The 42,419-nt window shown below is 56.1% G+C and carries 33 protein-coding genes; 16 read left to right on the forward strand and 17 right to left on the reverse strand.

The genetic code is table 11. The features are described from left to right. From DOU50_RS12330 to pflA, 4 genes are all read left to right on the forward strand, one after another. On the forward strand, positions 1-966 hold a 966-nt coding region (locus DOU50_RS12330; RefSeq protein WP_194266145.1), incomplete at its 5' end, for a YcaO-like family protein. A 406-nt stretch (positions 967-1,372) separates the two neighbouring features. Beyond that, positions 1,373-2,230, forward strand: coding sequence for a formate transporter FocA (focA, locus tag DOU50_RS12335; protein WP_008499974.1), 858 nt, complete (start codon positions 1,373-1,375; stop codon positions 2,228-2,230). A 51-nt stretch (positions 2,231-2,281) separates the two neighbouring features. Continuing rightward, positions 2,282-4,564, forward strand: a complete 2,283-nt coding sequence (pflB, locus tag DOU50_RS12340) for a formate C-acetyltransferase (RefSeq protein ID WP_024907798.1) — start codon at positions 2,282-2,284, stop codon at positions 4,562-4,564. A gap of 203 nt (positions 4,565-4,767) precedes the next feature. Next, entirely contained in the window at positions 4,768-5,508 is a 741-nt protein-coding gene (gene pflA, locus DOU50_RS12345) for a pyruvate formate lyase 1-activating protein (RefSeq protein WP_024907799.1), read from the forward strand. Positions 5,509-5,543: 35 nt separating this feature from the next. Here pflA and DOU50_RS12350 read toward each other — a convergent pair whose 3' ends face one another. The 10 genes from DOU50_RS12350 to lrp form a co-directional block, all read right to left on the reverse strand. Continuing rightward, the gene (locus DOU50_RS12350; RefSeq protein WP_148769487.1) at positions 5,544-6,065 is read right to left on the reverse strand and encodes an anti-virulence regulator CigR family protein; all 522 of its coding nucleotides are present in this window, start codon (positions 6,063-6,065) and stop codon (positions 5,544-5,546) included. Between the two features lie 123 nt (positions 6,066-6,188). Next, positions 6,189-7,337: an MFS transporter gene (locus DOU50_RS12355; RefSeq protein ID WP_048990991.1), complete on the reverse strand. Its 1,149-nt coding sequence runs from the start codon at positions 7,335-7,337 to the stop codon at positions 6,189-6,191. 275 nt (positions 7,338-7,612) lie between these two features. Further along, complete coding sequence (locus tag DOU50_RS12360) at positions 7,613-8,476, reverse strand: dimethyl sulfoxide reductase anchor subunit family protein (protein ID WP_148769488.1); 864 nt, start codon at positions 8,474-8,476, stop codon at positions 7,613-7,615. A 1-nt stretch (position 8,477) separates the two neighbouring features. Further along, positions 8,478-9,095, reverse strand: a complete 618-nt coding sequence (locus tag DOU50_RS12365; protein ID WP_021240882.1) for a DMSO/selenate family reductase complex B subunit — start codon at positions 9,093-9,095, stop codon at positions 8,478-8,480. A gap of 10 nt (positions 9,096-9,105) precedes the next feature. Beyond that, positions 9,106-11,550, reverse strand: coding sequence for a dimethylsulfoxide reductase subunit A (gene dmsA, locus DOU50_RS12370; RefSeq protein WP_090417538.1), 2,445 nt, complete (start codon positions 11,548-11,550; stop codon positions 9,106-9,108). Positions 11,551-11,760: 210 nt separating this feature from the next. After that, the gene (serS, locus tag DOU50_RS12375; RefSeq protein WP_008499983.1) at positions 11,761-13,053 is read right to left on the reverse strand and encodes a serine--tRNA ligase; all 1,293 of its coding nucleotides are present in this window, start codon (positions 13,051-13,053) and stop codon (positions 11,761-11,763) included. Positions 13,054-13,145: 92 nt separating this feature from the next. After that, a complete protein-coding gene (gene rarA / locus DOU50_RS12380; protein WP_024907805.1) occupies positions 13,146-14,489 on the reverse strand; it encodes a replication-associated recombination protein RarA in 1,344 nt (447 codons plus the stop codon). A 9-nt stretch (positions 14,490-14,498) separates the two neighbouring features. After that, the gene (lolA, locus tag DOU50_RS12385) at positions 14,499-15,113 is read right to left on the reverse strand and encodes an outer membrane lipoprotein chaperone LolA (protein WP_032639238.1); all 615 of its coding nucleotides are present in this window, start codon (positions 15,111-15,113) and stop codon (positions 14,499-14,501) included. Between the two features lie 128 nt (positions 15,114-15,241). After that, positions 15,242-18,931 carry a DNA translocase FtsK 4TM domain-containing protein gene (locus DOU50_RS12390; protein ID WP_148769489.1) on the reverse strand — a complete coding sequence of 1,230 codons (3,690 nt, stop codon included), beginning with the start codon at positions 18,929-18,931 and terminating at the stop codon, positions 15,242-15,244. Positions 18,932-19,066: 135 nt separating this feature from the next. Then, the gene (lrp, locus tag DOU50_RS12395; protein WP_000228469.1) at positions 19,067-19,561 is read right to left on the reverse strand and encodes a leucine-responsive transcriptional regulator Lrp; all 495 of its coding nucleotides are present in this window, start codon (positions 19,559-19,561) and stop codon (positions 19,067-19,069) included. Positions 19,562-20,106: 545 nt separating this feature from the next. On the opposite strand from lrp, the gene trxB reads away from it, so the two are divergent. The 5 genes from trxB to infA all read left to right on the forward strand — a co-directional run bounded on the left by trxB (position 20,107) and on the right by infA (position 25,930). Then, complete coding sequence (gene trxB / locus DOU50_RS12405; protein WP_024907808.1) at positions 20,107-21,075, forward strand: thioredoxin-disulfide reductase; 969 nt, start codon at positions 20,107-20,109, stop codon at positions 21,073-21,075. A 114-nt stretch (positions 21,076-21,189) separates the two neighbouring features. Next, entirely contained in the window at positions 21,190-22,956 is a 1,767-nt protein-coding gene (gene cydD / locus DOU50_RS12410) for a heme ABC transporter permease/ATP-binding protein CydD (protein ID WP_061715647.1), read from the forward strand. Further along, positions 22,956-24,677 (forward strand): heme ABC transporter ATP-binding protein/permease CydC, encoded by a 1,722-nt coding sequence (gene cydC / locus DOU50_RS12415; RefSeq protein ID WP_148769491.1) that lies wholly within the window; start codon positions 22,956-22,958, stop codon positions 24,675-24,677. The genes cydD and cydC overlap by 1 nt, the downstream gene beginning before the upstream one ends. Positions 24,678-24,722: 45 nt before the next feature. Beyond that, complete coding sequence (aat, locus tag DOU50_RS12420) at positions 24,723-25,427, forward strand: leucyl/phenylalanyl-tRNA--protein transferase (RefSeq protein ID WP_061715649.1); 705 nt, start codon at positions 24,723-24,725, stop codon at positions 25,425-25,427. A gap of 284 nt (positions 25,428-25,711) precedes the next feature. After that, a complete protein-coding gene (gene infA / locus DOU50_RS12425) occupies positions 25,712-25,930 on the forward strand; it encodes a translation initiation factor IF-1 (RefSeq protein ID WP_002211347.1) in 219 nt (72 codons plus the stop codon). Positions 25,931-26,001: 71 nt separating this feature from the next. Here the strand turns inward: infA and DOU50_RS12430 are convergent, their stop codons facing one another. The 3 genes from DOU50_RS12430 to clpS form a co-directional block, all read right to left on the reverse strand. Beyond that, on the reverse strand, positions 26,002-26,451 hold the full coding sequence (locus DOU50_RS12430) for a hypothetical protein (RefSeq protein WP_061715650.1): 450 nt from the start codon (positions 26,449-26,451) through the stop codon (positions 26,002-26,004). Positions 26,452-26,702: 251 nt separating this feature from the next. Then, the gene (clpA, locus tag DOU50_RS12435; RefSeq protein ID WP_008499992.1) at positions 26,703-28,982 is read right to left on the reverse strand and encodes an ATP-dependent Clp protease ATP-binding subunit ClpA; all 2,280 of its coding nucleotides are present in this window, start codon (positions 28,980-28,982) and stop codon (positions 26,703-26,705) included. Positions 28,983-29,009: 27 nt separating this feature from the next. After that, positions 29,010-29,330, reverse strand: coding sequence for an ATP-dependent Clp protease adapter ClpS (gene clpS / locus DOU50_RS12440; protein WP_006174393.1), 321 nt, complete (start codon positions 29,328-29,330; stop codon positions 29,010-29,012). Between the two features lie 267 nt (positions 29,331-29,597). Between clpS and cspD the strand changes: the two genes are divergently transcribed. After that, positions 29,598-29,819, forward strand: coding sequence for a cold shock-like protein CspD (gene cspD, locus DOU50_RS12445; protein ID WP_006809408.1), 222 nt, complete (start codon positions 29,598-29,600; stop codon positions 29,817-29,819). Positions 29,820-29,889: 70 nt separating this feature from the next. Here the strand turns inward: cspD and macB are convergent, their stop codons facing one another. Together macB and macA are read right to left on the reverse strand one after the other, a co-directional pair. Then, positions 29,890-31,830, reverse strand: coding sequence for a macrolide ABC transporter ATP-binding protein/permease MacB (gene macB, locus DOU50_RS12450; protein WP_024907814.1), 1,941 nt, complete (start codon positions 31,828-31,830; stop codon positions 29,890-29,892). Next, positions 31,827-32,942 (reverse strand): macrolide transporter subunit MacA, encoded by a 1,116-nt coding sequence (gene macA / locus DOU50_RS12455; protein ID WP_032649222.1) that lies wholly within the window; start codon positions 32,940-32,942, stop codon positions 31,827-31,829. The genes macB and macA overlap by 4 nt, the downstream gene beginning before the upstream one ends. 159 nt (positions 32,943-33,101) lie before the next feature. On the opposite strand from macA, the gene DOU50_RS12460 reads away from it, so the two are divergent. Continuing rightward, positions 33,102-34,058 carry a VirK/YbjX family protein gene (locus tag DOU50_RS12460; protein ID WP_148769492.1) on the forward strand — a complete coding sequence of 319 codons (957 nt, stop codon included), beginning with the start codon at positions 33,102-33,104 and terminating at the stop codon, positions 34,056-34,058. Here DOU50_RS12460 and DOU50_RS12465 read toward each other — a convergent pair. Next, a complete protein-coding gene (locus DOU50_RS12465) occupies positions 34,055-35,713 on the reverse strand; it encodes an ATP-dependent endonuclease (protein ID WP_061715652.1) in 1,659 nt (552 codons plus the stop codon). The two genes, DOU50_RS12460 and DOU50_RS12465, sit on opposite strands and share 4 nt — an antisense overlap. A 291-nt stretch (positions 35,714-36,004) precedes the next feature. Between DOU50_RS12465 and aqpZ the strand changes: the two genes are divergently transcribed. The 4 genes from aqpZ to hcr all read left to right on the forward strand — a co-directional run bounded on the left by aqpZ (position 36,005) and on the right by hcr (position 40,547). Further along, a complete protein-coding gene (aqpZ, locus tag DOU50_RS12470) occupies positions 36,005-36,700 on the forward strand; it encodes an aquaporin Z (RefSeq protein ID WP_023335104.1) in 696 nt (231 codons plus the stop codon). Between the two features lie 171 nt (positions 36,701-36,871). Beyond that, positions 36,872-37,771, forward strand: coding sequence for a lysine exporter LysO family protein (locus DOU50_RS12475; RefSeq protein ID WP_024907818.1), 900 nt, complete (start codon positions 36,872-36,874; stop codon positions 37,769-37,771). Positions 37,772-37,915: 144 nt separating this feature from the next. Further along, entirely contained in the window at positions 37,916-39,568 is a 1,653-nt protein-coding gene (hcp, locus tag DOU50_RS12480; protein WP_048990967.1) for a hydroxylamine reductase, read from the forward strand. Between the two features lie 10 nt (positions 39,569-39,578). Then, entirely contained in the window at positions 39,579-40,547 is a 969-nt protein-coding gene (hcr, locus tag DOU50_RS12485; protein WP_148769493.1) for an NADH oxidoreductase, read from the forward strand. Between the two features lie 59 nt (positions 40,548-40,606). On the opposite strand, the gene DOU50_RS12490 is transcribed toward hcr, so the two are convergent. After that, positions 40,607-41,041 carry a DoxX family protein gene (locus tag DOU50_RS12490; protein WP_032649236.1) on the reverse strand — a complete coding sequence of 145 codons (435 nt, stop codon included), beginning with the start codon at positions 41,039-41,041 and terminating at the stop codon, positions 40,607-40,609. Between the two features lie 151 nt (positions 41,042-41,192). Between DOU50_RS12490 and poxB the strand changes: the two genes are divergently transcribed. Further along, positions 41,193-42,419 (forward strand): ubiquinone-dependent pyruvate dehydrogenase (poxB, locus tag DOU50_RS12495; RefSeq protein WP_148769494.1); only part of this gene is annotated, 1,227 nt, incomplete at its 3' end.

The raw sequence follows: 42,419 nt of genomic DNA on the forward strand, positions 1-42,419 counted from the left end.
ACCAACGGCACCTGCTTCGCCTCCTTCGGCGCGCACCCGGACTTCGGCGTGGCGCTGGAGCGTACCGTCACCGAGCTGCTGCAGGGCCGTAGCCTGAAAGATCTCGACGTCTTCACCCCGCCAACGTTTGACGATGAAGAAGTGGCCGAGCATACCAACCTTGAAACCCACTTCATCGATTCCAGCGGCTTAATTTCCTGGGATATGTTCAAGCAGGACGCCGACTATCCGTTCGTGGACTGGAGCTTTGCCGGAACCACGGAAGAAGAGTTCGCCACGCTGATGGCGATCTTCAACGCAGAAGATCAGGAAGTGTACATTGCCGATTACGAGCATCTTGGCGTCTACGCGTGCCGCATTATTGTTCCGGGCATGTCCGACATCTACCCTGCTGAAGATCTGTGGCTGGCGAATAACAGCATGGGTGCACACCTGCGCGAAACGCTGCTGGCACTGCCGGGCAGCGAATGGGAGAAAGAAGATTATCTAAACCTGATCGCCCAACTGGACGAAGAAGGCCACGATGACTTCACCCGCGTACGCGAACTGCTGGGTCTGGCGACCGGTAAAGACAACGGCTGGTATACCCTGCGTATCGGTGAGCTGAAAGCAATGCTGGCCCTGGCGGGTGGCGATTTGGATCAGGCTCTGGCCTGGACCGAGTGGACCATGGAATTCAACCAGTCGGTCTTCTCTGCCGAGCGCACCAACTATTACCGTTGCCTGCAAACCCTGCTGCTGCTTGCACAGGAAGAGGATCGCGAACCGCTGCAATACCTGAATGCTTTCGTGCGTATGTACGGGGCTGAGGCCGTAGAAGCAGCCAGCGCGGCCCTGAGCGGCGAAGCGCCGTTCTATGGCCTGCAGGCTGTTGATAGCGATCTGAAAGCCTTCCCGGCGCATCAGTCGCTGCTGAAGGCCTACGAAAAGCTGCAGAAAGCAAAAGCCGCTTACTGGTCAAAATAAGCGCACATAACATTATCAGCAGTAGGCGTATTCAATCGTCTGGGCTATATTACGGGGCAATTTCATTGCCCCGTTTTTTATTTTCTTCGGCAATGATTGTTGATTGTAATAATAAAGTTAAATACGGGTAAATATAATAATATTGATCTGGGCTTTACTGTTACTTTTTATGGTTAATACTCCATATTAATTAACTGTTTCAGAGGTGGCTGAACGAAAAAATTCAACTCTTTTCATAACTTTTAAAATTTATTTTTATACGGATAATCAAATACTTACTCCGCATTTGTCGTAAAACCATACACACTGCGGGCCTATAAGCCAGGCGAGATATGATCTATATCAATTTCTCTTCTATAATGCTTTGTTAGTATCTCGTCGCCGACTTAATAAAGAGAGAGTTAGTGTGAAAGCTGACAACCCTTTTGATCTTTTACTCCCCGCTGCAATGGCTAAAGTTGCCGAAGAAGCGGGTGTCTATAAAGCAACGAAACACCCGATGAAGACGTTCTATCTGGCGATCACGGCTGGTGTGTTCATCTCTATCGCTTTCGTCTTCTATATCACCGCCACCACCGGTACTGCCGGAATGCCTTTCGGCATGGCCAAACTGATTGGCGGCATTTGCTTCTCACTGGGTCTGATTCTCTGCGTCATCTGCGGCGCCGACCTCTTCACCTCAACGGTGCTGATTGTCGTGGCCAAGGCCAGCGGAAGAATTACCTGGGGTCAGCTGGCACGTAACTGGCTTAACGTCTACGTGGGTAACCTGGTTGGCTGTCTGCTCTTTGTTTTGTTGATGTGGCTTTCTGGCGAGTACATGACCGCCAACGGTGGCTGGGGCCTTAACGTCCTGCAAACCGCCGACCACAAAATGCACCACACATTTATCGAAGCCGTTGCTCTCGGCATCCTCGCTAACCTGATGGTCTGCCTGGCTGTATGGATGAGCTACTCGGGTCGTAGCCTGATGGACAAAGCCTTAATTATGGTTCTGCCGGTTGCGATGTTCGTTGCCAGCGGCTTTGAGCACAGTATCGCGAATATGTTCATGATCCCAATGGGCATTGTTATCCGCGACTTTGCAAGCCCGGAGTTCTGGACCGCAGTTGGTTCATCCCCGGAAAGTTTCTCTCACCTGACTATTATGAATTTCATTACTGATAACCTGATCCCTGTCACTATCGGGAACATTATCGGTGGGGGTCTGTTAGTTGGGTTGACATACTGGGTCATTTACCTGCGTGGCGACGATCATCATTGATGGTTTTCTCAGGCAGTAAATAAAAAATCCACTTAAGAAGGTAGGTGTTACATGTCCGAGCTTAATGAAAAGTTAGCCACAGCCTGGGAAGGTTTTGCGAAAGGTGACTGGCAGAATGAAGTAAACGTACGCGACTTCATTCAGAAAAACTATACCCCGTATGAAGGTGACGAATCCTTCCTGGCTGGCGCAACTGACGCGACCACCAAGCTGTGGGACAGCGTAATGGAAGGCGTTAAACTGGAAAACCGCACTCACGCGCCAGTTGATTTTGACACCTCCGTTGCTTCCACCATCACTTCTCACGATGCTGGCTATATCAACAAAGCCCTTGAGAAAATCGTTGGTCTGCAGACTGAAGCACCACTGAAACGCGCAATCATCCCGTTCGGTGGCATTAAAATGGTTGAAGGTTCCTGCAAAGCGTATAACCGCGAGCTGGACCCAATGCTGAAAAAAATCTTCACCGAATACCGCAAAACCCACAACCAGGGTGTATTCGATGTTTACACCAAAGACATTCTGAACTGCCGTAAATCTGGCGTTCTGACTGGTCTGCCAGATGCGTATGGCCGTGGCCGTATCATCGGTGACTACCGTCGCGTTGCGTTGTACGGTATCGACTTCCTGATGAAAGACAAATACGCTCAGTTCGTGTCTCTGCAGTCCGATCTGGAAAACGGCGTAAACCTGGAAGCGACTATCCGTCTGCGTGAAGAAATCGCTGAACAGCACCGCGCGCTGGGTCAGATCAAAGAGATGGCGGCTAAATATGGCTGCGATATCTCTGGTCCTGCTACCAACGCTCAGGAAGCTATCCAGTGGACCTACTTCGGCTACCTGGCCGCAGTTAAGTCTCAGAACGGTGCAGCAATGTCCTTCGGTCGCGTATCCACCTTCCTGGATGCGTACATCGAACGTGATATCAAAGCAGGCAAAATCACCGAGCAAGACGCTCAGGAAATGATTGACCACCTGGTCATGAAACTGCGTATGGTTCGCTTCCTGCGTACTCCAGAATACGATGAGCTGTTCTCCGGTGACCCAATCTGGGCAACTGAATCCATCGGTGGTATGGGCGTTGACGGCCGTACTCTGGTAACCAAAAACAGCTTCCGCTTCCTGAACACCCTGTACACCATGGGTCCTTCTCCGGAGCCAAACATCACCGTTCTGTGGTCTGAAAAACTGCCTCTGAACTTCAAGAAATTCGCCGCTAAAGTGTCCATCGACACCTCTTCTCTGCAGTACGAGAACGATGACCTGATGCGTCCGGACTTCAACAACGACGATTACGCTATCGCTTGCTGCGTAAGCCCAATGGTTGTTGGTAAACAAATGCAGTTCTTCGGTGCGCGTGCAAACCTGGCGAAAACCATGCTGTACGCAATCAACGGCGGCGTTGATGAAAAACTGAAAATGCAGGTGGGTCCTAAGTCTGAGCCGATCAAAGGCGACGTTCTGAACTTCGATGAAGTCATGGACCGCATGGATCACTTCATGGACTGGCTGGCTAAACAGTACGTCACTGCGCTGAACGTTATCCACTACATGCACGACAAGTACAGCTACGAAGCTTCTCTGATGGCGCTGCACGACCGTGACGTTATCCGCACCATGGCGTGTGGTATCGCTGGTCTGTCCGTTGCTGCTGACTCCCTGTCTGCAATCAAATATGCGAAAGTTAAACCAATTCGTGACGAAGACGGCCTGGCTGTTGACTTCGAAATCGAAGGTGAATATCCGCAGTTTGGTAACAACGACTCTCGTGTTGATGACATGGCGGTTGACCTGGTAGAACGTTTCATGAAGAAAATTCAGAAACTGACGACCTACCGTAACGCTATCCCGACTCAGTCTGTTCTGACCATCACCTCTAACGTTGTGTATGGTAAGAAAACCGGTAACACCCCAGACGGTCGTCGTGCTGGCGCGCCATTCGGCCCAGGTGCTAACCCAATGCACGGTCGTGACCAGAAAGGTGCGGTTGCCTCTCTGACCTCCGTTGCTAAACTGCCGTTTGCTTACGCGAAAGATGGTATCTCTTACACCTTCTCTATCGTGCCAAACGCGCTGGGTAAAGACGACGAAGTGCGTAAAACTAACCTCGCGGGTCTGATGGATGGTTACTTCCACCACGAAGCGTCCATCGAAGGTGGTCAGCACCTGAACGTGAACGTTATGAACCGTGAAATGCTGCTCGACGCGATGGAACACCCTGAGAAATATCCTCAGCTGACCATCCGCGTATCTGGCTACGCAGTACGTTTTAACTCCCTGACTAAAGAACAGCAGCAGGACGTTATCACCCGTACTTTCACTCAGTCCATGTAAGTGGAATTGACTGAAATCACGCGTTAACAAGCGTACAATAAAGGCTCCACGTCAGTGGGGCCTTTTTAGCACCCTCTCCACCTCAGTCTCTTTTGTCCGCTATCTATACTGAATGGATAACAGCCAAAACAGACTTAACACAGCCGGCTTTGAGCTGTGCATACACAGGCCCGGGACGGGCCGATGATGGAGATATCACCGCAATGTCAACTATTGGTCGTATTCACTCCTTTGAATCCTGTGGCACCGTCGATGGCCCGGGTATCCGCTTTATCACTTTTTTCCAGGGCTGCCTGATGCGCTGCCTGTACTGCCATAACCGCGATACCTGGGACACGCACGGCGGTAAAGAAGTCACCGTCGACGATCTGATGAAAGAGGTGGTGACCTATCGCCACTTTATGAACGCCTCCGGCGGCGGCGTCACCGCATCCGGCGGTGAAGCCATTCTGCAGGCTGAATTTGTCCGCGACTGGTTCCGCGCCTGCCGCAAAGAAGGCATTCATACCTGTCTCGATACCAACGGCTTTGTACGTCGCTACGATCCGGTGATTGACGAGCTGCTCGAAGTGACCGATCTGGTGATGCTCGATCTCAAACAGATGAACGATGAGATCCACCAGAACCTCGTTGGTGTTTCAAACCACCGCACGCTGGAATTTGCCAAATACATTGCCGATAAAGGCATTAAAACCTGGATCCGCTACGTGGTGGTGCCTGGCTGGTCAGATGACGACGACTCCGCGCACCGCCTCGGGGAATTTACCCGCGATATGGGCAACGTCGAGAAAATCGAGCTTCTGCCCTATCACGAGCTGGGTAAACATAAGTGGGTGGCAATGGGTGAAGAGTACAAACTCGATGGCGTGAAGCCGCCGAAGAAAGAGACGATGGAACGCGTCAAAGGTATTCTTGAACAGTACGGCCACAAGGTAATGTATTAAAGAAAGGCCCGGTGAGAACCGGGCCTTTTTATATTCTATTTAAAGACGCCGTTAATAACGGACGTCACAATAGCTGTACTCAGTGCAATTAAGACCAGGTCGTCACCCACTACCCGCCACTCATAGCCTGGATAGGAAGGAAGCTGACCCAGCATAGAGGCCGGCACGGTTTTCTTCGCAATGCCCGGAGGCAACGGCTTACCGCGCGCCAGGTTTTTCGCGATACCCGGAGGCAGAGACTTATAGCCCGTTAAGCCATAATTCAGCGCCAGATGGCGGGCATGATCGAAACTCACGCGAGCGTCGACATCGTTACCAACATCTTTACTGCTTTTAACGCTCTTATCCGATTTTCCAGGGTTATCCTGACCGTTATTTTGCTTATTGCCATGATTACCAGAATTCCCGTTACCATGACTGCCGCTGTTACCCTGTCCGCCACCGTTTCCGTGACCATTGCCATTCCCGTTGCCAGGATTAGCCATGACCGGAGCCGTTGCAAACGTTAAAGACAACACTACGGCCAGTGCGGTAGTGGAAAAACGACGAATAGACATGATTGCTGCCTTATAGTGGTAGGACTCACATGAATTATCGTCTGACGCAATAAACAAACAATAAGTAAAACTCTTAGTTGTAATGGGGACAAAAAAGCCTGTCATCGACAGGCTTTTATTTAATCAGGCATGTGCCACTGGCGTTGGGTGCTCTCCCGCTTTGCGCAGCAGCATTAAAAGATAAATAAACGATACGCTGGCGATCATGATAAACAATAAATTATCAGAGTAATTCTGCATCAGCATCGCGGTAAACGTCGGCCCTAATAAACTGCCGATGGTATAGCTCAGTAACAGCGCCTGGTTCATTGCCACCAGCTGGTGATGTTCTACTTTCTCACAGGCCCAGGCCATCGCAACCGGATAGAGCGTAAAGCCGGCGGCCCCGAGAATAAACAGCGCAGGCGCCATCGCGGCGTTGCTGAGCATGGCAAGGCATCCCATGATAACCACGAAGACCTGAACGCGCAGCACCAGCAGACGACCGAAACGATCCGCCAGACGGCCAATCGGCCACTGCCCGACAATACCCGCGCTTACCATGACCGCCATCCAGAAGCCAATTCCGGAATCGCTGACGCCCTGATGATTAAGATAGAGCGGCATCAGGCCATAGAGCGAGCCCAGCACAATACCCGAGATAATGCAGCCGTTAACGCCCAGACGCGCCTGACGCAGTCTGAGCATTGGCCAGACGTGGGTCGCTTCCTGATGCTCGCTGTTCTGGTTCACAATGCGCGTGAAGAGCAGCGGCAGGATCGCGGCCAGCACCATGCCCGTTACCCACGGCAGAACGCTCATCAGGTCGGTTGGCAGCTTGCTGACCATCAGTTGTCCCAGCACGGTGCCGACGTAGTAAACCATCATATAGGCCGCCAGCAGCCGACCGCGGTTGCGGGTGGTGCCGCTGCACATCAGCGCACTTTCAACCACCACCCAAATCATCGCGCAGCCTACGCCAGCGATAAAGCGCCATGCCATCCAGCTCCAGAAGCCGACCATCAGGCCCAGCCCGGCACACCCGGCGGCGAAAATCAGCGAGGCCAGATAATAGCTGCGGTTAAAGCCAAAGCGCTTAATCAGGCTCCCGGTCACCAGCGTACCCAGCAGGTTCCCGGTAAAAAAGGACGAGCTGACCATACCCACCTGCCAGGTCGGTAAGTTTTCATGGGCGAGCCACAGCGGGACGAGCGTATTTAACACTGCGATCGCCAGGGTCAACAGAAGCAGGCCACAGAGCAACAGCAGCACTGGCCGGGTATAGGTGGTCATGGATTAAAAACCGTGAGGAAGTTCAGATTTCGTGCGCATCATGCCACTGGCAAAAACAAAGTCAATCCACTGATTTAGCCGCCTCGCACAATATGTTCCCTGTCGATTTAAAAAACTTATCCTGCTAATGCCACGCCTGCTATAGATATTAATTATGTCTCTGTTTTCATTTATTAATGGGCAAAATTAAAACAAAACGACAGTCGAAAAATTTCATGATCGAAAAAAGCAAAAGCCGGGCACTCAGGCCCGGCTTGATATAACCCAATACACCGTTAACTGGCGACAGCCATACCAACGGTCATATGCAACCCGTAGAACACGCCGCGACCAATCAGTTCACCCGTCAGTACCAGCACAAAAGCCAGTGACAACAACGGCAGCGCAGGCTGATAACCTTTGAGCTGAGGGGCAATCCAGAATACCAGCGCGGCGACCAGCAGAACGATACGCCAGGCCATCAGAGAACCGTAGTCCGGCACCAGGGCAGAGGCCTGCTGGATAGAGCTGTGAATGGTTGCCAGTTCAGAACCCTGCATCAGGGCAACCATCGCACTCACTACCAGCGCCAGCAGCGAAACCGCGGGCAGCAAACGCATTGCCCACCCGTCTACGCCCGCCACGCGCAGCAGCAGGTAGCCCAGCAGCGGCCCGCCGATAAACATCGTCAGGAAGAAGCTCATTGGCGTCCAGACGCTGTACCAGGTGGGGACGGTATCAATGGTGTTATAGACACGCACCATCATCCATACGAACACCACGCCCAGCACCATGGTCAGGATCAGCCACAGGCTGCGCAGACCCGCAGGCAACTTCTTCATAGCGGCCAGCAGCCAGCCTAGCCCACCGACGGCAAAGAAAATTGCGCCACTGGCAATCTCGTTACTCAGTGATGAGGCTCCCACGCGGTTCAGAGAGTTAAACGCGCGCATCGGCGAGCCCAGGTGCAGCGTTGAGGCGATAAAGCCAATCCCCATCAGCACCCACAGGCCAAACATGCTCAACACTAAACGCTGCTGCTGTTCAGCATTGAGCTGACCTTTCAACAACGCCAGCGCGAGCACAATGAAGCCGCCCGCCACGCACTGACCAAAGACCGTGAAGATCATCAGCGGCCATTCATGCCATCCACTTCCCATCTCACACCTCCTTCGGGTTTGCCAGGTAGCCGGTGGTGTCACCTGTAGGACGGCTGTTGGCGTTAGGTTTAATCACAATACTCGGCTTCGTGAAGTGCGCAGACGGCAGCGGTGCCACGGCGGCGAGCTGACCGTGTTTCTGACGCAGCTCTTCAATCGGGCCGAAGTCCAGCGCGCGCAGCGGACAGGACTCGACGCAAATCGGCTTTTTGCCATCCGCTACGCGGGTGTGGCAACCATCGCATTTGGTCATATGGCCCTTGGCAGCGTTGTACTGCGGCGCGCCGTATGGACAGGCCATATGGCAGTAGCGACAGCCGATGCAGACATCTTCATCCACCACCACAAAACCGTCTTCGCGCTTGTGCATCGCTCCGCTCGGGCAGACCTTGGTACATGCCGGATCTTCACAGTGGTTACAGGCAATCGACAGGTAGTACGCAAAGACGTTCTGATGCCAGACGCCGTTATCTTCCTGCCAGTCGCCCCCGGCGTATTCATAGATGCGGCGGAAACTGACGTCCGGGGTCAGGTCTTTGTAATCTTTACAGGCCAGCTCGCAGGTTTTGCACCCGGTGCAACGGCTGGAATCAATAAAAAATCCATACTGGGTTGTCATCGGCTACTCCTTAAACCTTTTCAACCTGGACAAGGTTTGTGTGGGATGGGTTGCCCTTCGCCAGCGGCGACGGACGCTGCGTGGTCAGCACGTTAATACTGCCCGCCTGGTCGATGCGGTTGGCATCAGGGCTGTACCAGGCCCCTTCCCCCAGCGCCACCACGCCTGGCATCATGCGCGGCGTCACTTTGGCCTCAATGTGCACCTCGCCGCGACCGTTGAAGATGCGTACGCGATCGCCATTGCTGATGCCGCGTGCTTTAGCATCCATCGGGTTGATCCACATCTCCTGACGGCAGGCGGCCTTCAGCACGTCGACGTTGCCGTAGGTGGAGTGCACGCGCGCTTTGTAGTGGAAACCGGTCAGCTGCAGCGGGAATTTCGCCGTCAGAGGATCGTTGTAGTTTTCGAAACCTGGCGTGTAGATCGGCAGCGGATCGATAACGTCCCCTTCCGGCAGCTCCCAGGTCGACGCGATTTTTGCCAGCTCTTCGGAGTAGATTTCGATTTTGCCCGACGGCGTGGTCAACGGGTTCGCCTGAGGATCTTCACGGAACGCTTTATACGCTACGTGATGCCCTTCCGGATCGCGCTGTTTGTACATACCCTGCTTGCGGAAGGTGTCGAAGTCCGGCAGGTCAGGGATCGCTTTACGGGAGAGTTCATGCAGATGGCGCATCCACCCTTCCTGAGTACGTCCCTCGGTAAACTGCTGCTCAACGCCAAGACGTTTCGCCAGCTCAGAGGTCATCTCATAGATGGTTTTGCACTCGAAGCGCGGTTTAATCGCCTGGTCAGTAAAGATCACGTAGGACATGTTGCCGCAGGAGGCGTCCAGCGCGAAATCCATCTGCTCAGAGGCGGTGCAGTCCGGCAGCAGAATATCGGCATATTTCGCCGAGGAGGTCATGTGGCAGTCGATCACTACAATCATCTCGCACTTCTTGTCATCCTGCAGGATTTCATGGGTGCGGTTGATTTCTGAATGCTGGTTAATGAGACAGTTACCGGCATAGTTCCAGATCATCTTGATCGGCACGTCCAGCTTGTCTTTGCCGCGTACGCCGTCGCGCAGGGCGGTCATTTCCGGACCCCGTTCGATCGCATCGGTCCACATAAACATGGAGATGCTGGTCTGAACCGGGTTATCCAGCGTCGGCATACGTTCGAACGGCACTTCATATGAGCCTTCACGCGCGCCGGTGTTACCGCCGTGAATGCCGACGTTGCCGGTCAGAATGGAGAGCATGGAGATGGCACGTGTCGCGATTTCGCCGTTCGCATGACGCTGCGGACCCCAGCCCTGGCTGATATAGGCCGGTTTGGCTGAGCCAATCTCACGCGCAAGCTGAACGATACGCTCTGCCGGGATGCCGGTGATGGTGGACGCCCACTCCGGCGTTTTCGCCACGCCGTCGCTGCCCTGACCGAGGATATACGCCTTGTAGTGACCGTTTGCCGGCGCGCTGGCGGGCAGGGTTTTCTCGTCATAGCCGACGCAGTATTTATCCAGGAAAGGCTGATCGACAAGGTTCTCTGTGATCATCACCCACGCCAGGGCGGAGACCAGCGCCGCATCGGTACCCGGACGAATGGGGATCCACTCATCTTCGCGTCCGGCACCGGTGTCGGTATAGCGCGGATCGATGATGATCATGCGGGCATTGGATTTAGCGCGGGCCTGTTCGAGGTAGTAGGTTACTCCGCCGCCGCTCATGCGGGTTTCGCCCGGATTGTTACCAAACAGAACGACCAGCTTACTGTTTTCGATATCAGACGGGCTGTTGCCGTCCGCCCAGCCGCCGTAGGTGTAGTTCAGGCCTGCTGCGATCTGCGCCGAAGAGTAGTCACCATAGTGATTGAGATAACCGCCGCAGCAGTTCATCAGGCGCGCCACCAGCGTTTTACCTGGTGGCCAGGAGCGGGTCAGCGTGCCGCCGAGCGTCCCGGTGCCGTAGTTCAGGTAGATGGATTCGTTGCCGTACTCTTTGATAAGGCGCTGCATATTGGTGGCGATGATGTCGTAGGCTTCATCCCAGCTAATTCGCTCGAACTTCCCTTCCCCGCGCTTACCGACGCGCTTCATCGGGTATTTCAGGCGGTCCGGATTATAGACACGACGACGCATGGAGCGACCACGCAGGCAGGCACGGACCTGATGTAACCCTTCGTAGTTATCGTCCCCGGTATTGTCGGTTTCGACATATTTAATTTCACCATCCACCACATGCATACGTAGCGGACAACGGCTACCGCAGTTTACGGTACAGGCACTCCACACCACTTTTTCCGGGGCAGTGGCCGGAGACAGAGCCTCTGCCGCCGACGCCAGTCGGGTAAAGGGGAGCGTGAAGGCACTGCTGGCTACGGCCAGGCCGCCTATGGCCGTGGTTTTCATCAACCCACGGCGAGTGACCTCGGCAGCCATTAATGCTTCAGGCGCGTTGATTTTCATAGAGACTCACTTTGGTTGCTCACAAAGAAAAGAGAGGCGGCGCATACCGCTATGTAGTTTTATATATAACGAATATCTTCGTTATCAGCTTTTTGTGCTGACTTTCATTCGGAGGAGTATTACTACTTTAGAGGGAGAGGTTATTGCTTCGTATCAAATCAAAGGCATAAAAAAAGCGCCTTGAGGCGCTTTTTTGTTTTAAGACAAATATTAGCCGATGTACTGCTGGCCTTTCATGTATGGACGCAGCACTTCAGGGATCTCAATACGACCGTCTGCCTGCTGGTAGTTTTCCAGCACGGCAACCAGCGTACGGCCTACAGCCAGACCAGAACCGTTCAGGGTATGCACCAGACGGGTTTTCTTGTCAGATTTGCTGCGGCAGCGAGCCTGCATGCGGCGCGCCTGGAAATCCCAGACGTTAGAGCAGGAGGAGATTTCACGGTAGGTGTTCTGCGCAGGCACCCACACTTCCAGATCGAAGGTCTTGCAGGCGCCAAAGCCCATATCACCGGTACACAGCGCCATACGACGGTACGGCAGACCCAGCAGCTCCAGCACTTTCTCAGCGTGGCCGGTCATCTCTTCCAGCGCGTCCATGGATTCTTCAGGACGAACGATCTGCACCATCTCAACCTTGTCGAACTGGTGCATACGGATCAGACCGCGCGTGTCGCGACCGTAAGAACCGGCTTCAGAACGGAAGCACGGAGAGTGCGCCGTCAGTTTGATTGGCAGGTCGTCTTCGTCAATGATCTCATCACGCACGAGGTTAGTCAGCGGCACTTCAGCGGTTGGTATCAGCGCGTAGTTGCTGCTGTCTGCTTCTTCGTCCAGCGGACGGGTATGGAACAGATCGCCGGCAAATTTCGGCAGCTGGCCCGTACCGTACAGCGTATCGTGGTTGACCAGATACGGTACGTAGGTTTCGCTGTAACCGTGCTGCTCGGTGTGCAGATCCAGCATGAACTGCGCCAGCGCACGGTGCAGATGGGCAATCTGGCCTTTCATCACCACGAAGCGAGAGCCGGTCAGCTTAACCGCTGCCGCAAAGTCCAGGCCCGCGTGCATTTCGCCCAGCGTCACGTGATCGCGCACCTCGAAGTCAAACTCACGAGGCGTGCCCCAGCGTTTCACTTCAACGTTGTCGTTTTCATCTTTGCCGACAGGCACGCTGTCGTCAGGAATATTCGGGATAGCCAGGGCAATATCACGAATCTCGGCCTGAAGAACGTCCAGCTCAGCTTTCGCCTGATCCAGTTCTTCACCCAGTTTGTTCACTTCCAGGCGTAATGGCTCAATATCTTCCCCGCGCGCTTTCGCCTGGCCGATGGATTTCGATCGAGAGTTACGCTCTGCCTGCAGATTTTCAGTTTGTACCTGCAGAACTTTACGACGCTCTTCAAGAGCGCGCAGCTTATCTACATCCAGCTTAAAGCCCCGGCGTGCCAGTTTTTCAGCGACTGCGTCTGGCTCATTACGCAGCAGATTGGGATCGAGCATGCTTATCCTGTGCTTATCGAATTAAAATAGGAAAATGTGACCACAGCCTGCGGCCACAAGGATACATTGCCAACATTACCGCAACGATTGAACTAACGGTAGCGTTTTATAGGGCTATTTTGATCCTGTCCGGCGAGCCAGGTGAGCTTTTCACCAATCTTGCCCTCAAGACCTCTGTTTGTGGGGTGATAATAGCGCGTTTGTGCCATCTCCTGCGGGAAATATTCCTCCCCGGCAGCGTAGGCATTGGGTTCGTCGTGAGCGTAGCGATACTCCTGCCCGTAACCCATCTCTTTCATCAGCCTGGTCGGCGCGTTACGCAGATGAACCGGCACATCGTAGTCCGGCCTTTCGCGCGCGTCGGACATCGCCGCTTTGAAGGCGGTATAAACCGCATTGCTTTTCGGCGCGCAGGCCAGATAGACAATCGCCTGCGCTATGGCACGTTCGCCTTCCGCGGGTCCAACGCGGGTGAAGCAGTCCCAGGCCGAAAGCGCGACCTGCATGGCGCGAGGATCGGCATTGCCGACATCTTCTGACGCAATCGCCAGGCAGCGACGCGCGACGTATAACGGATCGCCGCCCGCAGTGATAATGCGCGCGTACCAGTAAAGCGCCGCATCCGGCGCGCTGCCGCGCACGGACTTATGCAGCGCCGAGATCAGGTCGTAAAAACGGTCGCCTTTGTTATCGAAACGCGCGCTGCGCTCCCCGGCAATTTCGGTGAGCAGCTCCTGCTTCAGCACCCGCTTTCCGGCATCGTCGACTTCGGCCATATCGGCCATCATTTCCAGCGTATTCAGCGCCCGACGCGCATCGCCGTTGACCAGCTCGGCAATCGCACGACGCGTGTCGTCAGGCAGAACGATATCCTGCCCGCCGTAGCCCCGCGCTTTGTCGTCCATCGCCTGAGTAAGAACCTTTTCGATATCCTCTGTCGTCAGCGATTTGAGCAGGTAAACGCGCGCGCGGGAAAGCAGCGCCGAGTTCAGCTCAAACGACGGGTTTTCGGTGGTCGCGCCGATGAAGAAGATCGTGCCGTCTTCAATATGCGGCAGGAAGGCATCCTGCTGGCTCTTGTTGAAGCGGTGGACTTCATCCACGAAGAGGATGGTGCGCCGCCCGGCATTGCGGTTCTGCCGCGCACGCTCGATCGCTTCGCGGATCTCTTTCACGCCGGAGGTGACCGCCGAGATGCGTTCAACGTCCGCGTTGGCATAGCGGGCGATCACTTCTGCAAGCGTGGTCTTGCCGGTACCAGGGGGGCCCCAGAGGATCATGGAGTGAAGATGCCCGGCCTCAATAGCGCGCGGCAATGGCTTACCGGCAGCCAGCAGGTGCTGCTGGCCGATGTACTGCGCTAAATTTTCTGGCCGCATGCGAGCGGCCAGAGGTTGAAACGCGTTATCTGAAAAATCGAGCGACAGATTGCCCACTCACGCCTCTTACTTATTGCGTTGGTCGTCCACCGTTACGCCCTGCGGCGGGGTAAAGGTGAATTTCGATGCATCAACGGCGCCGTTCTGCTGAGATTTAAGCTGGTAGCTGCTGCGCTGATCGTCCTGCTCAACCGCGCCGAACTGATTAATGGTACCGTTGGTGCTTACGTTAATGGTGAACTGCTTCAGGTTGCCGTTGCTACCTTTCGGCGTCAGGACAAACTCGTCACCCGTTTGTTTAATATTGTACTGCTGCCAGTCGCTGGCCTGGTTACGGGCAATCAGCATAAACGGCGTATTGCTGGTGGCATCCTTCAGCCAGGTCGCCGTAGCCTGCTCAACGAACGGGTTGAAGAACCATAAGGTTTTGCCGTCAGACACCAGGATGCTCTCATCCGGCTGGGTCATGTGCCAGTTGAACAGATTCGGGCGTTTTACCCACAAATCTCCCTGGCCTTCCTGCACCGCGTTGCCGCTGCCGTCAGTCACTTTTTGCGTGAAGCTGGCGTGGAAGCTGCTTACTTTATCCAGTCGGCTTTTAAGGTCGCTGGCTGCATCAGCCCAGACGCTGCTGGCGACAAAACTGGTGAGTAATGCACAGGCGATGGCGATTTTTTTCATTGTTATTCCTTAAAATACGTCTTCCCGATATGGGGTTTCCGTCTTCTATTCTGGACCTGCCCGAAGGCAGGCGACAGAAGAAAATGCTTAATTTTGGCTGATTTACCCTTCTTTGCAATCGCTGAAGGTTAATCAAACGGCGGCGGTGCCAGCACCTCGCGGTTACCGTTATGCCCCTGCTCGCTCACAATGCCCTGCGCTTCCATCTGCTCGATGATACGCGCCGCGCGGTTATAGCCGATGCGGAACTGACGCTGCACCCCAGAGATGGACGCTTTGCGTTTTTCGGTAACGAAGCTAACCGCCTGATCGAATAACGGATCCAGCTCTTCGCCGCCGTCGAAGCCACCGCCACCGCCTTCGCTTTCCGTATCGCTGGTAATGCCGTCAACATATTGTGGACGACCGCGCGCTTTCCAGTCCTGCACGACGGCGTGAACTTCCTCATCGCGGACGAACGCACCGTGGACACGCACCGGAGAGGTGGAGTTCGGGCCGGAATAGAGCATGTCACCCATACCCAGCAGCGACTCTGCGCCGCCCTGGTCAAGAATGGTACGGGAGTCAATTTTACTTGATACGGTAAAGGCGATACGCGTCGGAATGTTCGCTTTGATAAGGCCGGTAATAACGTCTACGGAAGGACGCTGGGTCGCCAGCACAAGGTGAATACCGGCCGCACGCGCTTTCTGCGCCAGACGGGCAATCAACTCTTCCACTTTCTTACCGACGGTCATCATCAGGTCAGCGAATTCATCGACCAGCACGACGATATAAGGCAGTTTTTCCAGCACCGGATGCTGGGCATCCATGCTGTCACCCGGTTTCCAGTAAGGATCCGGAATCGGACGTCCCATGCGCACCGCCTGGGCGATTTTCTCGTTATAACCGGCCAGGTTACGCACGCCCAGCGCAGACATCAGCTTGTAGCGGCGTTCCATCTCATTGACGCTCCAGCGCAGGGCGTTGGCGGCGTCCTTCATGTCGGTCACAACTTCGGTCAGCAGATGCGGGATGCCTTCGTAGACCGACAGTTCGAGCATTTTCGGGTCGATCATGATGAAACGCACATCTTCCGGCTGCGCTTTATACAGCATGCTGAGGATCATGGCGTTCACACCGACAGACTTACCGGAACCGGTAGTACCCGCGACCAGCAGGTGAGGCATTTTCGCGAGATCCGCCACCACCGGATCGCCCGCGATATCTTTGCCAAGCACCACGGTCAGCGGAGATGGGTTATCGCGGAATTTGGTGTTATCCAGCACTTCACGCAGGTAGACGGTCTGACGTTTCTTGTTCGGCAGCTCAAGGCCAACGTAAGGTTTACCCGGAATTACTTCCACCACACGTACCGCCACGGTCGACAGAGAACGCGCCAGGTCGCGGGACAGGTTGGAAATGCGCGCGGCTTTAACGCCAGGCGCCAGATTCAGTTCAAAACGGGTGATAACAGGACCCGGCGAGTAGTTCACCACGTCCGCCTTGATGCGGAAGTCAGCCAGACGGGCTTCGACCAGACGCGCCATTTGTTCGAGCGCGAAGGTATCGACCGGTTCCACTTCTGACGGCGGCGGCGTTAACAGATCCAGAGACGGCAGCGGCGTGCTTGGACGCTGCAGCGGACGACTGTCACCGTTACGCATCAGCAGCGGGTGAATCAGGCTCTCCTGCGGCTGAGGCGCAGGCTGCTGGAACTGCGGCGGCTGTGGTGCCTGCTGCGGTTGCGCATACGGCTGCTGAACAGGTTGTTGAGGCTGCGCGTAGGTCTGTGGTGCTGGCTGCTGGCGCAGAGGCGCTGCTTCCGGCATCACGCTCGGGGTAAATAAAGGCTCGCTCGGGCCATCATCCACCAGATCCTTCATCGGCGAAAATTCAAAATCAGACAGCGAGAACGGGTTTGCACCCGCCGGTTGCTCACCGGAATAGCGCTGCTGCTGGGTGGCGGCAAACTGGCGCGCCAGTTCTGCTTCTGCCGCGTCCTCTTCATCTTCCAGCACCGGTTCATCGTGCTGGTATTCTTCACCGTAGCGCTGATTCTGCTGCGCTGCGAACTGGCGCGCCAGCTCGTCCTGCTGCATTTCATCGGCGTCATCTTCGTAGTCAGACTCGCGCGCTTTCTCTTCAGCCATACGCTGGGAAGGCAGCTTGATACCGTAGGAGGCAAGCTCTCGGCGGGTTGGAACGCGAACGCGGTTAGGGCGAGGCAGTTGCGGACCAATCCCCTCCTTCACCTGAGGGCGTGGCGCGCCCCCTGTTGCCAGACTAAATACAGGTGCAGCCGCGGCAGCGGCCGCGGTAGCCTGCTTCACGCTTTCCGCTACGGGTGCGACTGCAGGCGTCGGGTCGATCGGTGGAACGGAAACAGAAGGCGCTTTCGTCACCGGCTCCTGCACCGGTTCAGGCACCGGCTGGTACCAGGCAGCCAGCTGCTCGCGTTCACGCGCACGACGCTCTTCGACTTCTTCGAAATAGTATAGCGGTGGACGGGCAGGCTTCACTTCTTCCACGATTTCAGGTTCAGGCTGCGGCTCAACATAAGGCTGCACAGGTTCAACCGGTTCAGGCACATACTCCTGATAAGGCTGGGCCACCGGCTGTTCATCGTGCGGGTAATTTTGCGGTTCATACGCAGGCTGCGGCGGCTGATAAGGCTGCTGCCACTGCTCCTGCTGCACAGGGACGTAGCTTTCAGGTTCAGGCGCGATAACGGGCTCCGGCGTGTGAACACCGGGCGCAGTCTGCCAGTCAACCTGCGGCTGCTGAATAACGGATTCCGGCGGCGAAACCGGCGCGGATGGCATCACAGCGTCGACCGGCGCGGCATACGCCTGCGCAGCGGTCGTCGCGGCTGCTGCTGCCGCAACCGGCTCGGTAACCGAGTGGCCATTTAACAGCGGATCGTATTCGTCGAAGTCACCCGGCATGGCCCGGCTGCCGGAGAAGAGCACATCGTCAGGATCGACGGCGACACCCGCCGCGCGATACGCCACCTGCTCGTCTTCATCCATGCGTTTACCGGAGAAGAGCGCCGCATCGGTTTTACGGCCAAGCGGGTTGGCAAATTTCTCAGCAACACGCTGACGACGCGCCAGCGCGCCGCGCAGAATACGCGCACGACGAGACTCGCGACGCTGCACAGGCGCGTCATCTTCCTCTTCCTCTTCGTACTCGTCTTCATCAACCCACGTATCGTCACGACGGGTACGGTTGCTGGCGAAGGTCAGAATAGTGAGGATAAAACTGCCGATTTTCTCGGCAATGCTCACCCAGGACCAGCCGGTAAACAACGTCAGCCCGGCCGCCCAGATGCAGAGCAATGCGAGCGTGCCGCCGCTGCTGTGCAGCATTGGCTGTAGCGCAGAGCTCAACAAACTGCCGATCACCCCGCCAGAGGCGAAGTACCAGATATCATCCGCATTAATCGCTGCCAGCCCGCACGAGGTGAGGATCAGCGCCAGCGCGCCAATCAGGCGCAGCGACACGGCGAAATAGTCGATGTAATCATCGTTCTGACGATGACGCCACGCAAACCAGCATCCGCCAATGATAATGACGGGAAGGGTATAGGCCATCACACCGAAAATGAAAAACAGCGTGTCCGCAAGCCAGGCACCGGGGACACCGCCTAAATTATGGATAGGCTCATGCCATGCAGTTTGTGACCAGCTGGGATCCGAGGGGTTGAAACTGAGTAAGGCTGCCATCAGCCAGACGGCAAAAAGGGCAATAACAATCAGCAAAGCCTCGAGGAGACGACGTCCGCTGCTTAGCTTCGATAGTGTGACTTCTTTGTCTTCAGTGTATTCCTGGCTCAAGAAAGGCTCTCCAGGTATCAGGCATATCCTGCCTGTTTGCTAAAACGGACAACAGTGCCGGGACTCCCCGGCACTGTTGCTGTATGGATTAACAGGAGTGTAATCAAACTACGCTGATTTTGCACCTGTTCCGTGTTAGCGCGTCTTAATAACCAGACGATTGCTCTGTTTGACCTCTTCCATCACCACATAGGTACGGGTGTCGTTCACGCCTGGCAGACGCAGCAGGGTTTCACCCAGCAGCTTACGGTAGGCGGACATATCAGGCACACGGGTTTTCAACAGGTAGTCGAAATCACCGGATACCAGGTGACACTCTTGAATTTCTTCAAGTTTCTGTACAGCGGCGTTAAATTGCTCAAACACATCCGGCGCACCACGATTCAGAGTAATCTCAACAAATACCAGAAGTGAGGCATCCAGATAATGCGGGTTCAGCAGAGCCGTATAGCCCTGAATGAAACCCTGTCTTTCCAGTCGACGCACACGCTCAAGGCACGGCGTCGGGGAAAGTCCCACACGTTTTGAAAGCTCGACGTTGGAAATACGCCCATCCTTTTGCAATTCATTAAGAATGTTACGATCGATACGGTCGAGATCTTTGCCAGGGCGCTTCTTGCTATCTACCATTATTATTGTCTCTCTGTATTCCTTCCCTACTCCTGCCTGGACCCTGTGCACATCACTGTTCAGAGCCTGTACCCGTTAGTCATCACATCGCCTGATTATGTATTAGACGCGATGCGGATTCGGGTTCTGTTGGTAAGAAGACCGTTGCCCGAAGGCAGTCACCGACATCACGTATGGCGTCTGTCCACGCCATGCGTAGATTTCACTGACCCGGTAAAAATGGCATTTACGTGCATGCCTATGCGGCATACGGTTAACACGGTTTTTTCTTCTTCCTTGAATGTTTTCGCAAAAGCGCAGGGGATTGTCAAAGCAAAACATCGTTTTTTAGTACAACATGCCGGATATTCATTGCGGCAGGGTATTAATCCTCATTTTATTGCCTTACAAACGACCGGTTTTCAGGAGAAAGCGTGATGTTATCGCGCGCTATTCATCGTCCGTGGCTATTACACAGATTGATATCAAAATTGCTGCGCTCTTTTTTTACGACAACAAATTCCCTACAATCCAGCCAAATGTCTGCCAACAACAATGGGGATCTCATGGGCACGGCCAAACACAGTAAGCTGCTAATCCTTGGTTCTGGACCTGCGGGATATACCGCGGCGGTCTATGCTGCACGCGCTAACCTGCACCCGGTACTCATCACCGGCATGGAAAAAGGCGGTCAGCTGACCACCACCACCGAAGTGGAAAACTGGCCAGGGGACCCGAACGACCTGACCGGGCCGCTGCTGATGGAGCGTATGCACGAGCATGCTGCTAAATTCGAAACCGAAATTTTGTTCGATCATATCAATAAGGTCGATCTGCAGAACCGTCCGTTCCGCCTGACGGGCGACAGCGGCGAATACACCTGTGACGCGCTGATCATCGCCACCGGCGCCTCTGCCCGTTACCTCGGTCTGCCATCCGAAGAAGCGTTCAAAGGCCGCGGCGTTTCTGCCTGCGCCACCTGCGACGGTTTCTTCTACCGCAATCAGAAAGTCGCGGTCATCGGCGGCGGCAACACCGCCGTAGAAGAAGCGCTCTACCTGGCGAACATTGCCTCTGAGGTGCATCTGATCCACCGTCGCGACACCTTCCGCGCGGAGAAGATCCTGATCAAACGCCTGATGGATAAAGTGGCAAGCGGCAACATCGTGCTGCACACCAACCGTACCCTGGAAGAGGTGACGGGCGACCAGATGGGCGTTGCCGGTCTGCGTATCCGTGATACCCAGAACACCGATAACGTCGAAACGCTGGAAGTGGCGGGTCTGTTTGTGGCGATCGGTCACAGCCCGAACACCGCGATCTTCGACGGTCAACTGGAGCTGGAAAATGGCTACATCAAAGTGCAGTCCGGCATTCACGGTAACGCGACCCAGACCAGCATCCCGGGCGTGTTCGCGGCCGGCGACGTGATGGACCATATTTACCGTCAGGCGATCACCTCTGCGGGCACCGGCTGTATGGCCGCGCTGGACGCTGAACGCTACCTCGATGGACTGGCTGAACAAGGTAAATAATCTTTACAAGTCAGTAACAAACGTAAATAAAGGCGGCGATAAGTCGCCTTTATTGTCTCCCCGTTGTAACATTGCGCTGCCCAATTTCTAATAACGTCACCTGCAAAGTACGCAATGGAAAAAACCCGTCAACAAGAGTTAACACGCTGGCTGAAACAGCAAAGCGTTATTTCCCGCCGCTGGCTTACGATTTCCCGTCTCCTGGGATTCGTTAGCGGCCTGTTGATTGTTGCCCAGGCATGGCTGCTGGCCCGCATTCTTAATCACATGATCATGGAGAACATTCCACGCGAAGCGCTCCTGCTGCCCTTTATTGTCCTGATCCTGATTTTTATCCTGCGCGCCTGGGTGGTATGGCTGCGTGAGCGCGTCGGTTTTCACGCCGGACAGCACATCCGCTACGAGATCCGCCGTCAGGTGCTCGACAGGCTTCAGGAAGCCGGGCCCGCGTGGATCCAGGGTAAACCAGCCGGTAGCTGGGCGACGCTGATCCTTGAGCAGATTGACGATATGCACGACTACTATGCGCGCTATCTGCCGCAGATGGCCCTTGCCGTCTTCGTTCCGCTGCTGATCGTGATCGCCATCTTCCCGGTGAACTGGATGGCTGCGCTGATTCTGATGGGCACCGCCCCGCTGATCCCGCTGTTTATGGCGCTGGTCGGCATGGGGGCAGCGGATGCCAACCGCCGTAACTTCCTGGCACTGGGTCGCCTGAGCGGCCATTTCCTCGATCGTCTGCGCGGCATGGAGACGTTACGCATTTTTGGCCGCGGTGAAGCGGAAACCGAAAACATTCGCCAGGCGTCACAGGACTTCCGTCAGCGCACCATGGAAGTGTTACGCCTCGCCTTCTTGTCTTCCGGCGTACTGGAATTCTTTACCTCTCTGTCGATTGCCCTCGTGGCGGTCTACTTCGGTTTCTCCTACCTCGGCGCGCTGGATTTTGGCCATTACGGCACGGCGGTGACCCTTTCTGCCGGGTTCCTGGCGTTGATCCTGGCCCCGGAGTTTTTCCAGCCGCTTCGCGATCTGGGGACCTTCTATCACGCCAAAGCCCAGGCGGTTGGCGCAGCCGATAGCCTGAAAACGTTCCTGGAAACGCCGCTGGCACACCCGGAGCGCGGTGACGTGACGCTGAATGCTAAAGAGCCCGTGACCATCGAAGCGCAGGACTTTTCCATTCTGTCACCCGAAGGCAAAGTGCTTGCGGGTCCGCTGAACTTTACCTTACCTGCAGGACAGCGCGTGGTGCTCGTCGGCACCAGCGGTTCCGGGAAAAGTTCTCTGCTGAATGCGCTATCCGGATTTATGGCCTATACGGGTTCACTGCGGATCAACAGAACCGAACTGCGTAACCTCGATCCTGACGCCTGGCGTAAACAGCTCAGCTGGGTGGGCCAAAACCCGCAGCTTCCCGCCGCTACGCTGCGTGAAAACGTCCTGCTGGCGCGCCCGGATGCGCGTGAAGATGAACTGCAATCGGTTCTCGACCGCGCCTGGGTCAGCGAGTTTCTGCCGCTGCTCCCGCAAGGGGTAGATACCGTGGTCGGTGACCAGTCCGCCGGGCTGTCGGTCGGACAGGCGCAGCGTGTGGCCGTTGCCCGCGCGTTGTTGAATCCTTGCCAGCTGATGCTGCTGGATGAACCCGCCGCCAGCCTGGATGCCCACAGCGAGCAGCGCGTAATGGAAGCCCTGAACGCCGCCTCCCGGCAGCAAACCACCCTGATGGTCACCCATCAGCTGGAAGGCATTGCCGACTGGGACCAGATCTGGGTCATGGAGAACGGCCGTATTGTTGAGCAAGGCGATTACGCCTCTCTCGTTGCCGCGCAGGGACCGTTTGCCGCCCTGCTGGCGAACCGTCAGGAGGACATCTGATGCGTGCTCTGCTGCCTTATCTTGCGCTCTATAAACGCCACAAATGGATGCTGACGCTGGGGATTGTGCTGGCCATTGTCACGCTGCTCGCCAGCATCGGTCTGCTCACGCTTTCCGGCTGGTTCCTGTCGGCCTCGGCCGTCGCAGGGTTCGCCGGATTATACAGCTTCAACTACATGCTTCCGGCTGCCGGGGTTCGCGGTACCGCCATCACCCGTACTGCCGGACGCTATTTCGAACGGCTGGTCAGCCACGACGCCACTTTCCGCGTGCTGCAGCACCTGCGCATCTATACCTTTAGCAAACTGCTGCCCCTCTCCCCTGCCGGGCTGGCGCGTTTTCGTCAGGGCGAGTTGCTTAACCGCGTGGTGGCGGATGTCGACACGCTGGATCACCTTTACCTGCGCGTGATTTCCCCGATCGTGGGCGCGTTTGTGGTGATTGTGGTGGTCACGCTGGGGCTGTCTGTTCTGGATGTTCCCGTGGCGCTGACGCTGGGCGGGATCATGCTGCTGACGCTCATCATTTTGCCGCCGCTGTTTTACCGCGCCGGGAAATCCACCGGGGAAAACCTGACGCGTCTGCGTGGGGACTACCGCCAGCAGCTAACCTCCTGGCTTCAGGGGCAGGCTGAGCTGACCATTTTTGGTGCCAGCAAGCGCTACCGCGCGCGGATGGAAAGTACGGAGCTGAACTGGCATGAGGCCCAGCGCCGCCAGTCGGAGCTGACGGCCTTCTCTCAGGCGCTGATGATGCTGATCGGCGGCGTGGCGGTAATAGCCATGCTGTGGCTGGCATCCGGCGATATCGGGGGAAATACACAGCCGGGTCCGCTTATTGCCCTTTTCGTCTTCTGCGCGCTGGCCGCGTTTGAAGCGCTGGCCCCGGTGACGGGCGCCTTCCAGCATCTGGGGCAGGTCATCGCCTCTGCTCTGCGCATCACCCAGATTGCCGAGCAGGAGCCTGAAGTCACGTTCAGTGCCGGGCAGACCGTGGTACCTGAGCAGGTTGCGCTAACGCTTGAAGAGGTCACCTTCGCCTACGACAAACAGGCGCAGAACGCGCTGGACGGTATCAACCTTTCTGTTAAGGCAGGACAGCGGATTGCGATCCTCGGCCGTACCGGCTGCGGTAAATCGACACTGCTGCAGTTGCTGACCCGCGCCTGGGATCCGCAGCGCGGTCAGATCCGTTTTAATAATACGTTGCTGACTGATTTCAGCGAGCAGGCCCTGCGCAAGGCCGTGAGCGTCGTTCCGCAGCGCGTGCATCTGTTTAGCGCCACGCTGCGTGATAACCTGCAGCTGGCCGCGCCAGAGGCGTCTGATGATGCACTTCGCGCCGTGCTGGAGCAGGTCGGACTGCAAAAGCTGCTTGAGGACGAGGGGTTGAACAGCTGGCTGGGCGAAGGTGGCCGTCAGCTCTCCGGCGGTGAGCTGCGCCGTCTGGCCATTGCGCGCGCGCTGCTGCACGATGCGCCGCTGATGCTGCTTGACGAACCCACCGAAGGGCTGGACGCCACGACCGAGAGCCAAATCCTTGATTTACTGGCGAATGTCATGACCGGCAAAACCGTGCTGATGGTCACGCACCGCCTGCGCGGACTGGCAAGTTTTGATCGGATAATTGTGATGGACAACGGGCACATTATTGAGCAAGGTAATCACACAGAACTGTTGGCAAAACAGGGTCGCTACTACCAGTTTAAACAGCGTCTGTAGACTATATTTGTAGCGTCCTCACTCGCGTACTGGAGTTTTGCTGTCATGCGCCTGGTCCAGCTTTCTCGTCATAACATCGCGTTCCCTTCTCCGGAAGGGGCGCTGCGTGAGCCCAACGGGCTGCTGGCCCTTGGCGGTGACCTCAGTCCCGCTCGACTATTAATGGCGTACCAGCGCGGTATATTCCCCTGGTTTTCCCCCGGCGATCCGATTTTATGGTGGTCTCCCGATCCGCGTGCCGTGCTGTGGCCAGGGCAGTTTCACGTGAGCCGCAGCATGAAGCGTTTCCATGCGAAATCACCGTACCGCGTCACCCTCAACCACGCCTTTGGTCAGGTCATTGAAGGCTGTGCTGAAGACCGTTATGAAGGGACATGGATAACCCGCGATATTATTACCGCCTACCACCAGCTCCATGAGCTTGGCTACGCCCACTCCATCGAGGTGTGGGAAGGCGGAGCACTCGTTGGCGGCATGTACGGCGTGGCGCAGGGGACGCTGTTCTGCGGTGAGTCGATGTTCTCTCGTGCTGTTAACGCCTCGAAAACTGCGCTGCTGGTCTTCTGCCAGGCGTTTGCCCAGCGCGGCGGACGCCTGATCGATTGTCAGGTGCTCAACGAGCACACGGCCTCCCTTGGTGCTGTTGAAATCCCGCGACGCCAGTACATCGAACAGCTTGATGCCAGCCGTCAGGAGAAGCTCCCGCGCGACTTCTGGATACCGAGAACGCTCTTTATGCCCAATGCCTAAATGTTTTCCGCATATTTTTTGTGAGGGTGTTATAATTACGCCGCAGAGTAGCTTCTGCCTGTTGCCCCGCCGCCGTTTGGGACCCTCGCTTCAGATAACGTCCTGACGTTTATCCTGTCGTCTCCCCTTTACGAATGCGCTTCCTGTTCGGTTGTACCGTGACGCTTGGGCAATGCGCCGAAACTGTTTTGCTGCGTTTTAATCGCGCAATTCTTTACTTAATTGATGAATTTCGGCATTATCTTGCCGGTTCAAAACTTGGTAGTGATACCCCAGAGGATTAGATGGCCAAAGAAGACAATATTGAAATGCAGGGTACCGTACTTGATACGTTACCTAATACCATGTTTCGCGTAGAGCTGGAAAACGGTCACGTGGTAACTGCGCACATCTCCGGTAAAATGCGCAAAAACTACATCCGCATTTTGACGGGCGACAAAGTGACTGTTGAACTGACCCCGTACGACCTGAGCAAAGGCCGCATTGTCTTCCGTAGTCGCTAATTGTTTTCGCCTGTAATGGCAGATGAATATTTAAAAGGTCGGGATTATCCCGGCCTTTTTTATTTATGGCTTTAGTGTTGCTGCGTCGGAAGATGTATTGTCATCCATGGTTGTACAGGAGCGATTAAATCCCCTGCCATAGAATGTGCCATGTCGTGAAGTAATCCCGTAAGATGCGGCAACATATCGCGGTCAAAATGCGACACCAGCAGCACGTGGTTTAACGCCCGGCAGTAGTCACATTTCGTTTCTGTATCTTCCAGCAGCCACTCTTTTTGCCGCGGTTGTTCCGCTTCTTCCTCAAATTCCAGTATCTGAAAATCACGCATGGATTCCGTGAGGCCGGTTTTCACCTCTTCCAGATAAGCCCCGAGGCAACGGCAAACGGGCTGCGTTTGGGGGAGTGATTTGCAGTCGAGAAGGATTTCGGTGAGCAGTTTGCAGCGCTCGGCAAGGGTTGGGAGATCGGGGTTGAGGGAGAGTTCGCTGTAAAGTTGGGCGAAATTATTAATATCAGTCATATGTGATCCTTTATGCACGTAAGATTGTTTGTGCACACTTTCAGGACGCCAATCCCGGCACCTGATTTTGCAGGTGCGCCGCCATTTTATTACTGTGGATTTATCCAGCAACTGACTTCGAAAGAAACTGGAAAGCGCCTCGCAAAATTCCTCTGCGGCCTGTTGCCCTCACCCCGGCCCTCTCCCACGGGGATAGGGAGAAAACAAAAAAAACGGCAACCGAAGTTGCCGTTTTGCTTTTATCTTACAACTCAGTGAGCCGCTTCCGGCTTGTGCTTCGCCGCACTCTGGAAATCGTACGTCAGTTCGTTCTTCGCCTGGTCCAGCGCCACGGTCACCTGGCCGCCGTCCACCAGAGAGCCAAACAGCAGCTCGTTCGCCAGCGGTTTCTTCAGGTTGTCCTGAATCACGCGCGCCATCGGACGGGCGCCCATCGCACGGTCGTAGCCTTTCTCGGCCAGCCAGTTGCGGGCCTCCTGGCTCACTTCCAGCGACACGCCTTTCTGATCCAGCTGAACCTGCAGCTCGACGATGAACTTGTCCACCACCTGATGGATCACCTCGGTAGACAGGTGATCGAACCAGATAATGTTGTCCAGACGGTTACGGAACTCCGGCGTGAAGATCTTCTTGATCTCCTCCATCGCATCGGTGCTGTTATCCTGGTGGATCAGGCCGATGGATTTACGCTCGGTTTCACGCACCCCGGCGTTGGTGGTCATCACCAGCACCACGTTGCGGAAGTCCGCCTTGCGCCCGTTGTTGTCGGTCAGCGTCCCGTTGTCCATCACCTGCAGCAGGATGTTGAACACGTCCGGGTGCGCCTTCTCGATTTCATCGAGCAGCAGAACCGCGTGCGGATGCTTGATCACCGCGTCGGTGAGCAGGCCGCCCTGGTCAAAGCCCACGTAGCCCGGAGGCGCACCAATCAAACGGCTGACGGTGTGACGCTCCATATACTCGGACATATCAAAGCGCAGCAGCTCAATGCCCAGCGCTTTGGAGAGCTGAACCGTCACCTCGGTTTTCCCCACGCCAGTCGGACCAGCGAACAGGAAGGAACCGACAGGCTTGTGGTCATGCCCCAGTCCGGCGCGGGCCATCTTGATCGCTTCGGTTAAGGCCTCAATGGCTTTATCCTGACCAAAGACCAGCATTTTCAGGCGATTGCCGAGGGTGCGCAGCGTGTCGCGGTCGCTCTGAGAAACGCTCTTCTCAGGGATACGCGCGATGCGGGCCACCACGGACTCAATATCCGCCACGTTAACGGTTTTCTTACGCTTGCTGGCCGGCATCAGACGCGCACGCGCCCCTGCCTCGTCAATCACGTCAATCGCCTTATCCGGCAGATGACGATCGTTGATGTATTTCACCGCCAGCTCCACCGCCGCACGGACCGCTTTTGCGGTGTAACGCACGTCGTGGTGCGCTTCGTACTTCGGCTTCAGGCCGTTGATGATCTGCACCGTTTCCTCGACGGACGGTTCGGTCACGTCGATTTTCTGGAAGCGGCGCGCCAGCGCACGGTCTTTCTCAAAGATGTTGCTGAACTCCTGGTAGGTGGTGGAGCCTATCACGCGGATCTTGCCGCTGGAGAGCAGCGGTTTGATCAGGTTAGCCGCATCCACCTGGCCACCGGAGGCCGCACCCGCGCCGATGATGGTGTGGATCTCATCGATAAAGAGGATGCTGTTGGTGTCCTGCTCCAGCTGTTTTAACAGTGCCTTGAAGCGTTTTTCAAAATCACCGCGGTATTTGGTACCCGCCAGCAGCGAGCCGATATCCAGCGAGTAGATGGTGCAGTCGGCAATCACTTCCGGCACGTCGCCCTGCACAATGCGCCAGGCAAGACCTTCGGCAATCGCGGTTTTACCCACGCCCGATTCCCCCACCAGCAGCGGGTTGTTCTTGCGGCGACGGCACAGCACCTGGATCGCGCGCTCCAGCTCTTTATCGCGACCAATCAGCGGGTCGATACCGCCAACGCGAGCAAGCTGGTTAAGGTTGGTGGTGAAGTTTTCCATACGATCCTCCCCGCCTGCTTGCTCTTCATTGTTATTGACCTGATTGCTGGAATCCGATGCCTGGTTAGGCTCGTCTTTGCGCGTTCCGTGAGAGATAAAGTTAACCACGTCGAGGCGGCTGACTTCGTGTTTGCGCAGCAGGTAGGCAGCCTGTGACTCCTGCTCGCTGAAGATGGCGACTAAGACGTTTGCGCCAGTCACTTCGCTACGTCCGGAAGACTGGACGTGGAAAACCGCGCGCTGCAGCACGCGCTGGAAGCTGAGCGTCGGCTGCGTGTCGCGCTCTTCTTCACTGGCTGGCAGCACCGGTGTGGTTTGTTCAATGAAGGCTTCGAGTTCCTGACGTAGCGCCACCAGATCCACGGAGCAGGCTTCCAGCGCTTCGCGGGCAGATGGGTTGCTAAGCAGTGCGAGCAGTAAATGCTCGACGGTCATAAACTCATGTCGGTGCTCACGCGCTCTGGCGAAAGCCATGTTTAAACTGAGTTCCAGTTCTTGATTGAGCATAGGCACCTCCCCCAATTTTATGCCTTATCAGGCCTTTTCCAGCGTACACAGCAACGGATGCTCGTTCTCCCTCGCATAGTCGTTCACCATCGCTACTTTGGTTTCCGCCACTTCGGCTGTGAAGATGCCGCAGATAGCTTTGCCACGATAATGAACGGTAAGCATCAGTTGCGTTGCACGTTCTACATCATAAGAAAAGAACTTTTGTAGCACGTCAATAACAAATTCCATCGGCGTGTAATCATCGTTCATTAACATAACTTTATACATAGATGGCGGTTTTAGCGCGTCGCGCACTTTATCTTCCGCCAGCTGGTCAAAATCCAGCCAATCGTTGGTCTTACCCATTATGCATAACCACTTTGAATCTACCTCAGATGTTAGATAACAATCATCTATTACTGTCATCCGCGATGTCTGTCACAAACTATTGCAATAGCGTTAACTGCTTCAAACTTTGGTTGATTATTGTCCCATCTCCAGCGCCAAACGCTTGACGACTTCTTTCGTTTCTCTAAATTGTACAAGCGTGAGATGGCGAGGTTTTGAACAGCCCCCACTCCACCACCGGTTCATTCCATCTTAACTTATAAGATTTACGAAGGATGTCGAAGCATGGAAATGGGTACTGTTAAGTGGTTCAACAACGCCAAAGGGTTTGGCTTCATCTGCCCTGAAGGCGGCGGCGAGGATATCTTCGCTCACTATTCCACCATTCAGATGGATGGTTACAGAACGCTCAAAGCCGGGCAGTCCGTCCGGTTCGATGTACACCAGGGACCAAAAGGCAATCATGCAAGCCTAATCGTACCCGTTGAAGCAGAGACGGTTGCATAGCTCTCTGTTTTATTGTGTACATCCCGCAGTCAAAATGCCAGCCCGATCGGCTGGCATTTTTATTTTCGGGTTATTCCCGAGCCAGCGCGTCCACCGGATCCAGCCGCGCCGCATTGCGGGCGGGCAACCAGCCAAATAAAATGCCGGTAAAGGTCGAACACAAAAATGCGGTAATAATGGCAACCGGCGAGAAGCCAATCTCCCAGCCGGGTAAAAAGAGCTGGAGTGCAAACGCGATCATCATCGAGAGCGCAATGCCCATCGCCCCGCCGACCAGACACACCAGCACGGCTTCAATCAAAAACTGCTGCAGCACGTCACTGGCGCGGGCCCCGACCGCCATGCGGATGCCGATCTCCCGGGTGCGTTCCGTTACCGACACCAGCATGATGTTCATCACCCCGATGCCGCCGACGACCAGCGAAATCACCGCCACCAGCGTGAGGAACAGCTGAAGAGTACGTGTGGTCTTTTCCGCCGTTTTCAAGAGGCCGTCCATATTCCAGGTGAAGAAATCTTTCTTCCCGTGGCGCAGGATTAACAGCCGCTCAAGCTGCTGTTCGGCGAGCGCGCTGTCGTAGCCCTCCTTCACGCGCACGGTGATGGAGTTGAGCCAGGACTGCCCCATAATCCGCCCGGAGATGGTGGTGTAGGGCAGCCAGACGCGCAGGATCTTGCTGCTGCCAAACATCGACTGCTTCTCTTCCGCCACGCCTATGACCGTGGCAGGCATGTTGCCGACCAGGATCACTTCGCCTACCACGTTGACTTTATTGGGGAAGAGCTGCCTGCGCGAGTTCGCGTCCAGCACCACCACCTGCGCCCTGCCCGCCAGCTGTTCGGCGTTAAAGGTAGCGCCTTCACTGAAGGTCATGCCGTAGACGTTGAAATAGTCTCCGCTAACGCCGTTCGCACTGGCGGCAACGTCGACATTGCCCACCCGCAGGCGCAGGTTCTGCGACACCGCAGGCGTGGCGGAGTTGACCCACGGCTGCTTCTGAATGGCCGCCAGATCGTCGTATTTCAGCGCCTGCTGATACTGCGGCTCGTCGTCGCCAAAGTCTTTGCCGGGATAGACGTCAATGGTATTGGTGCCGATGGCGCGGATATCTGCCAGCACCAGCTGCTTGGCCGCGTCGCCCACCACCACAATCGACACCACCGAGGCGATACCGATGATGATGCCGAGCATCGTCAACAGGGTACGCATTTTGTTAGCCGCCATCGCCAGCCAGGCCATGGTCAGCGCTTCACGAAAGCCGCTGGAAAACTGCCCCCAGCCGGTTGATGCCGGGAGCGCTTCTTTCGGCGCCGCTGCTCTGGACTCGCGCGGCGGCGGATTGCTGACCAGCTCGCCGTCGTGGATCGCAATAATGCGTTCCGCCTGCGCCGCCACCTGCGGATCGTGGGTAACAATGATGACCGTGTGCCCCTGATCGCGAAGCTGATGGAGGATCGCCATCACCTCTTCGCCGGAATGGCTGTCGAGCGCGCCGGTCGGCTCATCCGCGAGGATCACCTGTCCGCCGTTCATCAGGGCGCGGGCAATACTCACGCGCTGCTGCTGGCCGCCGGAAAGCTGCGAGGGCTGGTACTCCACCCGCTCTGCCAGCCCCAGACGCGTCAGCAGCATCTGCGCGCGCTCGAGGCGTTTTTTACGCTCGACGCCCGCATAGACCGCAGGTACTTCCACGTTCTGCGCGGCATTGAGGTGAGAAAGCAGATGGTAACGCTGGAAAATAAAGCCGAAGTGTTCCCGGCGCAGCTTCGCCAGCGCGTCGCCATCCAGCGTGGAGACATCCGTCCCGGCCACGCGATAGGTACCGCTGGTGGGTTTATCCAGGCAGCCGAGAATGTTCATCAGCGTCGATTTACCGGAACCCGATGCGCCGACAATCGCCACCATCTCGCCCGCCTCCACGCGCAGGGAGATGCCCTTCAGCACCTCCACCGGACCATCGCCGGAGGGATAGCTGCGACGAATGTTATTCAGCTCAAGCAGCGCCGTCATTTGGCGGCTCCGGGCAGGCTTTCGCTGACAACAACCTCCTCGCCCTCTTCCAGCCCTTTCACCACCACCACGTCAGTGTCGTTGCGCGCGCCAATCACAACCTCGCGCTCGCGCGTTTCGCCGTTGCGCAGCACTTTCACTTTATAACGGCTATCCCCGGCGGATTCGCCGAGCGCAGAGAGCGGAATGGTCAGCACGTTCTTCACGCCGGTCAGCTGGATATGCACCTGTGCGGTCATGTCCAGACGCAGCACGCCCTGCGGGTTTGGCACTTCAAAACGGGCATAGTAGAAGATAGCGTCGTTCACTTTTTCCGGCGTCGGCAGAATGTCTTTCAGCACGCCTTCGTAGCGCGTCTGCGGATCGCCCAGTACCGTAAACCAGGCGTTCTGCCCCGGCTTAAGATGGATCACATCCGCTTCTGAGACCTGGGCTTTGACCAGCATGGTGCTCATGTCCGCCAGCGTCAGAATGTTTGGCGCCTGCTGTGCGGCAATCACCGTCTGCCCCTGGAGCGTGGTGATCTGGGTCACTTCGCCCGCCATCGGTGCCACAATTTGGGTGTAGTCGAGGTTGGTTTTCGCCGTATCCAGCGAAGCCTGATTGCGTTTGATTTGCGCGTCAATCGTGCCAATCTGCGCCTGTTTCACCGCCAGTTCAGTGGTGGCGGTATCTAAATCTTGTTTTGAAATAGCCTGAGTTTTAGCCAGCGCCTGCTGACGGGTTAGCGTCACCTGGGCCAGGTTACGTTCTGCCAGCGCCTGCGCACGCTGCGCGCGCAGTTCCATCAGCGTGGCTTCCACCTCGCGGATCTGGTTCTCAGCCTGTTCTGGATCGATAACGCCGAGCAGCTGGCCTTTTTTCACCTTGTCGCCAATCTCAACCGACAGCGTTTTCAGCTGGCCGCTGACCTGAGCGCCGACGTCAACCTTGCGCAGCGCGTCAAGCTTGCCCGTCGCGAGGACGTTTTGCTGCAGTTCGCCCGGACGAACAATGAGTGTCTGATACTGCGGCACCGGCGCGTTCAGCACCTGCCATAGCCAGTATCCACCGGCTAAAACCACGACCGCCAGCAGCAGAAACAGCGTTCTGCGTTTTCCCTTGAGGTTCATAAATATTCCAAATAAATGTTCTGGCAATGATAAGTGTTGATTCTATCTAAACGACTCCTCAACGAAACCCCTACTTCTTGAAATCGTCACAATTTGTTTACGAGACGTTGAACGTTCGCCTGCTGAAATGGAGATCTTCATCAAGAAGCAGGATCTATCATGTCTTCCATCGTCGATACACCTTTTTCAAACTTGCCTCAGCCTAAATCTGGCTGGCAGCTCTTCAAAAATCTGGCTTTCGGTAAGCTCAAACCAGGACTGGCGTGGCAAAACCCCGCCTATCGACGTAAATTCATGTTACGTTCACTGGCGACACCCATTAGCACTGCGCGCCTGTTAACAAGTCTTGCAAAACAACCACGTCTGATGCAGATGCTGCAGGTACAACCAGGGCTACCGTGTCGGTTGCATCGTCCCTGGTTGACGGTGAATATGGATCGACAGCATGCGCTGGAATCCCTCAACTGGCACTATCAGACGATGAGCCGCCAGCTTCCGGTGACGCTGCTAACGGGTTATTTTTCGAAGAAGGGCTTCACCCTGCTGACCTTAACCGGCAAAGATGAACAGCAATTTACCGTCCGTCTGTGCGCCGATGCGTTTCTGGATAAAGAAGGGGAAGCCACCCTCGCCTTCTGCGACCATCAGAATACGGTGCTGGCCGAGATGACCTTCACCCTGTGCCAGTTTGAGGGAAAATCGACGCTGTTCATTGGCGGTTTGCAAGGGGCAAAAGCGCATGTTCCCCATGAGCTGATCCAGGGTGCGACGAAAGCCTGCCATGGTCTGTTCCCGAAACGTCTGTTGGTCGAGGCCGCCATGACCCTCGGCACCGCCTTCCCGGTAGAACAGATTATCGCCGTCAGTAACGATACCCATATTTATCGCAGCTGGCGCTACCGCAAGAAAAAAGAGGGGAAGCTGTTGGCCGATTACGACAGTTTCTGGATCTCCATCGGCGGTGAAAAACAGGATAACGGTAACTTTATGCTGCCGCTCGTCATGCCGCGTAAACCGATGGAAGAGATCGCCAGCAAAAAACGCTCCGAATATCGCCGCCGCTACGAGCTGCTGGATAGCCTGATTCAGCAGGTGAAACAGGCGGCCCAACGCTAATCCGCTTTCCCGCGTGCCAGCCACAGCACGCGGGAAAACATCTTCCGCAGCAGGGTCGGTACCGCCTCTACGCCCCGCCTTCCCGCTTCCGTCGCCACTTCAATGGCTAAATCCGGTTTTGACGAACGATGAATGGCTTTGGCGATCACGCGCCGCATGTTCATCGGGACATCGACCGGCACCATGGCAATGCGGTGGAAGACGTCATCGAACCCCTGACGGTACATAAAGTGTTCCATGTCCATCGCAGGGAGCATGGTTAAATGGTCGCGCTCTTCCTCACGCTCGTTATTCAGCAGGCTGCGTACGGTCGAGGCATATTTTTTGCCCGCCTCATCACCGTCGACCAGAACGTGCCACTCGATCCCCATCCGGCGAGCAAATTTTATCAGCGGCTTTAGTCCCGACTGGGCGAATTCAATCACCTTAATGCCTTCCGCATCAAAATGGTGGCCGCACTGGCGCGCCAGTTCGTTGATGACCCAGGTTTCCGTTTCCCCCTCCACCAGCAGCCAGCAGCGGGCAAAGAGCGACGACGCGCGGTTAAAGCGAATATGAAACGCGATGCGTCGCCCGTCTTCCGCGTTCAAACCACCCGGCCCAAGCCGGAAAGCGGAGACGCGGGAGGACTCACGGACCAGACGACAGACGTGTTCTACCGGCGTCAGCGATAATAATTCACCGGAATTGGTGGTCGTAATGCGCTGGAGCGGCAGCAGATTCAGCAGATGCCATGCCACGGAGAGCATGATGGGATGCAGCCGCGTTTCCGGGTCTTCCACCAGCAGCAGAGGCCGGGCGTCCCGGTCAAGACGAACGGTGCCTTTGGCCTGCAGAAGCGTTGAAAACAGCCCCAGCAAAATCACCCGATGGGTACGACCACCGGGCCGGTCGATCATTCGGTTAATGATGTCGAGGTAACGCCAGCTGCGCTGCTCATCATGAGAACGGCGGCGCATCAGACGATGACGCGACTCAGAGGTTCCCTGCTCGGAAAAATAGTGCTCCAGGAGTTGCACCATTGCGGACAACCCCTGACGGATTTGACCATCGGTCAGATTCTGCGGACGCGACACCAGCTCTCTTGCCAGAAAATCCAGCTCGCGGGCGGTGACTTCCACGTCCGGCATATTGGGTACGGTACCGTTACGAATACGCCGCATAAAACGCGCATCGCGCAGGCGTAACACCGGCGTCAGGCGAATCAGGTGGCGGGCCAGATCGTCGATATAGTCAAGCGGGATCGGGTTGGCTTTCTCATCGAGAAAATCACGCAGGGTGAGTACCCCCTCGTTCTCCGCCATCTCCCCTTCCAGCCGATAGAAAATCCGGTGGAAACCGTCATCGCACGGCACCCAGCAGGGTGACAGCGGGCGGAAGCGACGCACGCGATGACGTCCGGGCTCGGATTCGCGGAAGGTCAGGATGATATGCAGGTGCTTCTCGCGCCCCGTCACGTCGCCGGGCGGGAACCAGAAATCGTCGCGGACGAAGTGATACAGATCGTCTTCGGGCGAAAGCAGTAATGTCAGCGCATCCAGCAGGCTGGACTTACCCCACGCGTTCTCGCCGATCAGGACGTTGTTCTGCTCCAGCTGCAGCGACAGACGGTTAATACCGCGAAACCCGACAATTTCCACACGTTCGAGAAGCATAAATCCCCCGACAAATGATCACTTTTTCCTTCAAGTTATCAGCAGTATAGCGGGAGGCGTTCTGTCACGACAGCACAACGTTCACCCTTGCGAGAATTAGTCTATGCTCTATTTACCGCTAATTTGAACAAGGATTGACATCGCATTGCCTAAAATCAAACCAACAGAATTTATTTAAGTGGCGAAGGGGTGTTGTTATTTTTTAGAATAGAGACTCTTTGAGTCGTCATCCCTTTATGACGATATATCCCGCGCGCGGGAAAGCGTGCGGATAATTATTTTGAGGTGGTTATGTTTAGAAAATTAGCGGCAGAATGCTTTGGTACATTCTGGCTGGTATTTGGTGGCTGCGGTAGCGCCGTTCTGGCAGCAGCATTCCCGGAATTGGGTATTGGTTTTGTCGGCGTCGCGCTGGCGTTTGGTTTAACCGTATTAACCATGGCGTTTGCCGTGGGACATATTTCCGGCGGTCATTTTAACCCGGCAGTGACATTAGGTTTATGGGCAGGCGGCCGTTTCCCGGCAAAAGACGTGATTGGCTACATTGTGGCGCAGGTGGTTGGCGGTATTATTGCAGCTGGCGTTCTGTACGTGATTGCCAGCGGTAAAGCCGGGTTCGACGCGGCGGCCAGCGGCTTTGCCTCTAACGGCTTCGGCGAACACTCTCCGGGCGGTTACTCCATGCTGTCTGCCATCGTGATTGAAATTGTGCTGACCGCCGGCTTCCTGCTGGTGATCCACGGCGCAACGGACAAACACGCGCCAGCCGGTTTTGCCCCGATTGCGATTGGCCTGGCGCTGACGCTTATCCATCTGATTTCGATTCCGGTCACCAACACCTCCGTTAACCCGGCACGCAGCACCGCCGTCGCCATCTTCCAGGGCGGCTGGGCGCTTCAACAGCTGTGGCTGTTCTGGGTGATGCCAATTATCGGCGGTATCCTGGGCGGCGTGCTGTACCGCACCCTGCTGGAAAAACGCGATTAATCGAGCGCGGTGTCGGGTGGCGCTAACGCTTACCCGACCTACGTTAGAGTGCACTTTGTAGGCCGGGTAAGGCGTAGCCGCCACCCGGCTTTTTTATTGCTCCTTTACCTGACAGCCTTTATTGGGTAGTGTCTCTGGCGCTCAACAGATACTCAAAAGGACCGGCTGTTCATGTTTTCAGGACTCCTCATTATTCTGCTGCCCCTGATTGTGGGCTACCTTATCCCGCTGCATCAGGAATCTGCATTACGGCTTATCAACCGTTTTCTCAGCTGGATTGTTTACGTCATTCTTTTCTTTATGGGGATAAGCCTGGCATTCCTGGATAACCTGTCGGCGAATTTACTCTCCATCCTCCATTATTCTGTCGTCACCGTGGTGGTTATTTTGCTGTGCAATATTGCCGCGTTGCTGTGGCTGGAACGCACTATTCCATGGAAAAATCACCATCATCAGGAAAAACTCCCTTCACGAATTGCCATGGCGCTGGAATCATTAAAACTGTGCGGCGTCGTGGTGCTCGGTTTTCTTCTTGGACTGACCGGTTGGGCATTTTTACAGCACGCGACAGAGGCCAGCGAATATACGCTTATCTTCCTGCTGTTCCTGATCGGTATTCAGCTGCGAAATAATGGCATGACCCTGAAGCAAATTGTCCTCAACCGTCGGGGAATGATGGTTGCCGTGATTGTTGTCGCCAGTTCAATGGTCGCGGGCGTCATTAACGCCTTTATTCTCGATCTGCCGCTGAAAACCGGCCTGGCGATGGCGTCAGGTTTTGGCTGGTACTCCCTCTCCGGTATTCTGCTGACCGAATCATTCGGCCCGGTGATCGGCAGCGCCGCCTTCTTTAACGATCTGGCGCGAGAGCTGATTGCCATCATGCTGATCCCAAGCCTGGTTCGCCGCAGTCGTTCTACCGCGCTGGGCCTGTGCGGCGCAACGTCGATGGACTTTACTCTGCCGGTACTACAGCGCTCCGGGGGGCTGGAGATGGTGCCCGCCGCCATCGTGCACGGCTTTATTTTAAGCCTGCTGGTTCCGGTCCTGATGGCCTTCTTCTCTGCCTGATACTTCTTTGGCGGTAGGTTTCCTGCCGCCAAAATTGCGCTAAATCAATCTCCCTCTATTTTGTAGCAGAAAGCCCTTTTCACCGTTCTGGCACAAGCATAACCTTAAACATGTATATCAAATATAACTTTAACAGGTGTGATTATGTTTTGTGTGCAATGTGAACAAACCATCCGTACCCCGGCAGGCAATGGCTGCTCTTACGCACAGGGTATGTGCGGCAAAACCGCAGAAACATCTGACCTGCAGGACCTGCTGATTGCGGCCCTGCAAGGCCTTTCCGCCTGGGCGTTCAAGGCCCGTGAATACGGTATTGTCGACCACTACGTCGACAGCTTCGCCCCGCGCGCCTTCTTCTCCACGCTGACCAACGTTAACTTCGACTCTCCGCGCATTGTCGGCTATGCCCGCGAAGCGATTGCCCTGCGTGAAACGCTGAAAGCGCAGTGTCTGAAGGCGGACGCCAGCGCCCGCGTGGAAAACCCGATGTCAGAACTTCAGCTGGTCAGCGACGATCTGGGCGACCTCCAGCGTCAGGCGGCAGAATTCACCCCGAATAAAGACAAGGCGGCGATTGGCGAGAACATTCTCGGCCTGCGCCTGCTGTGCCTGTACGGGCTGAAAGGCGCGGCGGCTTATATGGAACACGCGCACGTGCTCGGGCAATACGACAATGAGATTTACGCCCAGTACCACAAAATCATGGCGTGGCTGGGCACCTGGCCTGCCGATATGAATGCCCTGCTTGAGTGCTCAATGGAAATCGGCCAGATGAACTTCCGCGTGATGAGCATTCTGGATGCCGGTGAAACCAGCACCTACGGCCACCCGACGCCGACGCAGGTCAACGTCAAGGCGACCGAAGGCAAGTGCATCCTGATTTCCGGCCACGACCTGAAAGATCTCTACAATCTGCTGAAGCAAACCGAAGGCACCGGCGTTAACGTCTATACCCACGGCGAAATGCTGCCCGCGCACGGCTACCCGGAGCTGCGCAAGTTTACGCATCTGATCGGTAACTACGGCAGCGGCTGGCAGAACCAGCAGGTGGAGTTCGCCCGCTTCCCGGGCCCTATCGTGATGACCTCTAACTGCATCATCGACCCTACCGTCGGCGCGTATGACGACCGCATCTGGACCCGCAGCATCGTCGGCTGGCCGGGCGTGAGCCACCTCGAAGGCGACGATTTCGGTCCGGTTATCGCCCAGGCGCAGCAGATGGCGGGCTTCCCGTACAGCGAGATCCCGCACCTGATCACCGTCGGCTTTGGTCGTGAAACCCTACTGGGTGCCGCTGATTCGCTGATCGACCTCGTCAGCCGTGAAAAGCTGCGCCACATCTTCCTCGTTGGCGGCTGCGACGGCGCGCGCGGCGAGCGTAACTACTTCACCGATTTCGCCACCCGCGTGCCGGAAGACTGCCTGATCCTGACCCTGGCGTGCGGCAAATACCGTTTCAACAAGCTGGACTTCGGCGACATCGAAGGCCTGCCGCGCCTGATCGATGCGGGCCAGTGTAACGATGCTTACTCGGCCATCATTCTGGCGGTCACGCTGGCGGAGAAACTGGGCTGCGGCGTGAACGACCTACCGCTGTCGCTGGTGCTGTCATGGTTTGAGCAGAAAGCGATTGTCATCCTGCTGACCCTGCTTTCTCTCGGCGTGACCAACATCGTGACCGGCCCGACCGCGCCTGGCTTCCTGACGCCGGACCTGCTGGCGGTGCTGAACGAGAAATTCGGTCTGCGTTCCGTGACCAACGTTGAAGATGATATGAAGCAGCTGCTGAGCGCGTAAGGAGTAACTCATGACCATGCCAACCCCACAATGTCCGTGGCGGATGCAGGTTCATCACATCCATCAGGAGACGCCGGATGTGTGGACGCTGTCGCTGCTGTGCCATGACTACTATCCGTACCGTGCAGGTCAATATGCGCTGGTTAGCGTTCGCCATTCGGCAGACACCCTGCGCGCCTACACGATCTCCTCAACGCCGGGCGTGAGCGAGTACATCACGCTTACCGTCCGCCGTATTGATGACGGCGCGGGCTCGCAGTGGCTGACGCGGGACGTGAAGCGCGGGGATTATATCTGGCTGTCTGACGCACAGGGGGAATTCACCTGTGACGACAAAGCAGACGATAAATTCCTGCTGCTGGCTGCGGGCTGTGGCGTAACGCCGATTATGTCGATGCGCCGCTGGCTGGCGAAGAACCGCCCGCAGGCAGACGTGCAGGCGATCTTCAGCGTGCGCTCTCCGGAAGATGTGATTTTTGCCGATGAGTGGCGGAATTATCCGGTGACGCTGGTGGCTGAGCACAACGCGACCCACGGCTTTGTGCCCGGTCGCCTGAGCCGCGAGCTGCTGCAAAGCGTGCCGGATATGGCGAACCGCACCGTGATGACCTGCGGCCCGGCGCCGTACATGGATAGCGTGGAAAAAGAGGTGAAAGCGCTTGGCGTGACCCGCTTCTTCAAAGAGCAGTTCTTCACGCCGGTGGCGGAAGCGGCAACCAGCGGCGTTAAGTTCACCAAACTGCAGCCTGCGCAGACCTTCTTTGGCCGCGTGGGGACCACGCTGCTGGAGGCGCTGGAAAGCAATAAGGTGCCGGTAGTGGCTGCCTGCCGTGCGGGCGTGTGCGGCTGCTGTAAGACGAAGGTGGTTTCGGGGGAGTATACCGTCACCAGCACCATGACGCTGTCCGACGCGGAAATTGCCGAGGGTTACGTGCTGGCGTGCTCGTGCCATCCGCAGGGCAATCTCGTCCTCGCATAAACGTTAAATGTTAGATCGTAGGCCCGGTAAGCGTCAGCGCCACCGGGCTTTTGTTATCCTCACCGCCACGCCGGACCTTTCCCTACCGCAAAGCGCCCTGCCCCTAAAAACGCGACAGCCAGCGAGCCGATAAAGAAGTACACCAGGCTTTCAATCGCCCATGCGCCTACCTTATCGAGGGCGAGCGTTTCCCCCATTCCCACCATCAGCCACGCTACGATCATCGTAAACGCCAGCACCAGCGCGGCCGGGCGCGTAAAGAGCCCGACAATAATCAGGATCGGCGCCACCACTTCGCCAATCAACACGCCGTAGGCGATAAATCCCGGCAGCCCTTTTTCCACCAGCATGCCGCTGATAAAGCCCACGCCGCCAAACAGCTTGTGCAGACCGTGAAAAAGCATCAGTCCGCCGACGGCAAGTCGTAACAAGAGTTTGCCAAGATCGTCGCACGATAGCTTTTCATTAACAGCAATTAACAATGATTTAACCATTTGAAATGATTCCTGTTTTCACCGAGGTATTGCCAGATTATGCCGAATAATTGCGCGTGAAAAGCACCTTTTAATTAGGGGGAGATGACGGGCAATACGGAGACTTTCTTCTAAGCTTGTAAGCGATATCACAAAAAGGAGACGGACAACCATGAAACAAACCGTGGCTGCATATATTGCGAAAACGCTCGAACAGGCTGGCGTGAAACGTATCTGGGGCGTAACCGGCGATTCCCTGAACGGACTTAGCGACAGCCTCAACAAGATGAAGACCATCGAATGGATGCCCACCCGCCATGAAGAGGTTGCCGCCTTCGCCGCAGGCGCTGAAGCACAGCTCACGGGAGAACTGGCCGTGTGTGCCGGATCGTGCGGGCCGGGTAACCTGCATCTGATCAACGGGCTGTTCGACTGTCACCGTAACCACGTCCCGGTGCTGGCGATTGCCGCTCATATCCCCTCTTCCGAAATCGGCAGCGGCTATTTTCAGGAGACGCATCCGCAGGAGCTGTTCCATGAATGCAGCCACTATTGCGAGCTGGTTTCATCCCCGGAGCAGATCCCGCAGGTGCTGGCGATCGCCATGCGCAAGGCCGTGCTGAACCGCGGCGTTTCGGTGGTTGTTATCCCGGGCGATGTAGCCCTCAAGGCCGCACCGGAAGGTGCCAGCACCCACTGGTATCACGCGCCGCAGCCGGTGGTGACGCCAGCCGAGGAGGAGCTGAAAAAGCTGGCACAGCTGCTGCGTTACTCCAGCAATATCGCCCTGATGTGCGGCAGCGGCTGCGCGGGGGCGCACAAGGAGCTGCTTGAATTTGCCGGTAAGCTGAAATCGCCCATTGTCCACGCCCTGCGCGGCAAAGAGCACGTCGAGTACGACAACCCTTACGATGTGGGGATGACCGGTCTGATTGGTTTTTCCAGCGGCTTCCACACCATGATGAACGCCGACACGCTGATCCTGCTCGGCACCCAGTTCCCGTATCGTCCGTTCTACCCCGCGGATGCCAAAATCATTCAGATTGATATCAACCCGGCCAGCATCGGCGCGCACAGCAAGGTCGATATGGCGCTGGTGGGCGACATCAAATCTACCCTTGCCGCCCTGCTGCCGCTGCTGGAAGAGAAAACCGACCGCAAGTTCCTTGATAAGGCGTTGAGCGACTATCGCGATGCCCGCAAGGGGCTGGACGACCTCGCCAAACCGAGCGACAAAGCCATTCACCCGCAGTATCTGGCGCAGCAGATCAGCCATTTCGCCGACGACGATGCCATCTTTACCTGCGACGTGGGCACGCCAACCGTCTGGGCCGCTCGCTATCTGAAGATGAACGGCAAGCGCCGCCTGCTCGGCTCGTTCAACCACGGCTCGATGGCC

Origin of the sequence: Enterobacter sp. C6 (genome assembly GCF_008122455.1) — a bacterium.
GTDB lineage: Bacteria > Pseudomonadota > Gammaproteobacteria > Enterobacterales > Enterobacteriaceae > Enterobacter > Enterobacter pseudoroggenkampii.

What these genes read in the sequence shown, in the direction of transcription:
- DOU50_RS12355 (WP_048990991.1), bottom strand. Translation starts at nt 7,337, where the DNA reads ATGACCACCTATACCCGGCCAGTGCTGCTGTTGCTCTGTGGCCTGCTT.
- DOU50_RS12350 (WP_148769487.1), bottom strand. Translation starts at nt 6,065, where the DNA reads ATGTCTATTCGTCGTTTTTCCACTACCGCACTGGCCGTAGTGTTGTCT.
- macA (WP_032649222.1), bottom strand. Translation starts at nt 32,942, where the DNA reads ATGAACCTCAAGGGAAAACGCAGAACGCTGTTTCTGCTGCTGGCGGTC.
- cydC (WP_148769491.1), top strand. Translation starts at nt 22,956, where the DNA reads ATGCGTGCTCTGCTGCCTTATCTTGCGCTCTATAAACGCCACAAATGG.
- serS (WP_008499983.1), bottom strand. Translation starts at nt 13,053, where the DNA reads ATGCTCGATCCCAATCTGCTGCGTAATGAGCCAGACGCAGTCGCTGAA.
- DOU50_RS12430 (WP_061715650.1), bottom strand. Translation starts at nt 26,451, where the DNA reads ATGACTGATATTAATAATTTCGCCCAACTTTACAGCGAACTCTCCCTC.
- DOU50_RS12475 (WP_024907818.1), top strand. Translation starts at nt 36,872, where the DNA reads ATGTTTTCAGGACTCCTCATTATTCTGCTGCCCCTGATTGTGGGCTAC.
- macB (WP_024907814.1), bottom strand. Translation starts at nt 31,830, where the DNA reads ATGACGGCGCTGCTTGAGCTGAATAACATTCGTCGCAGCTATCCCTCC.
- DOU50_RS12360 (WP_148769488.1), bottom strand. Translation starts at nt 8,476, where the DNA reads ATGGGAAGTGGATGGCATGAATGGCCGCTGATGATCTTCACGGTCTTT.
- cspD (WP_006809408.1), top strand. Translation starts at nt 29,598, where the DNA reads ATGGAAATGGGTACTGTTAAGTGGTTCAACAACGCCAAAGGGTTTGGC.
- aqpZ (WP_023335104.1), top strand. Translation starts at nt 36,005, where the DNA reads ATGTTTAGAAAATTAGCGGCAGAATGCTTTGGTACATTCTGGCTGGTA.
- pflA (WP_024907799.1), top strand. Translation starts at nt 4,768, where the DNA reads ATGTCAACTATTGGTCGTATTCACTCCTTTGAATCCTGTGGCACCGTC.
- clpA (WP_008499992.1), bottom strand. Translation starts at nt 28,982, where the DNA reads ATGCTCAATCAAGAACTGGAACTCAGTTTAAACATGGCTTTCGCCAGA.
- lrp (WP_000228469.1), bottom strand. Translation starts at nt 19,561, where the DNA reads ATGGTAGATAGCAAGAAGCGCCCTGGCAAAGATCTCGACCGTATCGAT.
- trxB (WP_024907808.1), top strand. Translation starts at nt 20,107, where the DNA reads ATGGGCACGGCCAAACACAGTAAGCTGCTAATCCTTGGTTCTGGACCT.
- dmsA (WP_090417538.1), bottom strand. Translation starts at nt 11,550, where the DNA reads ATGAAAATCAACGCGCCTGAAGCATTAATGGCTGCCGAGGTCACTCGC.
- infA (WP_002211347.1), top strand. Translation starts at nt 25,712, where the DNA reads ATGGCCAAAGAAGACAATATTGAAATGCAGGGTACCGTACTTGATACG.
- DOU50_RS12460 (WP_148769492.1), top strand. Translation starts at nt 33,102, where the DNA reads ATGTCTTCCATCGTCGATACACCTTTTTCAAACTTGCCTCAGCCTAAA.
- clpS (WP_006174393.1), bottom strand. Translation starts at nt 29,330, where the DNA reads ATGGGTAAGACCAACGATTGGCTGGATTTTGACCAGCTGGCGGAAGAT.
- aat (WP_061715649.1), top strand. Translation starts at nt 24,723, where the DNA reads ATGCGCCTGGTCCAGCTTTCTCGTCATAACATCGCGTTCCCTTCTCCG.
- pflB (WP_024907798.1), top strand. Translation starts at nt 2,282, where the DNA reads ATGTCCGAGCTTAATGAAAAGTTAGCCACAGCCTGGGAAGGTTTTGCG.
- lolA (WP_032639238.1), bottom strand. Translation starts at nt 15,113, where the DNA reads ATGAAAAAAATCGCCATCGCCTGTGCATTACTCACCAGTTTTGTCGCC.
- DOU50_RS12490 (WP_032649236.1), bottom strand. Translation starts at nt 41,041, where the DNA reads ATGGTTAAATCATTGTTAATTGCTGTTAATGAAAAGCTATCGTGCGAC.
- DOU50_RS12465 (WP_061715652.1), bottom strand. Translation starts at nt 35,713, where the DNA reads ATGCTTCTCGAACGTGTGGAAATTGTCGGGTTTCGCGGTATTAACCGT.
- DOU50_RS12365 (WP_021240882.1), bottom strand. Translation starts at nt 9,095, where the DNA reads ATGACAACCCAGTATGGATTTTTTATTGATTCCAGCCGTTGCACCGGG.
- hcp (WP_048990967.1), top strand. Translation starts at nt 37,916, where the DNA reads ATGTTTTGTGTGCAATGTGAACAAACCATCCGTACCCCGGCAGGCAAT.
- hcr (WP_148769493.1), top strand. Translation starts at nt 39,579, where the DNA reads ATGACCATGCCAACCCCACAATGTCCGTGGCGGATGCAGGTTCATCAC.
- cydD (WP_061715647.1), top strand. Translation starts at nt 21,190, where the DNA reads ATGGAAAAAACCCGTCAACAAGAGTTAACACGCTGGCTGAAACAGCAA.